The 55949-nt window shown below is 60.2% G+C and carries 59 protein-coding genes (2 of these 59 cut by a window edge); 25 read left to right on the forward strand and 34 right to left on the reverse strand.

The window, feature by feature from the left end:
• Positions 1-715: the 3' portion of a zinc-binding dehydrogenase gene (locus tag AB4O16_RS25360; protein WP_460156116.1), read on the forward strand. 248 nt of this gene lie to the left of the window's left edge; 715 of the gene's 963 nt are visible here — the last part of the coding sequence; its start codon lies beyond the left edge, outside the window; it ends in the stop codon at positions 713-715.
• Between the two features lie 104 nt (positions 716-819).
• On the opposite strand, the gene AB4O16_RS25365 is transcribed toward AB4O16_RS25360, so the two are convergent.
• From AB4O16_RS25365 to AB4O16_RS25390, 6 genes are all read right to left on the reverse strand, one after another.
• The gene (locus AB4O16_RS25365; protein WP_460156117.1) at positions 820-1473 is read right to left on the reverse strand and encodes an HAD family hydrolase; all 654 of its coding nucleotides are present in this window, start codon (positions 1471-1473) and stop codon (positions 820-822) included.
• A 112-nt stretch (positions 1474-1585) separates the two neighbouring features.
• On the reverse strand, positions 1586-2575 hold the full coding sequence (locus AB4O16_RS25370; RefSeq protein ID WP_160390139.1) for an ABC transporter ATP-binding protein: 990 nt from the start codon (positions 2573-2575) through the stop codon (positions 1586-1588).
• Positions 2572-3372 (reverse strand): ABC transporter permease, encoded by an 801-nt coding sequence (locus AB4O16_RS25375; RefSeq protein WP_160390138.1) that lies wholly within the window; start codon positions 3370-3372, stop codon positions 2572-2574. Before AB4O16_RS25375 ends, AB4O16_RS25370 begins: the two co-directional genes overlap by 4 nt.
• Positions 3359-4195, reverse strand: coding sequence for an ABC transporter permease (locus AB4O16_RS25380; RefSeq protein ID WP_160390137.1), 837 nt, complete (start codon positions 4193-4195; stop codon positions 3359-3361). The genes AB4O16_RS25375 and AB4O16_RS25380 overlap by 14 nt, the downstream gene beginning before the upstream one ends.
• Positions 4196-4200: 5 nt before the next feature.
• Positions 4201-5007: an alkaline phosphatase family protein gene (locus tag AB4O16_RS25385; protein WP_460156118.1), complete on the reverse strand. Its 807-nt coding sequence runs from the start codon at positions 5005-5007 to the stop codon at positions 4201-4203.
• A 126-nt stretch (positions 5008-5133) separates the two neighbouring features.
• A complete protein-coding gene (locus AB4O16_RS25390) occupies positions 5134-6198 on the reverse strand; it encodes an ABC transporter substrate-binding protein (RefSeq protein ID WP_460156119.1) in 1065 nt (354 codons plus the stop codon).
• A gap of 363 nt (positions 6199-6561) precedes the next feature.
• Between AB4O16_RS25390 and AB4O16_RS25395 the strand changes: the two genes are divergently transcribed.
• Positions 6562-7275, forward strand: a complete 714-nt coding sequence (locus AB4O16_RS25395; protein ID WP_150715655.1) for a UTRA domain-containing protein — start codon at positions 6562-6564, stop codon at positions 7273-7275.
• Positions 7276-7288: 13 nt separating this feature from the next.
• On the opposite strand, the gene AB4O16_RS25400 is transcribed toward AB4O16_RS25395, so the two are convergent.
• The 7 genes from AB4O16_RS25400 to minC form a co-directional block, all read right to left on the reverse strand.
• Positions 7289-9445, reverse strand: a complete 2157-nt coding sequence (locus AB4O16_RS25400) for a mechanosensitive ion channel domain-containing protein (protein ID WP_160390134.1) — start codon at positions 9443-9445, stop codon at positions 7289-7291.
• Between the two features lie 78 nt (positions 9446-9523).
• Positions 9524-9700 carry a hypothetical protein gene (locus tag AB4O16_RS25405; RefSeq protein ID WP_015096128.1) on the reverse strand — a complete coding sequence of 59 codons (177 nt, stop codon included), beginning with the start codon at positions 9698-9700 and terminating at the stop codon, positions 9524-9526.
• 172 nt (positions 9701-9872) lie between these two features.
• Positions 9873-11162, reverse strand: coding sequence for a M18 family aminopeptidase (locus AB4O16_RS25410; protein WP_160390133.1), 1290 nt, complete (start codon positions 11160-11162; stop codon positions 9873-9875).
• 213 nt (positions 11163-11375) lie between these two features.
• Entirely contained in the window at positions 11376-12011 is a 636-nt protein-coding gene (locus tag AB4O16_RS25415; protein WP_150715659.1) for an RluA family pseudouridine synthase, read from the reverse strand.
• A gap of 192 nt (positions 12012-12203) precedes the next feature.
• Entirely contained in the window at positions 12204-12458 is a 255-nt protein-coding gene (minE, locus tag AB4O16_RS25420; RefSeq protein ID WP_007974947.1) for a cell division topological specificity factor MinE, read from the reverse strand.
• Between the two features lie 3 nt (positions 12459-12461).
• Positions 12462-13274: a septum site-determining protein MinD gene (minD, locus tag AB4O16_RS25425; RefSeq protein WP_060541535.1), complete on the reverse strand. Its 813-nt coding sequence runs from the start codon at positions 13272-13274 to the stop codon at positions 12462-12464.
• 201 nt (positions 13275-13475) lie between these two features.
• A complete protein-coding gene (gene minC / locus AB4O16_RS25430) occupies positions 13476-14213 on the reverse strand; it encodes a septum site-determining protein MinC (protein WP_460156120.1) in 738 nt (245 codons plus the stop codon).
• Between the two features lie 118 nt (positions 14214-14331).
• On the opposite strand from minC, the gene AB4O16_RS25435 reads away from it, so the two are divergent.
• The 3 genes from AB4O16_RS25435 (at position 14332) to AB4O16_RS25445 (ending at position 19365) form a co-directional block, all read left to right on the forward strand.
• Positions 14332-15264, forward strand: a complete 933-nt coding sequence (locus tag AB4O16_RS25435) for a lipid A biosynthesis lauroyl acyltransferase (RefSeq protein WP_460156121.1) — start codon at positions 14332-14334, stop codon at positions 15262-15264.
• A gap of 63 nt (positions 15265-15327) precedes the next feature.
• Positions 15328-16497: a patatin-like phospholipase family protein gene (locus AB4O16_RS25440; protein ID WP_460156122.1), complete on the forward strand. Its 1170-nt coding sequence runs from the start codon at positions 15328-15330 to the stop codon at positions 16495-16497.
• A gap of 72 nt (positions 16498-16569) precedes the next feature.
• Complete coding sequence (locus AB4O16_RS25445) at positions 16570-19365, forward strand: RHS repeat-associated core domain-containing protein (RefSeq protein WP_460156123.1); 2796 nt, start codon at positions 16570-16572, stop codon at positions 19363-19365.
• A gap of 44 nt (positions 19366-19409) precedes the next feature.
• Here the strand turns inward: AB4O16_RS25445 and AB4O16_RS25450 are convergent, their stop codons facing one another.
• The 9 genes from AB4O16_RS25450 to AB4O16_RS25490 all read right to left on the reverse strand — a co-directional run bounded on the left by AB4O16_RS25450 (position 19410) and on the right by AB4O16_RS25490 (position 27889).
• Entirely contained in the window at positions 19410-20195 is a 786-nt protein-coding gene (locus tag AB4O16_RS25450) for an outer membrane protein OmpK (RefSeq protein WP_160390129.1), read from the reverse strand.
• Positions 20196-20572: 377 nt separating this feature from the next.
• Positions 20573-21358 (reverse strand): outer membrane protein OmpK, encoded by a 786-nt coding sequence (locus AB4O16_RS25455; RefSeq protein ID WP_160390128.1) that lies wholly within the window; start codon positions 21356-21358, stop codon positions 20573-20575.
• Positions 21359-21530: 172 nt separating this feature from the next.
• A complete protein-coding gene (locus AB4O16_RS25460) occupies positions 21531-22889 on the reverse strand; it encodes a nucleobase:cation symporter-2 family protein (protein ID WP_460156124.1) in 1359 nt (452 codons plus the stop codon).
• 166 nt (positions 22890-23055) lie between these two features.
• Positions 23056-24357, reverse strand: coding sequence for a urate hydroxylase PuuD (locus tag AB4O16_RS25465; RefSeq protein ID WP_160390126.1), 1302 nt, complete (start codon positions 24355-24357; stop codon positions 23056-23058).
• 51 nt (positions 24358-24408) lie between these two features.
• Positions 24409-24912 (reverse strand): ureidoglycolate lyase, encoded by a 504-nt coding sequence (locus tag AB4O16_RS25470; protein ID WP_085723223.1) that lies wholly within the window; start codon positions 24910-24912, stop codon positions 24409-24411.
• 124 nt (positions 24913-25036) lie between these two features.
• Positions 25037-26032 (reverse strand): allantoicase, encoded by a 996-nt coding sequence (gene alc, locus AB4O16_RS25475; protein WP_160390125.1) that lies wholly within the window; start codon positions 26030-26032, stop codon positions 25037-25039.
• Positions 26033-26122: 90 nt separating this feature from the next.
• Positions 26123-26638 (reverse strand): 2-oxo-4-hydroxy-4-carboxy-5-ureidoimidazoline decarboxylase, encoded by a 516-nt coding sequence (gene uraD, locus AB4O16_RS25480; RefSeq protein WP_460156125.1) that lies wholly within the window; start codon positions 26636-26638, stop codon positions 26123-26125.
• Positions 26635-27561, reverse strand: coding sequence for an allantoinase PuuE (gene puuE / locus AB4O16_RS25485; RefSeq protein WP_108218982.1), 927 nt, complete (start codon positions 27559-27561; stop codon positions 26635-26637). Before puuE ends, uraD begins: the two co-directional genes overlap by 4 nt.
• A 145-nt stretch (positions 27562-27706) precedes the next feature.
• Positions 27707-27889: a hypothetical protein gene (locus tag AB4O16_RS25490; protein ID WP_460156126.1), complete on the reverse strand. Its 183-nt coding sequence runs from the start codon at positions 27887-27889 to the stop codon at positions 27707-27709.
• A gap of 106 nt (positions 27890-27995) precedes the next feature.
• Here AB4O16_RS25490 and uraH point away from each other — a divergent pair, with 106 nt between their 5' ends.
• The gene (gene uraH / locus AB4O16_RS25495) at positions 27996-28349 is read left to right on the forward strand and encodes a hydroxyisourate hydrolase (protein WP_008017679.1); all 354 of its coding nucleotides are present in this window, start codon (positions 27996-27998) and stop codon (positions 28347-28349) included.
• Positions 28350-28560: 211 nt separating this feature from the next.
• Here uraH and AB4O16_RS25500 read toward each other — a convergent pair whose 3' ends face one another.
• From AB4O16_RS25500 to AB4O16_RS25510, 3 genes are all read right to left on the reverse strand, one after another.
• Positions 28561-29187, reverse strand: coding sequence for a LysE family translocator (locus AB4O16_RS25500; protein ID WP_160390122.1), 627 nt, complete (start codon positions 29185-29187; stop codon positions 28561-28563).
• Between the two features lie 72 nt (positions 29188-29259).
• Entirely contained in the window at positions 29260-30609 is a 1350-nt protein-coding gene (locus AB4O16_RS25505; protein ID WP_160390121.1) for an NCS2 family permease, read from the reverse strand.
• A gap of 329 nt (positions 30610-30938) precedes the next feature.
• Positions 30939-31373: a MarR family winged helix-turn-helix transcriptional regulator gene (locus tag AB4O16_RS25510; protein WP_160390120.1), complete on the reverse strand. Its 435-nt coding sequence runs from the start codon at positions 31371-31373 to the stop codon at positions 30939-30941.
• Positions 31374-31455: 82 nt separating this feature from the next.
• On the opposite strand from AB4O16_RS25510, the gene AB4O16_RS25515 reads away from it, so the two are divergent.
• The gene (locus tag AB4O16_RS25515; RefSeq protein ID WP_460156127.1) at positions 31456-32622 is read left to right on the forward strand and encodes an aminotransferase-like domain-containing protein; all 1167 of its coding nucleotides are present in this window, start codon (positions 31456-31458) and stop codon (positions 32620-32622) included.
• 97 nt (positions 32623-32719) lie between these two features.
• On the opposite strand, the gene AB4O16_RS25520 is transcribed toward AB4O16_RS25515, so the two are convergent.
• The 5 genes from AB4O16_RS25520 to AB4O16_RS25540 all read right to left on the reverse strand — a co-directional run bounded on the left by AB4O16_RS25520 (position 32720) and on the right by AB4O16_RS25540 (position 35493).
• Complete coding sequence (locus AB4O16_RS25520; RefSeq protein ID WP_160390118.1) at positions 32720-33091, reverse strand: glutathione S-transferase N-terminal domain-containing protein; 372 nt, start codon at positions 33089-33091, stop codon at positions 32720-32722.
• Positions 33092-33191: 100 nt separating this feature from the next.
• Positions 33192-33737 (reverse strand): GTP cyclohydrolase I FolE, encoded by a 546-nt coding sequence (gene folE, locus AB4O16_RS25525; RefSeq protein WP_003204506.1) that lies wholly within the window; start codon positions 33735-33737, stop codon positions 33192-33194.
• Between the two features lie 77 nt (positions 33738-33814).
• Positions 33815-34372 (reverse strand): Smr/MutS family protein, encoded by a 558-nt coding sequence (locus AB4O16_RS25530; RefSeq protein ID WP_150715676.1) that lies wholly within the window; start codon positions 34370-34372, stop codon positions 33815-33817.
• 78 nt (positions 34373-34450) lie between these two features.
• Positions 34451-34771, reverse strand: coding sequence for a hypothetical protein (locus tag AB4O16_RS25535; RefSeq protein WP_150715677.1), 321 nt, complete (start codon positions 34769-34771; stop codon positions 34451-34453).
• Between the two features lie 131 nt (positions 34772-34902).
• On the reverse strand, positions 34903-35493 hold the full coding sequence (locus AB4O16_RS25540) for a cysteine hydrolase family protein (RefSeq protein ID WP_160390116.1): 591 nt from the start codon (positions 35491-35493) through the stop codon (positions 34903-34905).
• A 239-nt stretch (positions 35494-35732) separates the two neighbouring features.
• Here AB4O16_RS25540 and prmB point away from each other — a divergent pair, with 239 nt between their 5' ends.
• On the forward strand, positions 35733-36641 hold the full coding sequence (prmB, locus tag AB4O16_RS25545) for a 50S ribosomal protein L3 N(5)-glutamine methyltransferase (protein WP_460156128.1): 909 nt from the start codon (positions 35733-35735) through the stop codon (positions 36639-36641).
• A gap of 128 nt (positions 36642-36769) precedes the next feature.
• On the opposite strand, the gene AB4O16_RS25550 is transcribed toward prmB, so the two are convergent.
• Both AB4O16_RS25550 and AB4O16_RS25555 read right to left on the reverse strand, forming a co-directional pair.
• Positions 36770-37561, reverse strand: coding sequence for a hypothetical protein (locus AB4O16_RS25550; RefSeq protein WP_160390114.1), 792 nt, complete (start codon positions 37559-37561; stop codon positions 36770-36772).
• Between the two features lie 99 nt (positions 37562-37660).
• Positions 37661-38659 carry an alpha/beta hydrolase gene (locus AB4O16_RS25555; RefSeq protein ID WP_460156129.1) on the reverse strand — a complete coding sequence of 333 codons (999 nt, stop codon included), beginning with the start codon at positions 38657-38659 and terminating at the stop codon, positions 37661-37663.
• 83 nt (positions 38660-38742) lie between these two features.
• On the opposite strand from AB4O16_RS25555, the gene aroC reads away from it, so the two are divergent.
• From aroC to mtnC, 5 genes are read left to right on the forward strand one after another with little or no spacing between them, the layout of a single operon-like run.
• The gene (gene aroC / locus AB4O16_RS25560) at positions 38743-39834 is read left to right on the forward strand and encodes a chorismate synthase (RefSeq protein WP_160390112.1); all 1092 of its coding nucleotides are present in this window, start codon (positions 38743-38745) and stop codon (positions 39832-39834) included.
• 29 nt (positions 39835-39863) lie between these two features.
• Entirely contained in the window at positions 39864-41015 is a 1152-nt protein-coding gene (locus tag AB4O16_RS25565) for an MFS transporter (RefSeq protein ID WP_460156130.1), read from the forward strand.
• The gene (locus tag AB4O16_RS25570; RefSeq protein ID WP_460156131.1) at positions 41012-41632 is read left to right on the forward strand and encodes a methylthioribulose 1-phosphate dehydratase; all 621 of its coding nucleotides are present in this window, start codon (positions 41012-41014) and stop codon (positions 41630-41632) included. Before AB4O16_RS25565 ends, AB4O16_RS25570 begins: the two co-directional genes overlap by 4 nt.
• A gap of 20 nt (positions 41633-41652) precedes the next feature.
• Positions 41653-42198 (forward strand): 1,2-dihydroxy-3-keto-5-methylthiopentene dioxygenase, encoded by a 546-nt coding sequence (locus AB4O16_RS25575; RefSeq protein WP_160390109.1) that lies wholly within the window; start codon positions 41653-41655, stop codon positions 42196-42198.
• A gap of 4 nt (positions 42199-42202) precedes the next feature.
• Complete coding sequence (gene mtnC / locus AB4O16_RS25580) at positions 42203-42886, forward strand: acireductone synthase (protein WP_460156132.1); 684 nt, start codon at positions 42203-42205, stop codon at positions 42884-42886.
• A gap of 56 nt (positions 42887-42942) precedes the next feature.
• Here mtnC and AB4O16_RS25585 read toward each other — a convergent pair whose 3' ends face one another.
• Positions 42943-43221 carry a DUF3509 domain-containing protein gene (locus AB4O16_RS25585; protein ID WP_160390190.1) on the reverse strand — a complete coding sequence of 93 codons (279 nt, stop codon included), beginning with the start codon at positions 43219-43221 and terminating at the stop codon, positions 42943-42945.
• Between the two features lie 344 nt (positions 43222-43565).
• On the opposite strand from AB4O16_RS25585, the gene AB4O16_RS25590 reads away from it, so the two are divergent.
• The 10 genes from AB4O16_RS25590 (at position 43566) to AB4O16_RS25635 (ending at position 52609) form a co-directional block, all read left to right on the forward strand.
• On the forward strand, positions 43566-45404 hold the full coding sequence (locus AB4O16_RS25590) for a long-chain-acyl-CoA synthetase (protein ID WP_460156133.1): 1839 nt from the start codon (positions 43566-43568) through the stop codon (positions 45402-45404).
• A 97-nt stretch (positions 45405-45501) separates the two neighbouring features.
• Complete coding sequence (locus tag AB4O16_RS25595; protein ID WP_460156134.1) at positions 45502-46020, forward strand: ankyrin repeat domain-containing protein; 519 nt, start codon at positions 45502-45504, stop codon at positions 46018-46020.
• A gap of 110 nt (positions 46021-46130) precedes the next feature.
• A complete protein-coding gene (locus AB4O16_RS25600) occupies positions 46131-46661 on the forward strand; it encodes a hypothetical protein (protein WP_460156135.1) in 531 nt (176 codons plus the stop codon).
• A gap of 83 nt (positions 46662-46744) precedes the next feature.
• Entirely contained in the window at positions 46745-46936 is a 192-nt protein-coding gene (locus tag AB4O16_RS25605; RefSeq protein WP_150715690.1) for a PLDc N-terminal domain-containing protein, read from the forward strand.
• Between the two features lie 255 nt (positions 46937-47191).
• Positions 47192-48067 (forward strand): polyamine aminopropyltransferase, encoded by an 876-nt coding sequence (gene speE / locus AB4O16_RS25610; protein ID WP_150715691.1) that lies wholly within the window; start codon positions 47192-47194, stop codon positions 48065-48067.
• Between the two features lie 216 nt (positions 48068-48283).
• Positions 48284-48517 (forward strand): hypothetical protein, encoded by a 234-nt coding sequence (locus tag AB4O16_RS25615; RefSeq protein ID WP_460156136.1) that lies wholly within the window; start codon positions 48284-48286, stop codon positions 48515-48517.
• Between the two features lie 211 nt (positions 48518-48728).
• Positions 48729-49073, forward strand: a complete 345-nt coding sequence (locus AB4O16_RS25620; protein WP_007971898.1) for a ribonuclease E inhibitor RraB — start codon at positions 48729-48731, stop codon at positions 49071-49073.
• A gap of 357 nt (positions 49074-49430) precedes the next feature.
• On the forward strand, positions 49431-50840 hold the full coding sequence (locus AB4O16_RS25625) for a circularly permuted type 2 ATP-grasp protein (RefSeq protein WP_056853817.1): 1410 nt from the start codon (positions 49431-49433) through the stop codon (positions 50838-50840).
• 12 nt (positions 50841-50852) lie between these two features.
• Complete coding sequence (locus AB4O16_RS25630) at positions 50853-51803, forward strand: alpha-E domain-containing protein (protein WP_150715692.1); 951 nt, start codon at positions 50853-50855, stop codon at positions 51801-51803.
• Positions 51800-52609 (forward strand): transglutaminase family protein, encoded by an 810-nt coding sequence (locus AB4O16_RS25635; RefSeq protein ID WP_160390103.1) that lies wholly within the window; start codon positions 51800-51802, stop codon positions 52607-52609. Before AB4O16_RS25630 ends, AB4O16_RS25635 begins: the two co-directional genes overlap by 4 nt.
• 119 nt (positions 52610-52728) lie before the next feature.
• Here the strand turns inward: AB4O16_RS25635 and AB4O16_RS25640 are convergent, their stop codons facing one another.
• Entirely contained in the window at positions 52729-53550 is an 822-nt protein-coding gene (locus AB4O16_RS25640) for a c-type cytochrome (protein WP_460156137.1), read from the reverse strand.
• A gap of 603 nt (positions 53551-54153) precedes the next feature.
• On the opposite strand from AB4O16_RS25640, the gene AB4O16_RS25645 reads away from it, so the two are divergent.
• A complete protein-coding gene (locus tag AB4O16_RS25645; RefSeq protein ID WP_160388761.1) occupies positions 54154-55359 on the forward strand; it encodes an acetyl-CoA C-acetyltransferase in 1206 nt (401 codons plus the stop codon).
• A 24-nt stretch (positions 55360-55383) separates the two neighbouring features.
• A protein-coding gene (locus AB4O16_RS25650; protein ID WP_160388762.1) for a 3-hydroxyacyl-CoA dehydrogenase NAD-binding domain-containing protein crosses the window boundary here: on the forward strand, positions 55384-55949 show its beginning. Its footprint extends 1579 nt past the window's final position; 566 of the gene's 2145 nt are visible here — the first part of the coding sequence; it begins with the start codon at positions 55384-55386; its stop codon lies beyond the right edge, outside the window.

Below are 55949 nucleotides of genomic sequence, written 5' to 3' on the forward strand. Positions count from 1 at the left end.
GCTGGCCGGGGGCGGGATGGCCGAGGAGGTGGTTGTCGACGGGCGGCATGTACTGCCGGTTCCCGACGGAATGTCACTGCTCGAAGCGGCGGCATTACCCGAAGTTTATGCAACAGTCTGGCTGAATTTGTTTCAACTGGCGGCGCTCAAGCCGGGTCAGAAGGTTCTTCTGCACGCCGGGGCAAGTGGAATCGGTTCAGCGGCCATTCAGCTGTGCAAGGTCTTCGGCAACCCGTGCTGGGTCAGTGTCGGCTCCGCCGAGCGATTGGCGTACTGCGAAGCGCTGGGCGCCCAGGGCGGCGTGGTGCGTGACGGTAATCTGGAAAGCTTGCGGGACCTGGGGCCGTTCGACGTGATACTCGATCCGGTGGGTGGCAATTACGCGACATTGAACCTCAAGTTGCTGGCTCAGGATGGTCGCTGGGTGCTGATCGGTCTGATGGGCGGGCGCGAGGCCAAGCTGGACCTGGCCCAGGTGCTGGCCAAGCGTGTGCAGTTGCTGGGCTCGACCCTGCGCAGCCGTGATGATCAGTTCAAGGCAGATCTGTTCAGCGATCTACGCCTGCACGTCTGGCCGTTGTTTGCCGAAGGGCGTTTGAACCCGCAACTGGCCAGGACATTCCCGATCAAGGATGCCGAGGCAGCGTTTGCCGAGCTGGCGAGCAATACCGTGGCGGGGAAAGTGGTGTTGGTGATTGACGAGAGTCTGAGCTGAATCCTGTCCTGCAGGTGCTGGCTTGCCAGCGATTGAAACGACGCGGTTCATTGGAACCGCGTTATCGTTCATCGCTGGCAAGCCAGCTCCTACCAGGGGCGTGGTTATTTCCAGTTATGGATCGGCCAGCCAGCCTTTTCGGCGTGCTCAAGCAAGACCGGATCCGGGTTCACCACATGCGGGTAATCCACCTTCAGCAACAGCGGCAGGTCGTTGCGAGAGTCGGAATAGAAACTCGCGCCTTCGAGGTTTTCCTCCTCGGCATCCAGCCACTCCAGCAAGCGGGTGATCTTGCCTTCGCGGTAGGTCAGGGTGCCCACGGTTTGGCCGGTGTAAACGCCATTGGCCACTTCCAGTTCGATGCCCAGGATCTCGTCGATGCCCAGGCGTTCGGCGATGGGGCCGACCAGGTGGGTGCCCGAGGCCGAAATCACCAGGATCCGGTCACCGGCCTTGCGATGCGCCGCGATGGCTTTGGTGGCGTCACTGAAAATGATTGGCTCGATGTGGTCTTCCACCCACGGTCCGACCAGGTGGTCGACCTCTTCTGGCGTACGGCCGATCATCGGCTCGAGGCTGAAGGTCATGTAGTCCTCCATGCGCAGCTTGCCGTGGCTGTAGGCGTCCATCAGTTCATTGTTCTGCCGCATGAACGACTCGGCGTCGACCCAACCCAGGCGGCCCATCTGCTCGCTCCAAAGGGTGGCGCAGTCGCCGTGGATCAGGGTTTCGTCCAGATCAAAAATTGCCAGGGCCATCGGGTTCTCTCTGAGAACAGCTGCAAGCTTCAAGCTTCAAGCTGCAAGAAGTTGATTTAGGTGGTCAGCAGTCTACAACTTGAAGCTGGCAGCTTGAAGCTTGCCGCTGCTCTCAAGCTACCTCACACAGGGCCGTCGGATCGATGGAAAGCGCCAGGCGCTGGCCATCGGGATGCAGGTCGGCCGCCGAGCGGTTCAGCACATCCACCACCAGTTCAACGCCCCGGGCTTCGACCCGGTAGCGGATTACGTTGCCCAAAAGGCTGTGGCTGCGTACCTGCGCGTCCAGTTCACCGTTGAGGCTCAGTTCGATGGCTTCCGGGCGAATGGCAATGCGCTTGCTGATGGGCCGCTGCAGCAGTTTCGAGGCGCTGTCGGCATCCAGCAGGTTGTAGTTGCCGATGAACCCGGCAGCGAACACATCCACCGGCGCAGTGTAGAGGGTTTCGGCGTCGCCACTTTGTACGATCTTTCCCTGATTCATGAGGAAAATCCGGTCAGACATGGTCAGGGCTTCTTCCTGATCGTGTGTGACAAAAATCGTGGTCAAGCCCAGTTCGCGCTGGATCTGACGGATCTGCTCGCGCAGATGCTTGCGAATCCGCGCATCCAGCGCCGACAGCGGTTCGTCCAGCAGCAACAGGCGTGGCCGCGTGACTAGGGAGCGGGCGAGGGCGACGCGTTGGCATTGGCCACCGGACAGCTGATGGGGATAGCGCGACGCGAAGTCGTTCAGCTCCACCAGCTTCAACACCTCGGCGACACGCTTCTGGCTGTCGTCGGCATTGACCTTCTGCATGCGCAGGCCGAAGGCGACGTTTTGCTCCACGCTCATATTGGGGAACAGCGCATAGCTCTGGAACACCATGCCGATCCCGCGTTTCTGCGGGCTCAGGGGCACGATGTCCTGGCTGTCGAGCAGGATCTTGCCACCATCCACCGAAGTCAGGCCGGCGATGCAGCGCAGCAGGGTGGACTTGCCGCAGCCGGAGGGGCCGAGCAGGGTGACGAACTCGCCTTTCTGGATTTCGCAATTGATGTCGCTGAACACCGTGGTGCCCGCATAGTCTTTTTTAAGGTGTTGGACGCTGACGAAGCTCATTGGCTTTTGTCCTTGTTCAAGATGTTGGCAGCCCAGGTCAGGACCAGCACAAACAAGAAGTAGGAAATCACCAGCGCACTGGTGAAATGACCGCTGCTGTTGCGCATGTTGTTGAGGTAGACCTGCAGGGTTTCGTAGCGGGTGCCGACCAGGATGTTGGCGAACACGAACTCACCGAACAGGAACGAGAACGACAGCAGCAATGCCACCATCAGGCCCTTGCGCAGGTTCGGCAGCACCACCAGGAAGGCGGCTTGAAAGGTGCTGGCGCCGAGCAGTTGGGCGGCGTCCATCAGGTCACGCAGGTTGATTGCCTGCAGGTTGTTGGTGATCGCCCGGTACATGAACGGCAGCGCCACGGTGAAGTAGCAACCGATCAGGATCCACGGCGTACCGACCATGGCGAACGGTCCGGAACCATAGAGCTGCAGCAGCCCCACCGACGACACCACCGGTGGCACGGCGAAGGGCAGCAGGATCAGGATGTTCATCAACGCGTCGAGTTTCGGGAAGTGGTAATGCACCACGAACAGCAGCGGCAGAATCAGCACCACCGCGAGGATCAATGCGCCGACACACACCAACAGCGACTGGCCGAAAGCGCTCAGGAAGCGCGGATCGCTCCACAGCTGTGCATACCATTTGATACTGAAACCGCTGGGCAGAATGGTGGCCGACCAACTGCTGGAAATCGAGTAGATAAAGGTGCCGAGCAGCGGCAGCAACATTATGGCAAACAGCAGGTAAACCACCACACGATGGTAGATGCCGGCGGGCCCCAGTTCAGCGCGAGACATGGTAGCTCCTCTTCAACAGCAGTTGATGCACGATGGTCACCAGCGTCATCAACGCCACCAGTACCACGGCCAGGGCACTGGCCAGATTCGGGTCCAGGGAAATGTCGCCCGAGACCATCGCTGCGATCCGGATCGTCAGCACGTTGAAGTTGCCGGTGGTCAGGGCGTACACCGTGGCGTAGGCGCCGAGGGCGTTGGCCAGCAGGATCACGAAGGTGCCGAGCAGCGCCGGGGTCAGTACCGGCAGACCGATGTGCCGCCAGTACTGCCAGCCGTTGGCACCGAGCAGCGCGGCGGACTCGCGCCAGTCTTCGCGTAGCGCGTCGAAGGCCGGGTAAAGCAACAGCACACCCAGGGGAATCTGGAAGTAGGTGTAGAGAATGATCAGCCCGGTTTTCGAGTACAGGTTGAAATCCTGAATGATCCCGGCCTGCTTGAGCATGATGGTGAAGCTGCCGTTGAAGCCGAGCAAAATGATGAAGGCAAAGGCCAAAGGCACGCCGGAGAAGTTGCTGGTCATGTTGGCGAAGGCGTTGACGAAGTTGCGCAGTTTCGAATCGACCTGACGCAGGGAGTAAGCGCCGAGTACCGCGATGATGATGCCGAACACGCTGGACCAGAAACTGATCTCGAGGCTGTACTGGATCGCCTGCAGGTAGAACTTCGAGCTGAAGATCTTGCTGAAGTTGGCCAGGCCCCAGCCGAACTCTTCCGATTGCAGGCTGTTGATCATCACCCAGGTCAGCGGTGCGATTTCGAACACGAGGAAGAACAGCGCGAACGGGACCAGGCACAGAGCAGCGAGCCATTTACTGCGGGTCATGGCATTCACTTGAGCAACTCCCGGCAGACCGGTTTGTCGTGGGGCACGCCCAGCAACGCGCAGACGGTGCCGCAGATCTCGGTCTGTTTCGGCGCGGCGTCGGCGTCGAAACTGAAGGCGTCACCGAGCACGAACAGCGGCACTTCGCGTTCCTCGCGCAGCAGGCCGTTGTGCGAGCGGTCGTTGTTCATGCCGTGGTCGGCGGTGACCAGCACCTGATAACCGGCATCGAGCCAGCCTTGCAGGTAGTCGGCCAGGATGATGTCGGCCGAACGGGCGCTGTTGCGGTACTGCGGGGTGTCGAGGCCGTGCTTGTGCCCGGCGTCGTCGATGTTCATCGGATGGATCAACAGGAAGTTCGGCGCATGGCGCAGACGCAGGTTTTCAGCGTCGGCGAACAGGTGCGAATCGGGGTAGTGGTCGTTCCAGTAGAAATGCCCGTGCTGGATCGGCAGTGTCGGATCATCGGTATGGCGATCCCGCGCTGCCACGAAGGGCGAACGGTTGTACAGCTCGCTGACCCAGTGATAGGCCGCCGCCGCAGTCACCAGGCCTGCGTCGCTGGCGTAGTGATAGATGCTGCGCTGGTTGGACAGGCGCGAGACGTTGTTGTGGACGATGCCGCTGTCGATCGGGGCAACGCCGGTCAGGATGCATTCGTACAGCGGGCGGGACAGGGCCGGCAACTTGCACTCCAGTTTGTAGAGTGCGGCACGTCCTGCACCGACGTAAGCCTGAAGGTGCCCCAAGGCGTGGCGGGCGACCTCGTAGTTGAGGCCGTCGAGCACGACAAGGATGACGTTGTGCTTCATAGGGGCAAAACTCCGTGGGTTCTCTCAATCCTGCAGGAGCCGGCTTGGTGGCGATTGGATAGCCGCTGTGGTCAAAGAGACCGTGGTGATCCAATCGCCAGCAAGCCGGCTCCTACGGATGAAGCATTACTTCATTTCTACGATGACTTCTTCGTTCCACTTCTGCGGAAGGGCCTTGGAAGTCTTTTCCCACGCATCCGCGTCCTTGATCGGCGTCACTTTCTTGTACTGCTCGTTAGGCAGCAGCTTGGCCTGCACCTCGGCCGGGAGGGTCAGGTGTTCGGCGCGGATCGGACGGGCATTGCCCTTGGCCAGGTTGATCTGGCCGGCGTCGCTGAAGATGTATTCGCGGGTCAGCTTGGCGGCGTTCGGGTTTTTCGCGTACTTGTTGATGATGGTGGTGTAGCCGGAAATCACCGAGCCGTCGGACGGGATCAGCACCACGTAGTCATCCGGATTGGCCATCTTGGCCTTGTAGCTCAGGCCGTTGAAGTCCCAGACCACGCCGACTTCGATTTCGCCTTTTTCCATGGCACCAATCACCGGGTTGGACATCGACAGGCGACCCTGCTTGGCGATGTCTGCGAACAGATCCAAGGCAGGCTTGAGGTTCTTCTCGTCGCCACCATTGGCCAGTGCCGCGGCCAGAACGCCGTTCGCAGCCTGGGCAGCGGTGCTTACGTCACCGATGGAAACCTTGTACTTGCCGGTCTTGAGGTCAGCCCACTTGGTCGGCACTTCGGAGCCGTGCAGCAACTTCTTGTTGACGATGAAAGCGATGGTGCCGGTGTAGGCCAGCGCCCAGTTGCCGTCCTTGTCCTTGGCCCAGGCTGGAATCTGGTCCCAGGTCGATGGCTTGTAAGGCTGGACCACGCCTTGCTTGACCGCGATCGGGCCGAAAGCGGCACCGACGTCGCCGATGTCGGCGCTGGCGTTGTCTTTTTCCGCGGCGAACTTGGCGATCTCCTGGGCCGAGCTCATGTCGGTGTCGATGTGCTTGAGGCCGTACTTGTCGCTCAGGTCTTTCCAGGTGCCGGCCCAGTTGGCCCAGTCGTCGGGCATGCCGACGCTGTTGACGGCGCCTTCCGCTTTCGCAGCGGCTTCCAGGGTTTTCAGATCATCAGCCGCCATGGCGGCGGTGCACATGGCAATGGTCGAGCCTAACAGTGATGCCAGGAAAAACTGTTTCATTCCGAAGCTCCTTGGGTCGTGTTCAACGCTGCGATTGCGGTTTGAGTTGGTCTAGGTCAGCAATACCTGAGCCAATTTAAGGGGGCTGGATGACACTTTGATGTCGTTCGTCGCCCGGAATGACTATTTGTTCGGCGGTATCGCCAGTGGCCTGCTAAGCGTAGACCATGGTCAAGGCCCCGGCTGGCAAGGGAGATGGTCGATGAATTGCAAGTCGTTGACGGTTGAGAGCGGCGACCGTTGGGCGCCTTTGTCACACCTCGGTCATCTGCACTGCCTACGCTTGCAGGCTATTGAATGAACCGGTTTGCGCTGCGGTTCTGCCCCGAATTGGTGCTGGTCTAGTCCAGATAGGAAACATTGATGCGTGACGAGGCAACAAAAGCGGTGACCGCCATCGGCCAGGTGCTTCAGGAACAGATCGATCACGGACTGTTGGCTCCGGGCAGCAAATTGCCGGCCGAGCGCAAGCTCAGTGAGTTGTTCGGCACCACGCGGATCACTTTGCGTGAGGCGTTGTTGCAGCTGGAGTCACAAGGGCAGATCTACCGCGAGGAGCGTCGCGGCTGGTTTGTCTCGCCGCCACGCCTGGCGTACAACCTGATGCAGCGCAGCCACTTTCACGCGATGGTCAGCGCCCAGGGGCGGGTGCCGTCCACCGAGGTGGTTTCGGCGCGATTGCAACCGGCCTCGGCGGCGGTGTGTGCCTGGCTGCAATTGCCGGCGCTGTCGAGCGTGATCCAGATCTGCCGCTCACGGCGCATCGACGGGCGACTGGTGCTGTATGTAGAGCACTATCTGAACCCGCAGTACTTTCCCGGGATCCTCGATTTCGATTTGAATCAGTCGATCACCGAGCTCTACGCGCGGCATTACGATTTGCATTACGGGCGGGTGCGTTTCGAGATTGTGCCCACGGCGTTGTCGGTGGATGCGGCGGCGGCGTTGAAAGTGTCGGTGGGCAGCCCGGGCCTGCGGATTGCCCGGGTCAACTATGACCAGCATGAACGCTTGATCGACTGCGACCTGGAGTTCTGGCGCCATGATGCGATTCATGTCGGGGTGGATGTGGTCTAGCGTCCGACACGGGCTATTCGTTTTGCGGGCCACCACCGGCGGTCATCACCTGAATGCTCATCCGCGGGGTCGCCAGGTCCAGCCCGGCTTCATCCATGTGCCGCTTGAGCGACAGGTTGAACGCTCGTGACACTTCCCATTGCTTGATTGGCGCGGTCTTGAAGCGGGCGCGAAGGATCGCGTTGCCCGACTCGAAACTTTCCACGCCCTGAAACTCCAGCGGCGACCAGATGTTGCGCCGTTGCAGCGGGTCGGTGCGCATTTTCTGGCCGACTTCGCGCATCAGTTTGATCGCGTTGTCGATGTCCATGCTGGCCGGCACCGCGACCCGGAAGATCGCGTAGCCGAACTCCCGGGAGTAGTTCTTGATGCTTTTGATTTCGCTGAACGGAATGGTATGGACGATGCCGTCGATGTCCCGCAGGCGCACGGTGCGGATGGTCAGGCCTTCGACCGTGCCGAGGTGGCCGCCGACGTCCACGTAGTCGTCGATGGCCAGTGAGTCTTCGATGATGATGAACAACCCGGTGATCAGGTCGGCAACCAGCGACTGCGCACCAAAGCCGATGGCCAGGCCGATAACGCCGGCACCGGCCAGCAGCGGCGTGACGTTCATCCCCATGTTCGCCAGGGCGACGATCAGCGCGACGATGAAAATCGCCACGAACAGCACGTTGCGGATCAGCGGCATCATCGTCTGCGCACGGGCATTGGCCAGGCCTTTGCGCGAGCGGGTCAATGCGTGATGCACGGCGGTGTCGCTGAGAATCCAGATCAGCCAGGCGAACAGCAGCGTGCCGGCGAGGCTGAACAACTTGACGCTGACTTCGTGGCCATCGCCTTCGGTAAAGCGGATCAACGACATGCCCCAGACCCGCAGGCCGAGTTCGATAAACGCCAGCCACACAAACAGGTGGAGGATCGTGTAGAAGAAGTTTTTCAGACGCTCCGAATACACGGCGTAACGCCGGACGCCGCGCTGGGGTTTGAGGGCGTGGCGGCGTACAAGGCCGTTGATGACCATGCACAACACCAGCAGGACGGTGCAGATCAGCGACTGGCGCAGGGCGGTGCTGGTGTCGCCGGCGGAGATGAACGTCGCGAACAGCGAGATGGCCACCAGCACCAGCGCCGGCACGTACCAGAAGGTGCCGAGAATCGACAGGGTGTCGTTGAGGGCGCGGCGGGTCAGGCGTCGGGACAGCGGCTGATTGCGGATCAGGTGGGCGATCGGCCGGCGGAAACGCAGGATGAAGCGCCCCGTGGACAGCGCGGCGAGGACATTGGCGACGGTCGCGGCGGTATGGGCCAGGTGGCTGCCGAGGCTGTCGACCAGTTGCGGATCGCTCAGCGCTTCGCCAAACGCGGCGAAGCTGCCGATCAGCCACAGCGGCCGGAACGCCTGGTGCCGCAGGATGTACAAGGCGCGGTGGCGATGCGGGCCGTCGAGCAGCGAAAAGGCAATCACACAGATGGCCGAGAAGCAGGTGCCGACCACCAGTGCATAGGCCAGCACCATGGCCAGGCTTTTGCCCAGGGACGAGGGCAGGGCGTAGCTCATGTAGACCGTGATCACCAGGGCGATCAGCCATGGCCCGAGTTTGCGCAAGGCGAAGCGCAACATGTCCAGGGCCCGAGGGTGCTGCGGCAGTTCTTCGGTCAGGCCGAAACGCATCCGCACGCGATGGCTGATCCAGATCAGTGCGGCGGCCAGCAGGCTCCAGACCATCAGGATCATGGCGAAGGCGAACAGCATGGGCAGCCATTCATTGGCCGGCAAGGCCAGAGCCGCCAATTCTTCGCCGGCCTGATCGAACTCGCTGGACCAGCGCGTGAGTGGGCTGTCGTCGCCGGAAAACTTCTTCTCGATATTGGTCAAGGTTCCGCCAATCAGGCCCAGCACGCCTTCTTCGGCAGGCGGCTGGGCTTTTTTGGTGGTGTCCCGGAGCTTTTTCAGGTCGGCCAGCAGCTTGGCGCGCTGCTGGTCGTTTTCCAGTGACTTGATCACTTCGTCCAGGGATTGCCCCAGCGGTTCCTGGGCTTCGGGCTGTGCCTTGGCCTGGCTGTTGAGCAGGCTTGGCAGGCCGGCCGCCTGGACAGGCGCGACCGACAGCAGCGTCATCAGGCAGACCAGGAAAATACACGGGAAGGCAAAAAGACGAGCGAACACTAGGCGGTCAACCTCGCAGGGAGCGGATCGACCGAGTGTACGAGCCCGTCAAATTCAATGCGAGCCAAGGGCGATGATTTATTCGTTGAGTTTGGCGAGGATCTTGATCACCACGGTCGCGAGAATGGTCAGCATGCCGATCCACATGGCGAACACACCGGCATTTTTGTCGCGAAAGTTGAAGCCGACAGCCAGCAGGAGCATCCCGGCGAGAATCGGGATCAGCATGGCGTGGAAGGAGGACATCGAAATCATGGAGACAGCCTTGTCGAAGGGGTATTTGAAGTCTAGGCGGCTTTTTTGCCTGGTGTTGTCTGTCTGTAGGAGCGAGCTTGCTCGCGATGGACGTGAACGATCACGCTGGACGTCTGACACCCCGCGGTGCTCTCCAGTCCATCGCGAGCAAGCTCGCTCCTACAGGGTTTTGTTACGGCAACTCGCGGCAGGCGTAGAACGCGTTCAGCACCTTGACCAGGTGCGCCAGGTCATGGCTGCCGCACAGTTCGCGGATCGAGTGCATGGCGAAGGTCGGCAGGCCGATGTCCACGGTGCGTACGCCCAGGTGGCTGGCGGTGATCGGGCCGATGGTCGAGCCACAGCCCATGTCGCTGCGCACCACGAAGCTTTGCACCGGCACTTCTTCAGCCATGCACAGGTGACGGAAGAACCCGGCGGTTTCGCTGTTGGTGGCGTAGCGCTGGTTGCTGTTGACCTTGATCACCGGGCCGGCGTTGAGTTTCGGGCCGTGGTTGGCATCGTGCTTGTCGGCGTAGTTCGGGTGCACGCCGTGGGCGTTGTCCGCCGAAACCAGCAGGGATTTCTGAATGGTGCGTACGAACTCATCGCCCTCGGGCAGCAGGCGACGCAAGGTTTGCTCGAGCATCGGACCGTCGGCACCGCAGGCCGAGCAGGAGCCCACTTCTTCGTGGTCGTTGCAGACCAGCACGCAGGTCTCGTCGGTCTCGGCCGTCAGCAGTGCTTGCAGGCCGGCATAGCACGACAGCAGGTTGTCCAGGCGCGCACCGGCGATGAAGTCGCCGTGCAGGCCAATCACCGCAGCGCTTTGGGTGTCGTAGAAGCTCAGCTCGTAATCGAGCACCACGTCGGCGTTCAGGCCGTGTTCGCGGGCGAGTTGATCGGTGAGCACTGCGCGGAAGTCCACGCGCTCGTCACCGGCAAATTGCGCGAGGATCGGCGGCAGTTCGGTCTGGGCGTTGATGGCCCAGCCCATGTTGGCTTCACGGTTGAGGTGAATCGCCAGGTTCGGAATGATCGCGACAGGTGCCTTGAAATCGATCAACTGGCTTTCGACCTTGCCATCACGCCGGAAGGTTACGCGGCCCGCCAGGGACAGGTCACGGTCGAACCACGGCGCCAGCAGCGCGCCGCCATAGACTTCCACACCCAGTTGCCAGAAACCCTGGCGTTGCAGTTCCGGTTGCGGCTTGACCCGCAGGCACGGGCTGTCGGTGTGAGCGCCGACCAGACGAATGCCGCCGTGCAGCGGCGAATGACGGCCCATCTTGATCGCGACAATCGAAGAGTCGTTGCGGGTGACGTAGTAGCGACCGTTGGCTTCGGTATTCCACGGCTCGCGCTCGTCGAGGCGCTGATAGCCCGCCGCTTCCAGGCGCTGAACGAGGCTGGCGGTGGCATGGAACGGGGTAGGGGAGGCCTTGAGGAAATCGATCAGGCCTTGGTTCAACTCTTCGCGCATAAAGTAGCTCCAGACAGCAATGGCGCCAGTTTAACGTATTGGTCAGGGAATTGGCGGTGGGCTGATGTTGGAGCCGGCTCTGATATTGAATCTGAAGAAAAACCCTGTGGGAGCGGGCTTGCCCGCGATAGCGGAGTGTCAGTCAGCATCAATGCTGGATGTGCCGGCCTCATCGCGGGCAAGCCCGCTCCCACAGGTGTTGTGTCTTTATGCTTAAAACGGTGCCGGGCACTCGAAGCGCAGACGCTCGCCGGTTTGCGGGTGGGTGAAGCTGAGCATGCTGGCGTGCAGGCACAGGCGCGGCCAGGCCGCCAGGGCCTGCTCATGGGCATAGAGCCCGTCGCCCAGCAGCGGATGACCAATCGAGAGCATGTGCACGCGCAACTGGTGGGAGCGACCGGTGATCGGCGTCAGCTCGACGCGGCACCAGTCGCCGCAACGTTCCAGCACTTTCCAGAAGGTCAGCGCATGTTTGCCGAATTCATGGTCGACCACGTGGCGCGGCTTGGTCGGTGGGTCGTAGCGCAAGGGCAGGTCGATGCTGCCGCTGTCCAGTTCCGGTTGACCCCAGCACAGGGCGGTGTAGGCCTTTTCGGTTTCGCGGTCGTGAAACTGCCGGGACAGCTCGCGATGAGTGTCCGGATCGCGAGCCAGCAGGATGATGCCGGAAGTTTCCCAGTCCAGGCGGTGGACGATTCGCGCTTCCGGGTAGCCGTTTTCCTGCAGGCGGGTAATCAGGCAGTCCTTGTTGTCGTCGGCCCGGCCAGGGACGGAGAGCAACAGGGTCGGTTTGTTCACCACCAGTACGGCGGCGTCCTGATGGATGATGTGAATGTTGGACAACGGCATTAAAACAGCCTCGTAACAAACGCCAACGGCGGCTCGATCATTCTCATGCCCCTCTTTGTAGGAGCCGGCTTGCTGGCGATGCAGGCAACGCGGTCTGACTGTTACAACGCGTTGAAGCTATCGCTGGCAAGCCAGCTCCTACAGGGAGGGCGTTTCGAATGATCGAGCCGCCGTGGCTCCAGCCGGATCGACTCAGCGATCAGGCAGGGTGATATTGAGTTCCAGAATCGAGCAACTGCCCTGGCTTTCCAGTGCGACATGCACGTCATCGGACCCGATATTGACGTACTTGCGAATCACCTCGACCAGTTCCTTCTGCAAGGCCGGCAGGTAGTCCGGGGTGCTGCGTTGGCCGCGTTCGTGCGCCACGATGATCTGTAGACGCTCTTTCGCTACCGACGCGGTGCTTTGCTTTTTGTTGGCACGAAAGAAGTCAAAAAGGTTCATTGCTTAGTTGCCTCCAAACAGGCGCTCGAAGAATCCCTTCTTCTGTACATCGAGGAATCGATGATCCACGGTCTTGCCCAGCAGGCGGTCAACGGTATCGCTGTAGGCCTGGCCGGCATCGCTCTGGTCGTCGAGAATCACCGGAACACCCTGGTTGGATGCCTTGAGCACCGCCTGGGATTCAGGGATCACGCCGAGCAGGGCCACCGAAAGGATCTCCTTGACGTCTTCTACGCCGAGCATTTCGCCTTTGCTCACACGTTCCGGGTGATAACGGGTAATCAGCAGGTGTTCCTTGATCGGGTCTTCACCGCGTTCGGCGCGACGGGACTTGCTGGCCAGCAGGCCGAGCATGCGGTCCGAGTCACGAACGGAGGAGACTTCCGGGTTGGTCACGACGATCGCTTCGTCAGCGAAGTACATGGCCAGGTGGGCGCCTTTCTCGATGCCCGCCGGGGAGTCGCAGACCACGAACTCAAAGTCTTCCTTGAGTTGCATCAGGACTTTTTCCACGCCTTCGACGGTCAGCGCGTCTTTGTCGCGGGTCTGGCTGGCGGCCAGCACGTAGAGGTTTTCCAGGCGCTTGTCTTTGATCAGGGCCTGTTGCAGGTTGGCTTCGCCGTTGACCACGTTGACGAAGTCATACACCACGCGGCGCTCGCAACCCATGATCAGGTCGAGGTTACGCAAGCCCACGTCGAAGTCGACGATCACTGTTTTGTGGCCGCGCAAAGCGAGGCCGGTACCGATAGCGGCGCTGGTGGTGGTCTTACCCACACCACCCTTGCCGGATGTAACCACGAGAATCTTGGCCAAGGTGTTTCACCCCTAAGGAAGAAGGACTTTCCAGCCCCTGAAAAACATCTCCTGAAAACTACTGCAGTCGGACAGCCTTGGCTGGAATTCGGTTTTGAGCGGCGTTTACCCCCGGTAAACACTGCTTTTGGCCTTTTTCCTACTTCGTTTGAGCCGTTTTCGCTACGTTTTAGAGATGCTTGGAAAATGCGGCAGTATCCGTTAAAGCCGAATGATGTTCAACACGTCGCCGGACAGGCTGACCTGCACGCCCGAACCCCATAGCGGGTCGCGGCGCAGATCTTCGGAAACCTTGTAATGCCCGGCGATGGAAATCAGTTCAGCACTCATTTGCTGACAGAAAATCCGCGCCTTGGTGTCGCCCTTGACGCCGGCCAACACACGACCACGCATCGGGCCGTATACATGGATGTTGCCATCGGCGAGAAGTTCCGCCCCCGGGCTGACCGAGGAGATCACTACCAAATCGCAGCCCTGGGCATAAATCTGCTGGCCACCGCGTACTGGCGACGTGATGATTTTCGTCGGTTTGATGGTCGGCTCGGCCGGTTTTTCCGGTTTTTTCTTCGGTTCGCCTTCGCTCAGGTCCAGTGGACGCTCGCGGGCACCGGACGGTGGCAGCACCGGCAGGTCGACCGCAATGGCGGCGGCGATGTCTTCGATGCGGCTGGCGCGGATTGCCAGGGTGCGCAGGCCATGCTGGCGGCACACGCGCATCAGGCCGGGCAGATCGACCGCGCCTTCGTTGGCCGGGAGTTTGTCCAGGGCCAGTACCAGCGGCGCGTTGCTGAAGAAGTTGGGCGCCTGGGCGACCTTGGCGGCCAGTTGCCGATCAAGGCTTTCGAGGTCGTTACGGGCCAGTTCCAGCACCGTAATGGCCAGCATGCTGCCCTTTAACTGGAACACGGGATCTTGGTCTAGCGGTTCGGTTTGGCTCATGGTCGGCATACAACGACTTGTCACTAAAAGTGCCGAGACTTATAACGAGAACGCCCGCAGGCCGCAAGCCGGGTCGAACGATGTAGAATGCGCGGCCATTGTCATTCCGGAAGCATTAATGGACCGCCCGCGTTTTCGAAAAGCATTTCTATCTCCACGTTTCTGGCCGCTGTGGTGTGGCCTGGGGCTGTTGTGGCTGATCGTCCAGTTGCCATATCCGGCACTGCTGTGGATCGGTCGTGTCCTGGGCGCTTTGATGTATCGCGTGGCCGGCGACAGACGGCGCATTGCCAAGCGCAATCTGGAACTGTGTTTCCCTGAAAAAACCGCCGCCGAACGCAAACGCCTGCTCAAGGAAAACTTCGCCTCTACCGGTATCGCGTTTTTCGAGATGGCGATGAGCTGGTGGTGGTCGCGCAAACGCCTGGCAAACCTGGCTCATATCGAAGGGCTGGAGCATTTGCAAAAGGCCCAGCGTGAAGGCAAGGGCGTGATCCTGATGGCGCTGCATTTCACGACACTGGAAATCGGTGCGGCATTGCTCGGCCAGCAGCACACCATCGACGGCATGTACCGCGAGCACAAGAATCCGCTGTTTGACTACATCCAGCGCCAGGGCCGCGAGCGACATAACCTCGACTCGCTGGCGGTGGAGCGCGAAGACGTGCGCGGCATGCTCAAGTTGCTGCGCGCCGGCCGGGCGATCTGGTACGCACCGGATCAGGACTACGGCGCCAAGCAAAGTGTTTTTGTGCCGCTGTTCGGCATCCAGGCGGCGACTGTCACCGCCACCAGCAAATTTGCCAAGCTGGGCAAGGCGCTGGTGGTGCCGTTCACCCAGGAACGTCTGGCGGACGGCAGCGGCTATCGCCTGGTGATCCATGCGCCGCTGGAAAACTTCCCCGGCGAAACCGATGAAGAAGACTGCCTGCGGATCAACCAGTGGATCGAAGGCGTCCTGCGCGAATGCCCCGAGCAATACCTGTGGGCCCACCGCCGCTTCAAGAGCCGCCCGCCGGGCGAGCCGAAGCTGTACGCCAAGCGTCGTTGAATCCCGATACAGGGGAATGGGTCGAAACAACCAAATCCCGTCAAGCACCATGGAGAGTTGCGCATGAGTCCAGCTGAACCGGTTACAGGGTTGATTCTTTCCGGTGGCGGGGCTCGGGCGGCCTATCAGGTCGGGGTTTTGGCGGCGATTGCCGAATTGCTGCCGCCGGGGGCGAGCAATCCGTTTCCGGTGATCGTCGGCACTTCGGCGGGCGCGATCAACGCCGTCAGCCTCGCCAGCGGGGCAATGGACTTTCGCAACGCCATCGAACGCCTGACGGCCTTCTGGCAGGGCTTTCGCAGTCATCTGGTGCTGCGCAGCGACTGGCCCGGGGTGATCCGCCAGGCCAGCCGCTTTGTCAGCCACAGTCTGCTCGGCATCGGCAGGCACATGCCGGTGGCGCTGCTCAACAGTTCTCCGCTGCGCGATTTGCTCAACGACAAGCTGCACATGGGCGGCATTGCTGAAGCGATCGCACAGAAGCAATTGCATGCGGTGGCGGTCACGGCATTCGGTTATGAGTCCGGCCAGGCGGTCACCTTCTATCAGGGCGGCGGCAAGATCGCCCCCTGGTTGCGCCATCGCCGCATCGGCGTTCCCACCCAACTGTCCGTCGAGCACTTGCTCGCCAGTTCGGCGATTCCGCTGCTGTTCGCTCCGGTGAAAATCGGCGAAGAGTATTTCGGCGATGGCGCGGTGCGCCAATCGGCGCCGATCAGTCCGGCGCTGCATCTGGGGGCCAGCCGGGTGCTGGTGGTGGGCGTCAGCGGCAACCCCCGCGGCGTCGACCCGCAACAACCCTTGCAGCGCAGCTACACCGGCCAGCAGCCGACCCTGGCGCAGATCGGCGGGCACATGCTCAACAGTACGTTCATTGACAGCCTGGAAAGCGACATCGAGCTGTTGCAGCGCCTGAACCAGTTCAGTCACCTGATGCCCGACGGCACGCCGACCCGGGCACTGGGTGTGGCGCCGGTGGACGTATTGGTGATTTCACCGAGCCAGCCGATCGACGAGATTGCCGCGCGCCATCGCCAGGAATTGCCGGCGGCATTGCGCCTGTTCCTGCGCGGACCGGGCGCGACCAAGACCAGCGGGGCAGGGGTGCTGAGTTACCTGCTGTTCGAGGCGGGGTATTGCAGCGAGTTGATCGAGTTGGGGCGGCGGGATGCGCTGGCCAAGCGCGGGGAGTTGAGTCGGTTTCTCGGACTTTCGGTGCCTGAAACCGTTTGAACTGTCAGATCTGACAGTAGATGTTGCCGAGTTTTTCGCACAGATTGGACCCGATTTGTTGAGGGTTCGAAGATGGCGGCTGCGCAATGGATTGATGCTCACACACCAACCTTGTCGGTGGCGGATTCGCGCGGTTTGGCTGTGCGAAATGTCGCGTATTGCCGTCATCCGCTGAACCCGTCCATTGAGACTCGCACCACCCGCAATCACTTTGACGCTGCCGGACGACTAGTGGCTTCCTGGGATCCACGATTGTGGGGCACGGCGCCAAGACCGAACCTCGCCACGACGCACAATCTACAAAGTCAGCCTCTACTGGTGGACAGCGTCGATGCCGGTTGGCAGTTGAGTTTGCTGGATCGGACCGGTATGGCACGTTCCTTCTGGGACGGTCGCGGGAGTCAGCGGCATACTGAGTACGATGAGCTTCAGCGTCCCATAACCGTCACCGAACAGATGACGGATGGCTTGCCGCATATCACCGAGCGATTTGCTTATGCGCAGGCAGGTGATGAGTTTGCGGTGCATAACCAGTGCGGCCAACTGATTGGTCACGATCATCCGGCTGGCAGTCGTAGCCATTGCGAATATGGCGTGGGCGGATTGCTTCTAGCTGAAGAAACCCTTTTCTTGCTCGATCTGGCGTCGCCGGATTGGTCGTCCGAATCTACCGGTGCAATTCTGGAAGACGAGGTTTTCAGGACGGCTCAGCAGTATGGGGCTTCAGGAGAAATGCTCTGCCAGACCGACGCCAGGGATAACTTCAGGGCATTCGCTTACAACCAGGCCGGTGAGTTGCAGGAAGCCCGACTGAGGTTGGCTGACGCATCCGGCCCTCCTCAAGTGCTGGTGGGTGACATCCGTTACGACGCCCATGGCAAGGTTGAACGCGAACGGGCCGCTAATGGCGTCGTATCCACAGCCCGATACGCGGCTGAAGATGGGCGGCTGACCGGATTGCTGTCTTGCGATGCCCGAGGCACGCCGCTGCAGCACTTCGAATATGCCTACGATCCGGTCGGCAATATCTCCAGCGTCGAAGACAAGGTGGCGTTGACCCGCTACTTCAACCAACAGCGCATCGAACCGATCAATCGCTATCGTTATGACAGCTTGTATCAACTGGTCGAAGCCACTGGCCGGGAAGTGAGCCAACCCAGTTATGGGCCCGCTTTACCTGCCTGGCAAACCACGCCACTGGACCCCAACCAGTTGCGCAATTACACCCAGACATTCAACTACGACGCTGCCGGGAATCTGCAAACCCGACACCACAGCGGCGTGGAAACCTTCGAGATGTTTACTTCGTCTGGCAGCAATCGCAGCGTTGCGGATGAAGGCAGTCTGGTGGATGGCTTTGATGCCAACGGCAATCAGCGGGAGCTGTTGCGCGGCCAGGAAATGAATTGGGACATTCGTAATCAGTTGAGTCGCGTGACGATGGTCCGGCGTGAAGATGGATCTGACGATACCGAGTGTTATTTCTACGACAGTCCCGGGCATCGACTGAGAAAAGTCCGACTCACGGAGACTGCTTGTCGCACGCTGCGAGCTGAAGTTCGTTACTTGCCGGGGCTGGAGATCCATCGTGATACAGCTACCGGCGAAGAGCGGCAGGTGCTCGGTGTCGAGGCGGGGCTTAGCCATGTGCGGGCCTTGCACTGGGTTGGGAAATTGCCCAAGGGCGTGCGCAATGACCAACTGCGTTTTTGCCTGAATGACCACCTGAACTCGTGCACGCTGGAACTGGATGAGTTGGGAGCACTACTGAGTCGGGAGGTTTATTACCCGTTTGGCGGGACGGCGTTGTGGGCGGGTACCAGTGAAATTGAGGCCAAGTACAAGACGATTCGTTATTCGGGCAAGGAGCGGGATGCGACGGGGCTTTATTATTACGGGTATCGGTACTATGCGCCGTGGCTGCAACGGTGGGTCAGTGCGGATCCAGCCGGTGAAGTGGATGGTCTCAATCTGTTCCTCATGCTGTTCAATAATCCGCTCAACTGGATGGACACAGAAGGCCAGAATGCTGTGCCGACTATCGCTCATTTTTTTTGGGCTGGAAGAAATATAGATGCTCATTATCTCGGCAATATGCTGATTTTCAAGAGGTTTAATCCCAGTTATCAAATCAAGGTCTGGACAGACAAGCCTTCCCATATTCTCAATACGTTGTCTGTCATGGAGTCTGGTGATGATCCGATTGATCGTGGGCTTGCAAAACACCATGGACATCATCTGGAAATTAACGATCCGGATGAGATGTTTAAAGACCTTGCTACAACATTCCCTGACGCTCATAAAGTGCAATCAATATTTCAACGCGAAAGTAATGGCCCGTACCGAAACCTCGCTGCAGCAAGCGATATTTTCAGAATGGCTGCATTACATTTCTATGGCGGTTTGTACATGGATGTTGATGTCGCAACGCGTGGGGAAATTGATTCTATCAATGCGCCGGAGGGATTTCTGGCTCACGTTTACGATGACTCTTTGGTGGGTAATTTTGTACTGGCGGCGACACCCGGATCCTTACATTCGTCCAGTTTTCTAAAAAAAATGATTGATCACTACAGGTTGGAAGAAGAGGTGGGTTGGGTAACCAAAAGAACTGAGGAAAAGTCCCGTGAGCGTTTGACATCGGACTGGACAGGGCCGGGTTTAATTATGAGCGCTGTGGTGAATCCGACGTTGAGTGTTGAAATCCAGGATTTTGGTAGCAGGGTTCCCTATCAGCCTGGACAAAAACTTATCCAAAGTGACTACGAAGTAAACGAGTTGCTTCGTCGCGGCCATCGGGTAGCGACTGCTGATCATGATGGCGGCTGGACATCAGTCAAGCCCCGGCGCAGGGCATCGGTTGCCTAGATGGTCCCAACCTGCCTACCCGACAGATTGGGACGTACATAGCGTTAGAAGTGAACCTTGACCAGGAAACTGGTCACACTCTGATCAGTCTTGAAGCCCTGGCTGTCTTCAATCCCGTACTTGTTTTTCCAGTAGTCATACTCGACACCGACGTACAGCTGCTTTTCGCCCAGGTTCAGCGCCTTGCCCAAGTCGTACTTGACCTGTGGATTGAAGTGCAGGTTGGCGTGGTATTCGCCTTTGTCGTTGACGTCGTTGTCGACCACCCAGTCCATGAAGCCGTCGATCAGGATGTTCGAGTCGCCGACCGGAACGGTGTAGGACCAGACCGGCGTGACCTGCCAGATGTTGTCGCCCGGGCGGTCGCCTTCGGTGTGACGGTTGTAGAAGTTCAGCTGGAAGTAGTCGAAGCCGGGGATGGCCAGGTCGAAGCCAGGACCGATCAGGTAGGACTCGGTGTCGTCTTCGCCGAACTCGTAGGTCATGGCCAGCAGCACGTCCTTGATCGGGCCGAGCTCGAACTTCTGGTCGAAGATCTTGTTGAACGACAGGCGCGGGCTGAGTTCGCCGTAGTGGGTGTTCTCGCCAGCGAAAGCGTCTTCCTTGCCGTTGTAGAAAATCTTGTCGATGAAGAAGAAGTTGTCGCCGTACTTCCAGCCATCGGCGTGTTCGAAGGTCACCGTCTGCTGGATGCGCGGGTTGACCTGGAAGTCCTTGCCATAGAGGTAGGTCAGGCTGTTGTTCTGCCACTGCAGCAAATCGCCGGCCATGGCCTGGCCCCCTGCCAGCATCGATCCCGCGAGCATCAGGCTAGTGCACGTACGTTTCATTCGGTTGCTCCCAAAAAGTAGGTGGTTCCACGTTGTTTTTTTAAGGTCGGCGCTCTGGTGTGGCACCTGTTCGTGTAACGGTAATAAATCATCCGTTCGGTCAGCTTTAGTGCTGTTAGCAAGAGCTGAGCCAAGGCTTTCAAAAAGCAAAAAAACTCCCGTTCGGCGGCTCAAGAGCAGTCGATTGAGAGGGGTTTTGGAGTGCCTTGGTGCCTGCCAGCGCCGGGATAAGTTGGCTTGCTGGTCAGGTTTTACATCCGGGCTTTTTTTTAAACCGGATTCGGGCGGCCGCGGAGAATACTGACTCCTCGGCCAGGTCTCAAGTGCTCCGCAACGGCGCACCGACGACAGGTTTGGCGCACGGTTGCGGGGCAGCATCAGAAATGCACCTTCACCAGCAGGCTGGTGGTGTTTTCATTGGTGTCGAATTTGCCGCTGTTTTCGATGCCGTACTTGTCTTTCCAGTAGCTGTATTCGGCGCCGACGTACACCTGTTTTTCCCGCCAGCCCATGGCCTTGCCCAGGTCGTACTTGATTTGCGGGTTGAAGTGCAGGTTGGCGTGATAGGTGCCATGGGCGTTCTGGTCGTTGTCCACGACCCAGTCGATGTAGCCGTCGATCAGCAGGCTCGAGTTGCCCACTGGAATGGTGTAGGACCAGGCCGGGGTGATCTGCCAGACATCGTCGCCGGGGCGCGAGCCTTCGGTCTGGCGGTTATAGAAGTTCAAGGTGAAGAAGTTGAAGCCCGGGATCGCGAGGTCGAAGCCAGGGCCGATCAGGTAGGCCTCGGTGTCGTCTTCGCCGTTCTCGTAGGTCATGGCCAGCAGCACGTCCTTGATCGGGCCGAATTCGAAACGGCGGTCGAGGATCTTGCCCAGGGAGAGGCGCGGGCTGAACTCGCCGTAGTAGGCGTGGACGCCTTTGTTGCGGTCTTTCTCGCCGTTGTAGTAGGTGCTGTCGATGAACATGAAGTTGTCGCCGTACTTCCAGCGGTCGGCGTGTTCGAAAGTGATCGTCTGCTGGATCGACGGGTTGACCGCGAAATCCTTGCCGTACAGGTAGCTCAGGCTGTTGGTCTGCCACAGCAATAAATCGCCGGCCATGGCCTGACTCGCGGCCAGCAGGCCAGCACCCAACAGCAGGTTGGTTTGTGTCCGAATCATCTGTTGCTCCCTCTTGTTTTTATTTTTCAGGCGCAGAGTTGCCCCGGCCCTCTGTAGGAGCGAGCTTGCTCGCGATGGTCGTTAACGATGACGCGTGTTATCTGGATAAACGCGGTGTTCACGGGTTCATCGCGAGCAAGCTCGCTCCTACAGTGGGGTCGTGTGCTTCTGGTTAATGCGTGTGAGCCTGGCAGTCGTTGATGGCCGCGCGTTCGGCGCCGCCCAGGATGTTGAACAGCAGGTTCAGCGTCAGTGCGCTGAGCGTGGCCATGGCGATCCCGCTGTGAGTGATCGGGCTCATCCACACGGGCAGGTGGGCGAAAAACTCCGGGCGCACCACCGGGATCAGGCCCATGCCAATGCTCACCGCCACCAGCAACTGGTTGCGACGGTCACCGATGTCCGCTTCCTGGAGAATCTTGATTCCGGTGGCGGCGACCATGCCGAACATCGCAATCGCTGCGCCGCCCAGCACCGCTGGCGGAATCGAGGCCACCAGGAACGCGGCCTTGGGCAGCAGGCTCAGGACGATCAGCAGCCCGCCGGCGACGATGGTCACCGAGCGGCAGCGCACGCCGGTCATCTGCACCAGGCCGATGTTCTGGGCGAAGGAGGAGTGGGTGAAGGTGTTGAAGAATCCGGCGAAGAACGAGGCGCCGGCATCGCACAGCAAGCCGCGACGCAGCATGCGTGGGCAGACTTCCTGGCCGGTGATCTTGCCCAGTGCGAGGAACATTCCGGTGGACTCGACGAAAATGATCACCACCACCAGGCACATCGACAGGATCGGCGCGAGTTCGAATTTCGGCATGCCGAAGTGCAGCGGGGTGACGAATTGCAGCCATGGCGCCTGCGCCATGCCACTGAGGTCGACCATGCCGAGCAGGCCGCAGAGCACATAGCCCAGGCACATGCCGATCAACACGGAAATGTTGACCCAGAAACCGCGCATGAAACGGTGCACCAACAGGATGGTGCCGAGCACCAGCGCAGCAATGGTCAGGTAGATCGGAGAGCCGAATTGAGTGGCGCTCGCACCTCCACCGGCCCAGTTCACGGCCACGGGGAACAACGATAAACCGATCGAGGTGATGACCGTGCCGGTCACCAGCGGCGGGAAGAAGCGTACGACCTTGGACATGAACGGGGCGATGAGCATGCCGAAGAACCCGGCGGCGATGGTCGCGCCGAAGATCCCTTGCAGGCCGATACCGGGCATGCCGGCCATGGCGACCATGCTGCCGACGGCGGCGAAACTTGCGCCCATCATCACGGGCATGCGAATGCCCATGGGGCCGATGCCGAGGGACTGGACGATGGTGGCGATGCCGGCGACCAGCAGGTCGGCGTTGATCAGGAAGGCGATTTCTTCACGACTCAGGCCAGCGGCCTGTCCGATGATCAGCGGCACCGCGATGGCGCCGCCATACATCAGCAGAACATGTTGCAAACCGACCAGGATCAGTTGCAAGAGGGGCAAACGCTGAATGGCGGGTGCGTCGGGGATGCGCGCTTTGGAGAGCTCGGACATGCAACACCTCGGATCTTTTTTATTCTTGTGATTTTGTGCGTCAGGCAACCGCTTCGCGGTTGATCGCCAGCAAGCCGGCTCCTACAGGTTTTGGGTCGGTCGCATCATTTGTGAACGACATAAATCCGTAGGAGCCGGCTTGCTGGCGATGCTTTTCAACGATGAATCAGTTGGTCTGGGCTCCCTGCGCAATCCAGGCACCGATCAGGTCACGTTCCTGCTGGGTCATCTGCGTGATGTTGCCCAGTGGCATGATCTGGCTGGTGACGGCTTGTGCCTGAATCCGCGGTGCGTTCTGGCGGATCTGCTCGGGGGTGTCGAACATCACACCGGCAGGGGCCGCACTGAACAGCGGGCTGGTTGGCTTGGCCGAATGGCAAACCGAGCAACGTTCCTGAATCACGCTGTGCACTTTGTCAAAGCCAGGGCCTGCGTTGGACGCTTGCGCCGGTGCAGCGGCTGGCGCTTCTGCAGGTTTGGCTTCAGCGGGTTTCAAACCACCGCCCACTGCTGTTTCCGGCAGCGGCTGGTATTCGATTTTCGCTGGGGCCTTGGCCACTTCCGGGCTGTTCAGCGGCGCAGGGCCGGTGACGTAGGCCAGGCTGATCATGCCGACGGCTGCGACTGGAAGCGTCCAGGCAAACTTGTGGCTGTCATGACGGGTGTTGAAGTAGTGACGCACCAACACCGCCAGTACCGCGATCCCGGCCAGGATCAACCAGTTGTACTGGCTGCCGTAGGTGCTCGGGAAGTGGTTGCTGATCATGATGAACAGCACGGGCAAGGTGAAGTAGTTGTTGTGACGCGAACGCAGCAGGCCTTTGGCCGGCAGTGCTGGGTCCGGCGTGCGGTTCTCGGCGATCGCCGCCACCAGTGCGCGCTGTGCCGGCATGATGATGCGGAACACGTTGCCGACCATGATGGTGCCGATGATCGCGCCGACGTGCAGGTACGCACCACGACCGCTGAACACCTTGCTGAAGCCATACGCCGCGCCGATGATCAGCACGAACAGGATGCCGCCGAGCAGGGCAGGGCGTTTGCCCAGGGCCGAGTCGCACAGGAAGGAGTAGATGAACCAGCCGAGGAACAACGAGCCGATACCGATGGCCACGCCTTCAGGGCCGCTCAGGGTGCTGCCGGGAGCCAGCAGGTAGAGCGTCGGGTTGGAGTAGAACACCACGCACAGCAGCGCGATACCCGACATCCAGGTGAAGTAGGCTTCCCATTTGAACCAGTGCAGGTTGTCCGGCATGGTCGGTGGAGCCAGTTTGTATTTTTCCAGGTGGTAGATACCGCCGCCGTGGATCGCCCACAAATCACCGGCCAGACCACTTTTCGGGTTGACCCGATTGAGGTTGTTTTCCAGCCAGACGAAATAGAACGACGCACCGATCCAGGCCACGCCAGTAATCATGTGAACCCAGCGCACGCTCAGGTTCAGCCATTCCAACAGATGTGCTTCCACAGTCTTTACCTCTCGCCTGTCACTTTGTTGATCAAGTGATCAGACCTTCTCTTATTGGTGGGGGGCGAGGATCAAACGCTCATCCTCTTTGAAAAAATGCTCATCGCAGTTATTGCCTGTGCCACTGCGATCAACCACCAGGAAGTCATCCCGCTTTTCGATCGTCAGCACCGGGTGGTGCCAAACGCCGCGATGGTAATTAATGCCCTGCCTGCCGTTGGTGACGAAGGCGCGGACCAAGCCTGATACAGGTTCATCGCCAAGTGGCGCGACCACGATCAGAAAGGGGTTGCCGAGCAGCGGAATGAAAGCCTGGCTGCCCAGCGGATGGCGCTCCAGCATGCTCACGGTCAGCGGCATGTCCTGCGCGTCCGCGCGGAAGATGCTGATGATCGCGTTGTCCTCTGGCGTAGCGGTTTCGACCACAGCCAGTTTATGGAAGCGCATGGTCGAACCATTGTTGATCATGAAGTGATCGCTGCCGTCGGTTTCGATCACGTCACCGAAAGGGGCGAAGGCTTCTTTGGTCAGCGGTTCAATCGTCAATGTGCGCATGCTGTTCTTTTCCGAATTCTGTGTTGTTGGTTCTATCGTCATCGCTGGCAAGCCAGCTCCCACAGGATCTATGTACACCTCAGATCCCTGTGGGAGCGGGCTTGCCCGCGATTGGGTTCAGCGCTTATTTAGCGACCTTGCCCAGTACGCGCAGGCGGCTCACACCGCCATCCGGGAACACGTTCAGGCGGATGTGGGTGATCGGGCCCAGTGCCTTGATCTGCTCGGCGAAGGTGTGTTCGGCGTGCATTTCCAGCTTCTGTGCCGGCAGCAGTTCGCGCCAGAACAGCGATTGGGTTTCGATCTGGCTGTCGGTACCGCCCTTCACGAACGCGCCCTGGATCGAGCAGGTATCCGGGTAGTTGCCCTTGAAGTGCAGGGTGTCGACGATGACTTTCTCGACTTCACCGGCATGACCCAGCGCGACGATGACCCAGTCATTGCCCGGGGTACGGCGACGCGCGGTTTCCCAGCCGTCGCCCATGTTGATGCCACGGCCCGGGTTGAGGATGTTGCTCATGCGGCCGAAGTGTTCGTCGGAGCAGGCGAGGGCGCGGCCACCGTTCAGGGCGGAAGCCAGGTCGACTTGCTCGTTGTCGCCAACAGCTGACCAGTCGCGGTGCGGGATGCCGTACACGCGCAGGCGGGCCACGCCGCCATCCGGGTAGATGTTGAAGCGCAGGTGGCTGAAGGCCTGGTCGTTGTTGATTTCGTGGAAGTGGTGGCTGTTGCCTTGCAGCTCGACGGCGGACAGCACTTCAGTCCACTGGGTGTTGTCATCAGGCTCGCCCGACGCCAGGAAGCACGCTTCCAGGGAGGCCGATGGCGGGAAGTTGCCGGTGAAGAATGAAGTGTCGATGTCGACGCCCTTGATCGAACCCGGTACGCCCAGGCGGATCACGGCGCTGTCGAAGCCTTCGAAGCGCTTGCGGCGCGATTCCCAGCCGTCCATCCACTTGCCGTTGTCATCGAACACGCCCTCCTTCCATACGGCCGGGGTCGGTTGGAACAGACGATTGGCGTCTGCGAACCAGTCATCGGTGACCGAGATGATTTTGGTGCCCAGGCGGGCATCGGCCAGGTTGACGAACTTCTCGAAAGGTACGGCGTAAGCTTTCATTCTTCTTGTCTGCCTTTAAATAAGTGGCTTGGGATGCTCTCGGGGCCCTGGGCGCGTTCGGCGTTCTTGAACGTGCTCGGGCCAGGATCGCTATAGGGTCAGTAATCGGAACAGGGCGATCTTGTTGATCTCCGCCAGCGCGCATTTGAATTCGGTATCTGCCGAGTTGTGAATGCGCGTTTCGAACGCCGCGAGGATCTGATGCCGGTTGCTGCCTTTTACCGCCATGATGAAGGGAAACTTGAACTTGGCTTTGTAGGCGTCGTTCAGCTCGGTGAAGCGCTGGAACTCTTCGGCCGTGCATTGGTGAATACCGGCGCCAGCCTGTTCATTGGTGCTGGCTTCGGTCAACTCGCCCTGGACGGCGGCTTTGCCGGCCAGGTCCGGGTGAGCGTTGATCAGGGCAAGCTGGCTTGCGTGATCAGCACTCAACAGGATGTCGCTCATGCGCTGGTGCAGGGTTTCGATCTGGTCGATCGAGGCGTCCTGACCCAGGTCGTAAGCCTTCTCGGCTACCCATGGCGAATGTTCGTAGATGTCGGCGAAAGCGGCGACGAAGGCGTCGCGGCTCAGGCTCGATGGCTTGACGGTTTGAAAGGTGCTCATTTGGCAGCCCCTGTGTACGGGTGGGTTTCTTGCCAGTGGCGCGCGATGTCGACGCGACGGCTGAACCACACCTGTTCATGACTTTTAGCGTATTCGATAAAGCGCTTGAGCGAAGCCAGACGCGCCGGACGGCCGATCAGGCGGCAGTGCAGGCCGATCGACAGCATCTTCGGTGCTTCGGCGCCCTCGGCGTAGAGCACGTCGAACGCATCCTTGAGGTATTCGAAGAAGTCGTCGCCCTTGTTGAAGCCCTGGACCTGGGTGAAGCGCATGTCGTTGGTGTCCAGGGTGTACGGGATCACCAGGTGCGGCTTGCCGGTCGGGTTGTTCGGTTCCCAGTAGGGCAGGTCGTCGTCGTAGGTGTCGCAGTCGTAGAGGAAACCGCCTTCTTCCATCACCAGGCGACGGGTGTTCGGGCCGGTGCGGCCGGTGTACCAGCCCAGTGGGCGCTCGCCGGTGATTTCGGTGAGGATGCGGATCGCTTCGAGCATGTGCTCGCGTTCCTGGGCTTCGTCCATGTACTGGTAGTCGATCCAGCGATAGCCGTGGCTGCAGATCTCGTGGCCGGCATCGACCATGGCGCGGATCACGTCCGGGTGGCGCTGGGCGGCCATGGCCACGGCGAAGATGGTCAGCGGAATGTCGAATTCCTTGAACAGCTTGAGGATCCGCCACACGCCGGCACGGCTGCCATACTCGTAAAGGGATTCCATGCTCATGTTGCGCGCGCCTTGCAGCGGCTGGGCGGAAACCATTTCCGAGAGGAAGGCTTCGGACTCTTTGTCGCCGTGCAGGATGTTGCGCTCGCCGCCTTCTTCGTAATTGAGTACGAACGACAGGGCGATGCGGGCATTGCCCGGCCAGTGTGGATGAGGAGGGTTACTGCCGTAACCGACCAGGTCGCGTGGGTAGTCAGCGCTCACTGCAGGCTTCCTTCTTGTTCGATGATGACGGTTGGTGTGACGCAGCTGAAAATTGGATGGCAGGCTGGCGTCACAGCGATGGGCTGATTGTATACAACTTTATATTCACTTTGTAAGCCTGAATTTTCGCATTTTTCACCGACTGTCATCTTTTACTGCTATTGGCGTGAGCCTGCAAGAAATCTGCCTGAATGGTCAGTAATTCGCTGAAGGGTTCATGGGGCGTGCGGTTCTGCGGTAAATCGACGGTAAATGTACCGGTGGCGGGGGTGATGCGAAAAATGTCGTTTTTATTGTGTACAATTTTTTTAAAAAGTGTCTTAATCAATCGCTCGCCGCAGCTTTTCGTGCTCCGAATCGGTGCGGTCTCCTTTTCAACTGACTTCGGGAGGCGCGAAGTCTGACTGCTCCACGCAGGCAGGCGCGCAGAATCAATGGGACGTTTGACTACACACGTTTTGGACGCAGCACACGGTTGCCCGGGCAGCTCGATCAAGGTCGAGTTGTACCGCGTTGAAGGTTCGCAGCTGGAATTGGTCGCCACTGCAGTCACCAACAGCGATGGCCGTGTCGATGCACCGCTGCTGCAAGGCGATGACTACCGCACCGGGGTCTATCAGGTTCAGTTTCATGCCGGCGATTACTACCGTGCACGTGGCGTCAAGCTGCCGGAGCCGGCCTTCCTGGATGTCGTGGTGCTGCGTTTCGGCATCTCTGCCGAGCAGGATCACTACCACGTGCCATTGCTGATTTCGCCTTACAGCTACTCCACGTACCGCGGCAGCTGATCCCCCAGGCAGCTGCTGCACCCTGGAAGCGACTGCGCATATAGCTTCTTTGGTCTTTCGCCCGCTCACACTGCGGGCTTTTTTTCGCCTGGAGAAAAGTGGCGACCGGGCTGGCGCCATCGCTGGCAAGCCAGCTCCCACAGTGTCCGGGTCGTACACAAAACATGTGAACACCCTTTAACCTGTGGGAGCTGGCTTGCCGGCGATGCTTTTAGCGGCTCAGCAGGGACGCTGCACCCGCCCCACTGAACAACCCCGCGCTGATCCGGTTGAACCAGCTCTGTCCCTTGCCGCTGCGCAGATACCGCGCCGCACCATGGGCGCCCAGCCCGTAGGCCAACTTGCACAGCAGGTCGAGCACGGTCCAGGTCGCAATCATCACCAGCAACTGCGGCAGGAACGCCTGTTCGGCGTTCAGGAACTGCGGCAGGAAAGCGGCGAAGAACAGAATGTCCTTCGGATTGCTCGCGCCGAGCATGAATGCACGCCCGAACAATGCGCGAAAACGCGGCACCGGCGCAGCCTGTGGCACTTCAGCGCCGTGGGAGGGCAGGCGCGATTGCTGCCAGCTCTGCCAGGCGAGGTAGAACAGGTACAAGGCACCGACGATTTTCAGGGCGCTGAACAACTGCTCCGACGCCAGCAGCAACGCACCCAGGCCCAGCGCCGAGGCGCTCAGCAGGCAGATCGAGGCAATCACGCCGCCCAGAAACGCCGGGTAGGAACGGACCAAGCCGTAATTCAGACTGTTGCTGATCATCAGCAACGACAGCGGTCCCGGGATCAGGATCACTATCAGCGCAGCGCCGCTGAACAGCAGCCAGGTTTCCAGACTCATCACTTTCCTCCATTTGCACAAAAGCCCCACCCGACGGGGTGAGGCTGTTTTCAAGCGGGTCCCGCGTAAGGTTTACAGGAAGATGAACTTGGCGATGAAGATCGCGCAGAGCACCCACAGACTCACGGAAATTTCCTTGTACTTGCCAGTGCCTGCCTTCATCGCCACGTAGGTGATGAAGCCCAGCGCGATGCCGTCGGCGACCGAGAAGGTCAACGGCATCATGATTGCGGTAACGATCGCCGGAATGCTGTCGGTGGCTTCGTCCCATTCGATGTGGGCCATGCCGCCCATCATCAGCATCGCTACATAAATCAGTGCACCCGCGGTTGCATAGGCAGGAATCATCCCAGCCAGCGGTGCGAAGAACATGGCTGCAATAAATAGCACACCTACGGTCACTGCGGTAAGACCAGTCCGACCACCCGCTGCAACACCGGCAGCACTTTCCACATAGCTGGTGACCGGTGGAACGCCGACTACCGCACCGAATACGCTGGAAGCACTGTCGGCTTTCATGGCGCGGGAGAGGTTTTCGATGCGACCGTCAGCGCCGACCAGGTTGGCGCGCTGGGCAACACCCATCAAGGTACCGGCGGTGTCGAACATGTGTACGAAGAGGAATGCCAGGACCACGCTGACCATGCTGATGTTGAACACGCCGGCGACGTTCATGGCCATCCAGGTCGGCGCCAGGCTTGGCGGGGCGGACATGATGCCCTCGTAGTGCACCAGCCCGAGGCCCCAACCGGCGAGGGTCACGGTGATGATGCTGATGAGGATCGCGCCGAACACCTTGTGGTAGCTGAGGATGGCGATCATCAGGAAGCACACGGCGGCGAGCAGCGGGCCGGGTTCGCGCAGGGAGCCGAGCTTGATCAGCGTGGCCGGGCTATCGACGACGATACCCGCGGTTTTCAGGCCGATCAGCCCCAGGAACAGACCCACGCCGGCGCCCATGGCGAAGCGCAGGCTGACCGGGATGCTGTTGAGCAGCCATTCGCGAATCCGCGAGAAGGTCAGGATCATGAACAACACACCGGAGACGAACACTGCACCGAGGGCGGTTTCCCAGTTGTAGCCCATGGTGCCGACCACGGTGTAGGTGAAGAACGCGTTCAGCCCCATGCCCGGTGCCAGGCCGACCGGCCAGTTGGCGTACAGGCCCATCAACAGGCAACCCAGGGCCGCAGCGATACAGGTGGCGACGAATGCCGCGCCATGATCGATCCCGGCGTCAGCCATGATGTTGGGGTTGACGAAGATGATGTAGGCCATCGTGATGAAGGTAGTCAGACCGGCAATCAGCTCGGTCTTCACCGTGGTGCCGTGCAAACTGAGTTTGAATAGACGTTCCAGCAAGCCATTGCGTAGTGGCGGCGAGAGATCCAGCGTCGATGCTTCGGATTTGCGGCTTTCCACAGCGAGTACTCCTCAAGAGTTTTATTTTTATTTCCAGGGCCGGATCCGAGAGGGGTGGCAGCGGCCCTTTGAGGTACTTGCGAATTTGTTGACCGTCTGGTCAGGAACTCGCACGAAGTGGATTATGCTTTTGTATACAAAGAAAGCAAATAATGTTTTTGGTTTTGTTGACGATTTTTTTGGCGAAGGGGATATATCGTCTGTTCGGACGCCATCGCGGGCAAGCCACGCTCCCACAGGTTTTGTGTCGCTCACCGACCGTGTGAATGACGAAGATCCGGTGGGAGCGTGGCTTGCCCGCGATGACTGACTTGAGGACTGGTAGATTTTTACTGACTTTTCCCCAATGCCAGATTCACCGCCAACCAGCCATTCACCGCCGTCTCCCCAGCCTCGGAAAACACCCGCTCCAGCAGTTTCACCTGCTCGCGGCGTAATGCTTGCTCAAAGCGAACGCCTTCGGCGGTCAACTCCAGCAACCGCTTGCGCTTGTCGGTCTCGGACGCAACGCTCTCGACCAGATGCATCTCCAGCAATTGGCGCAACGGCATGTTCAGCGCCTGCTTGCTCACCCCGAGCAACGCCAGCAACTCCTTGACGCTCAGGTTCGGATAGCGGGCGATGAAAAACACGATGCGCTGATGTACCCGGCTCAGGCCGCGACGTTCGAGCATTTCATCGGCCTTGGCGGTGAAAGCCTGGTAGCCGAAGAAAAACGCTTCCATCGCCTGCTGTTGGGAAAGCGGGTTTTTAAGGTCAAGCATATTGACGTATCCGTTCGGGGAGGCGTAATTTCAGTCAACAAGTTTGACTCATTTTCCTCATGTCTCGCTACCGGTGACCTCCATGGCTTTTTCCGAACGTGTCTCGCGCCTTAAAAGTTCCTTGATTCGTGAAATCCTTGCCGCCGCCCAGCGTCCGCAAGTGATGTCGTTCGCTGGGGGGCTGCCGGCGGAAGCCATGTTGCCCAAGGTCGATTGGGCCGACATGCCGGTGTCCATCGGCCAATACGGCATGAGCGAAGGCGAGCCGGCGTTGCGTGAAGTACTGGCGGCAGAAGCGCGGGCGTTGGGAGTGGCCTGTGAGGCGAGCCAGGTGTTGGTGGTCAGCGGCTCCCAGCAAACCCTCGATCTGGCGGCCAAGTTGTACATCGACAAAGGCACCGAGATTTTGCTCGAAGCCCCGACTTACCTGGCGGCGCTGCAAATTTTCCAGTTGTTTGGCGCAGACTGCATCACCGTGCCGCTGGAAGCCGATGGCCCGGATCTGGCGCAGCTGCGTGCGCGTCTGGAAAAACATCGTCCGGCGTTCATCTACCTGATCCCGACGTTCCAGAACCCATCGGCGGTGCGTTACAGCGAAGCCAAGCGCGATGCGGTGGCGGCGCTGCTCGATGAGTTCGGTGTGACCCTGATCGAAGACGAGCCTTACCGCGAACTGACCTTCGACGGCGGCAGTGCCACGCCGATTGTCAGCCGTCTGAAAAAGGCCAGCTGGATCTACACCGGCACCGTGTCGAAAACCCTGTTGCCCGGTTTGCGTGTCGGCTACCTGATCGCCAGTCCGGATCTGTTTCCCCATCTGTTGAAACTCAAGCAGTCAGCGGACTTGCACACCAATCGGGTCGGCCAGTGGCAGGCACTGCAATGGATCGGCAGTGAGAAGTATCAGCAGCATCGCAGTGAGTTGCGCGATTTCTATCGGGGACGTCGGGATGCGTTTCAGGCTGCGCTGGAAACTCACTTCTCGGATCTGGCGGACTGGAACGTGCCGCAGGGCGGGCTGTTTTTCTGGTTGAAACTCAAGCAGCCGCTGGACACCCGCACCTTGCTCAATGCGGCGTTGGCCAACGATGTGGCGTTCATGCCGGGAGAGCCGTTCTTCCCTGAGCCGGACAAGCATCACGGGTATCTGCGGCTGAACTTCAGCCACATTGATCCGGCGCGATTGGATGAAGGTTTGAAGCGATTGGCGGCGGTGGTGCGTCAGGGGCAGATTACGGTGGCGGCCTGATCGCCAGCAAGCCGGCTCCTACAGGGAAGGGCGACGGTCGCCACTTTGTAGGAGCCGGCTTGCTGGCGATGGCGTCCGCAACGCCACCGCAAAAACCTCAGGCCGCAGCGAAACGCTTGTCCAGATAATCAATGATCACCTTGGATTCATACATCCAGGTGGTCTGGCCATTCTCTTCAATGCGCAGGCACGGCACCTTGATCTTGCCGCCTTGCTCCAGCAGGGTCTGGCGATCCTGTTCGTTGTTCTTCGCATCGCGAAGGGCCACCGGTACATTCAGGCGACGCAGGGTGCGGCGGGTTTTCACGCAGAACGGGCAGGCGTGGAATTGATACAGGGTCAGGCCCTTGGCAGCGGATTCGACTTGAGCCTGAGCAGCGGCGGGGCGATTTTTCTTGCCTGGGCGAGTGATGAAGTCGATGAAGATGATCAGTTGGCCAAGGCCGACACGAAGCGCTTTTACGAACACGTTGAAAGCCTCACGGTGCGAATGAAAGGCGCGCAGCTTACCTGATTTTTTGCGGACGAAAAAAAACCGGCGATGAACGCCGGTTTTTTTATGCCGCGAATTACTTGATGAGGCTGAGGAATTCGCTGCGGGTGGCGGCGTTCTCGCGGAACTCACCGAGCATCACCGAGGTGATCATCGACGAATTCTGCTTTTCCACACCGCGCATCATCATGCACATGTGCTTGGCCTCGATCACCACGGCAACGCCCAGGGCGCCGGTGACTTGCTGGACCGCGTCGGCGATCTGGCGGCTGAGGTTTTCCTGGATCTGCAGGCGGCGGGCGTACATGTCGACGATGCGCGCCACCTTCGACAGGCCCAGGACCTTGCCGCTCGGGATGTAGGCGACGTGAGCCTTGCCGATGAACGGCAGCAGGTGGTGTTCGCACAGCGAGTACAACTCGATGTCCTTGACCAGCACCATTTCGCTGTTGTCGGAGCTGAACAGGGCACCGTTGGTGACCTCTTCCAGTGTCTGTTCATAGCCGCGGCAGAGGTACTGCATGGCTTTGGCGGCACGTTTTGGCGTGTCGAGCAGGCCTTCGCGGGAAACGTCCTCGCCGAGCTGGCCGAGGATCGCCGTGTAATTCTGTTCCAGGGACATGAAACTACCTGTGGGATTTTACGCAAAGGGCAAGGGTACGGTGACGGACACGACGCTGCAAGCATGACGCGTCAGCTTTACTCGTCGCGACCTTCCATCATGGTGCGTTTGAGCATCACATAAACCGCGCCGGCACCGCCATGTTTCGCCTGGCAGGAGGTGAAGCCGAGCACTTGTGGATGCTGGCGCAGCCAAGTGTTGACGTGGCTTTTGATCATAGGCCGCTTGCCGTCCAGGCGTACGGCCTTGCCATGGGTGACGCGCACGCAGCGGATTTCGAATCTGGTTGCTTCGGCGAGGAACGCCCACAGGGTTTCCCGGGCCTTTTCCACGTTCATGCCATGCAGGTCGAGGCTGCCTTCGAACGGAATCTGGCCGATCTTGAGCTTGCGCATCTGGCTTTCCTGCACGCCGTCACGCGCCCACATCAGCTCGTCTTCCGGGCCGACGTCGATGACGAACTGATCGGACAGCCCGTCGACGGTGGTGGCATCGGTGCGCACGGTGGCCGCCTGGCGCAGCTTGGCAATCTGCGCTCGGTCAGCCTTGGGTTTGCCGGTTTCGGCGCGATCGTGCTTGATCGGCTTGACGCCTTGGATCGCGCTTTTGAACAGGGAAAAATCGTCGTCTTGCATGTCAGCCTCCGCGAAGGGCGGCCAGTTTACCCAACTCGAGGCGAATCGGGCGCGACAAAAACGCGCGCGGCGCTTGGCTCAGTCGTGTTTTTTCATCAGGTGCGGGGACATGGCCAGTTCCCGCGACTGGCGCGAGCGGCGACGGCAACGGCGCCACAGCCACACGCCGAGGTACAGCACGAACAGGCCGATGACCAGGATCACCGCCGCACCCGTACGGCTGGTGTTCAACTCGCCCAGGGCCGGTACGTGGCCAAACAGGCTGGCGGCACCGGCCATGGCCAGCAGCACCCCGCAGGTTGCCAGCAACGCAGCGAATGCCAAGCCGAATCGAAAACGCCAGTTGCGTTGGCCTTTGGGCCGCAAGCGGCGAGCGTCAAAACCATCGGATAACTTCATTCCGACCTTCCTCAATGGGTATCGGCCCTTCGACCGGGAGTTGACCGGGATGTTCCTGAGGCTAAGACAATTACGGCTAATGAGAGGCTTTTGCGGATGAGCGGCGTTTCAGGCCGCTCATTGAGCGTCGATCAGATCAGTTCACAGGTCTGCGCCAAGGTGGCGAAATTGTCGCCCATGATCGCCATTTCGGTCTGGTGAACGTGCGCGGCGCTCAGGACGCCGCCCTTGTAGGGCAGGTCGCGGGTGGCGCAGGCGTCTTCGATAAGGGTGCAGCGGAAACCCAGGTTCTTCGCTGCGCGCACGGTGGTGCTGACGCTCGAGTGACTCATGAAGCCGCAGACGATCAGGTCAAGGGCGCCCAGGTCCTCCAGGCGCTTGGCCAGTTCGGTCCCGTGGAACGCGCTCGGCAGCAGTTTGCCGATGATGGTTTCGTCGCTCTGTGGCTCCAGGCCCGGAATGAATTCACCACCGACGCCTTGCGGGTTGAACATTCCACCGAGCGTTCCGAGGTGGCGGACATGCACGATCGGCCGGCCGGCGGCACGCGCCGCGGTGAGTAACTGCTTGATGTTCGCGACGGCCTCATCCATGCCGCTGAGGGCCAGCGGCCCGCTCAAATACTCTTTCTGGGCATCGATGATGATGAGGGTCGCATGACTCAGTTTGGCTGCCGGATAACCGCGACCGCTGAGTTGAAACATCGTTTTTGGAACGGACATTCTGGGGCTCCTTGGAGTGGGGCTTTTGCGACATTGTCCTCTGGCTGAGCGGTTCTGTGAATCGCTACGATCGTAGGTGCCGTCGTTGCTGGCCTGTAGCCTTGTCAATAGTCACGTTTTGTTCAATAGCCAGGCACAAAAACGGATAATTCCTACATTTGAACCGGTAGTTTTCCCGCGTCGTCGTGGCGCCTTTTGACTGGTAGAATCGCCAGTCGATTTTTCTGGAGTTTGCCGTCGTGATCACTTCCCGCCTTCGCACCCTGCGTGACCATATCCGTTGGGCCGTCAGCCGCTTCCATGGGGAGGATCTGTTTTTCGGCCATGGCACCGACAATGCCTGGGACGAAGCCCGGCAACTGGTGTTGGGTGCGCTGCACCTGCCGTGGGAAATCGCCGACAGCTACCTCGACTGCAATCTGGAAGAAGACGAAGTGGTTCACCTGCAGCTTTTGCTCAAGCGCCGCATCGAAGATCGGGTGCCAACCGCGTATCTGCTGGGCGAGGCCTGGTTCTGCGGCATGTCGTTCATCGTCGATGAGCGTGTGCTGGTCCCGCGCTCACCCATTGGCGAGCTGATCGAAAACCGCTTTACCCCGTGGCTGGCCAACGAGCCGGCACGGATTCTCGACCTGTGCACGGGCTCCGGCTGCATCGGCATCGCCTGCGCCTACGAGTTCCAGAATGCCGAGGTGGTGCTGGCCGACCTGTCGTTCGAAGCGCTGGAAGTGGCCAACCAGAACATCGAACGCCACGGCGTCGACGAGCGTGTCTACACCGTGCAGGGCGATGGTTTCGAGGGTTTGCCTGGCCAGCGTTTCGACCTGATCGTGTCGAACCCGCCTTACGTCGATGCCGAAGATTTTGCCGACATGCCGGACGAGTACCAGCACGAACCGGAACTGGGCCTGGCCTGTGGTGATGACGGTTTGAACCTGGTGCGGCGCATGCTCGCCGAAGCGGCGGATCATCTGACCGAGAAGGGGCTGCTGATTGTCGAAGTGGGCAACAGCCAGGTGCACGTCGAGGCGTTGTACCCGGAAGTCGACTTCGCCTGGCTGGAGTTCGAGCGTGGCGGGCATGGCGTGTTCATGCTGAGCGCGCAGCAATGCCGGGAGCATCAGGCACTGTTCGCTTCTCGCGTTTAACCCCCTCCTGTAGGAGCGAGCCTGCTCGCGATGGTCGTTAACGATGACGCGTGTTTTCTGGAAAAACGCGTCGCCCTTAAGTCCATCGCGAGCAGGCTCGCTCCTACAAGGAATGGCCGCACCGCCAACTATCGGTGTGTGGCAATCCAGATCAGCAACCCCGCCTGAAACACCGCAAACGCCACCAGACAGGTAATCGTGAAGCGCAGCCCAGCGTCTTCACGCTTGTACTTGCTGACTTTCTCTTCGTGTTTCTTCAGTTTGACTTCCTGCTCGGCCAGGTTCTGCTCGGCCTGCTGGAGCATCTGCGCCGCCTCGAGAATTTCCACGACCTGCAGTTTTTCGCTGTTCCAGTCGCCGGAAAGGTCGCCGACCTTGACCGCCTTGACGCTGCCTTTCAGATGCTGGGCATCGGCATACACCACGTCGAAACCGTGCACACGCAAAAAATGGTCGCGGCGCAGGCGGGTGTCTTCGTTCAGGGCATCCTTGTTGTTCAGGTCAAAGCCGTCGACGGTGTAGGTCGGCCAGCGCTTTTTCGCCCAGTTGATGCCCTGGGCGGCCAGGTAGCGGCCAATGCCACGGTTCAGCGGTTCAATCTGCAAGCCGCTGTCCGGGCCGAAATGCACACGCTTTTCGTCGTGATCGACCCACACGTCCAGATGATTCTGTTCCTTGCGTACTCGCTGGGCGGGCAGGGTGATGCTCATGCGCAACAGGCTGCGCGCCTTGTCGTTGCGCTCGGCATAACCGAACTCGACAAAACGCAACGGGCGCCCGCCGGTATTGCGGTCAGTCTTCAGCGGCGCCAGACGGAGCATCTTGTGGTGCTCGACGTCGACGTCCGCCCAAGGCAGCTCGACCGCTGGCGGTGCGTCTGTTTCAGCGCTGGTGTCGGGTGAAGTCTGGGTGTCAGTCATAACGGCGAGATCCTGTCCAAGCTCGACTTGTCGCCAACCAATGTGTTGGCGACAAAGTCTTATCGGCCGTTTTTTTCAAGACTGGAGAGCAAACATCGCTTAACTGGTGCGAAGTCCGTCAATAAATCCGAGGATTCGCGTACCCAGTTCCGCTGCCAGGGGCAATTGGGGGTCTTTATAGGAGGCCAGTTGGCGCTTGACGTCGTAGGGCACGATGCGCATGACGTGGTTCATGCCTTCGATCAGCGCCAGTTCGGCGTCCGGCTTGGCGGCCTTGAGCAGCCTGGCGTCATTGACGCCGACCTGGATGTCGTTGCTGCCCTGGATGATCAGCGCCGGCATCTTCAACCTGGCAAACGCTGCGGCCGGGTCCTGGCGGAACAGGGAAATCAGGTACGGCTGCACGCTCGGGCGGAAAATCACCTGCAAGGCTGGCGGCACGTTGGCGTCGGTTTTTCCAGCCTTGAGGCTGTCGAGCAACTCATTGCTGCGCAGCAGTAACGGCGGGGGCAGGCGATTGCCCAGTTGCTGGCGGATGACCTGATCGACCGGCCTCGCGCTTCCGGAGACCGAAATCACCGCGTCGGCACCGATGCCCGGCGCTGCGAGGCTGGCGATCAAGGCGCCCTCGCTGTGACCCAGCACAATCAGCTTGCCGAAGCGTGGATCGGTCTTGAGTTTCTGGCCCCAGGCCTGGGCATCGGAGACATAGGCCTCCACTGTCAGGTTGCGCTCGTCCGGGGTCGCCGCCAGGCTCGCGGCCACGCCACGCTTGTCGTAGCGCACGCTGGCGATGTTGTGTTTGGCCAGCACCCAGGCCAGGCGCTTGAGGCTGTCATTGCGCCCGCCGTCGGTGTTGTTGCCGTCGCGATCCGTAGGGCCGGAGCCGGAAAGGATCAGCACAACCGGGACCGGGTTGTCGGATTTTGGCAGTAACAGCGAGCCAAAAAGCTCGCCGGTACCCGTATCCAGCGAGATCGGACGTTGCAGGACGGTCGCCTGGGCGAAGCCGGAAATCAGGGTAAGGCTCAAGGCTAAAACTCGCAGCATCATCGCGCCATCATCAAGAAGATGCCGGTTGGACTCACGGGCACCCATAAGGTTCGAGGATGAACTACTTGGGTAGCCTGCGTATACTGGCGCGCATTACGTATTCAGGTTCATTTCACGGAGCGTCCTGCATGTCCGGCAATACCTACGGCAAGCTGTTCACTGTCACCACCGCGGGCGAAAGCCATGGTCCGGCGTTGGTCGCCATTGTCGATGGCTGCCCGCCTGGCCTGGAGATATCCCTGGAGGATCTGCAGCGTGACCTCGACCGTCGCAAGCCCGGCACCAGCCGCCACACCACCCAGCGCCAGGAAGCCGACGAAGTCGAAATCCTCTCCGGCGTGTTCGAAGGTCGCACCACTGGCTGCTCGATCGGCTTGCTGATCCGCAACACCGACCAGAAGTCCAAGGACTACTCGGCGATCAAGGACCTGTTCCGCCCGGCCCACGCCGACTACACCTACCACCACAAGTACGGTGAGCGTGACTACCGTGGCGGTGGACGCAGCTCGGCCCGCGAAACCGCGATGCGCGTCGCGGCCGGTGCGATCGCGAAAAAATACCTGGCCAGCCAGGGCATTGTCATTCGCGGCTACATGAGCCAGCTCGGGCCGATCGAAATCCCGTTCAAGACCTGGGATTCGGTGGAGCAGAACGCTTTCTTCAGCCCCGATCCGGACAAAGTGCCGGAGCTGGAAGCCTACATGGACCAGTTGCGCCGCGACCAGGATTCGGTCGGCGCAAAAATCACCGTGGTCGCCGAAGGTGTGATGCCGGGCCTGGGCGAGCCGATTTTCGACCGCCTCGACGCTGAACTGGCCCATGCGCTGATGAGCATCAACGCGGTCAAGGGCGTGGAAATCGGCGCCGGTTTCGCCAGCGTCGCCCAGCGCGGCACCGAGCACCGCGATGAAATGACTCCGCAAGGTTTTCTCAGCAACAACGCGGGCGGCATTCTCGGCGGCATCTCCTCCGGGCAGCCCATCGTTGCGCACCTGGCACTGAAGCCGACGTCGAGCATCACCACGCCGGGCCGTTCCATCGACATCCATGGCAACCCGGCGGAAGTGATCACCAAGGGCCGTCACGATCCGTGCGTCGGCATCCGCGCCACGCCGATTGCCGAGGCGATGATGGCCATCGTGCTGATGGATCACCTGCTGCGTCACCGTGGGCAGAACGCCGATGTGCGTGTGAGCACGCCGGTGCTGGGTCAACTGTAAATGGCTGACCTCATGGCCGCAGCCGTCTGATGGCGACTGCGGCGCTCCCGTACTGGCGGCTCTCCAGTTTCTATCTGTTCTATTTCGCCTTGCTCGGTTCGACGGCGCCGTTTCTGGCGCTGTATTTCCACCACCTGGGATTCAGTGCCGCGCGCATCGGCGAACTGGTGGCGATTCCGATGCTGATGCGCTGCGTGGCGCCGAACATCTGGGGCTGGCTGGGCGACTACACTGGTCGACGGCTGGCCATCGTGCGCTTGGGCGCGGTGTGCACGCTGCTGACCTTTTCGCTGATTTTCGTCAGCAAGACCTACGCTTGGCTGGCGATGGTCATGGCCTTGCACGCGTTCTTCTGGCACGCGGTGTTGCCGCAGTTCGAAGTCATTACCCTGGCGCATCTGCAGGGACAGACCTCGCGCTACAGCCAGATTCGCCTGTGGGGCTCGATTGGTTTCATCATCACCGTGGTCGCGCTGGGCCGGTTGTTCGAATGGTTGAGCCTGGACATCTACCCGATGGCGCTGGTGCTGATCCTGGCTGGCATCGTGGTCAGCAGCCTGTGGGTGCCCAACGCGCAACCGATCCAGGGTGAACGGTTGACCGGGGAGGGGTTCCTCCAGCAATTGCGCAACCCTGGTGTGTTGGCGTTTTATGCCTGCGTGGCGCTGATGCAGATGAGCCACGGGCCGTATTACACGTTTCTGACCCTGCACCTTGAGCACCTGGGTTACAGCCGTGGTGTGATCGGCATGCTCTGGGCGGTCGGTGTGGTCGCCGAAGTGTTGATGTTTTTGGCCATGAGCAGGATCCTCGCGCGTTTTTCCCTGCGCCGGGTGCTGATGGCCAGCTTTCTGCTGGCGGCGCTACGCTGGTTGCTGCTCGGGTCGTTGGCCGAATTCCTATGGATTTTGCTGTTCGCCCAGATCCTGCACGCGGCGACGTTCGGCAGCTTTCACGCCGCTGCCATTTCGTTCGTGCAACGTAGCTTCGGTGCGCGCCAGCAAGGCCAGGGTCAGGCGCTGTATGCCGCACTGGCCGGCACCGGCGGTGCGTTGGGCGCTTTGTATTCCGGCTACAGCTGGAACACCCTCGGCGCGGCATGGACCTTTAGTATTGCCAGTCTCGCAGCCGTCGCGGCTGCCGTTATCATTGCCACACGTATGCAAGAGGACAGGCCATGAGCCTTACCCGTGAACAACTCGCCCAGGAAATCATCGACGCCGGGCGTTTTCTGTACGGCCGCGGCTGGTCGCCGGCCACCAGCAGCAACTACTCGACCCGCCTGTCGCCGACCCAGGCCTTGCTGACCGTGTCCGGCAAGCACAAGGGCCAACTCGGCATCGACGATGTGCTGGCAACCGACCTGTCGGGCAACAGTCTGGAACCGGGCAAGAAACCGTCCGCCGAAACCCTGTTGCACACTCAGCTTTACAGCTGGCGACCCGAGATCGGCGCGGTGCTGCACACCCATTCGGTGAATGCCACGGTGCTGTCGCGCCTGACCCCGCAAGACTTCATCGAGTTCGAAGACTACGAACTGCAAAAAGCCTTCAGTGGCGTGACCACCCACGAATCCCGGGTGCGCGTGCCGATTTTCGACAACGACCAGGACATTGCGCGCCTGGCCGCCAAGGTGCAGCCTTGGCTGGACGCCCATCCCGATTGCGTCGGCTACCTGATCCGCGGCCACGGCCTGTACACCTGGGGCGCGCGCATGAGCGATGCCCTGCGGCAGATCGAGGCCTTTGAATTTTTGTTCGAGTGTGAGCTGAAGATGCGCTCGCTCTCTAAAGCATGAACCGTTAAGGAGTTGCCCTGATGAGCAGCCTGTCCGTCTATCACGTCTCCAGCCCTGAAATTCCCAACAAGGTGCTGACCCATCTCGAAGACATCCAGTCGACCCTGGCCGAGCAAGGCGTGCGTTTCGACCGCTGGCAAGCCGCCGCGAAGCTCCAGCCCGGTGCCAGCCAGGAGGAAGTGATTGGCGCCTATCAAGCGCAAATCGACCAACTGATGACCGAGCGTGGCTACATCACCGTCGACGTGATCAGCCTCAACAGCGATCACCCGCAAAAAGCCGAGCTGCGCGCCAAGTTCCTCAACGAACACCGCCATGGCGAAGACGAAGTGCGATTTTTCGTCGCCGGGCGTGGCTTGTTTACCTTGCACATCGACGATTACGTCTACGCCGTACTGTGCGAGAAAAACGACCTGATCTCGGTGCCGGCCGGTACCAGACACTGGTTCGACATGGGCGAGCACCCGCATTTCATTGCGATCCGCCTGTTCAATAACCCGGATGGCTGGGTGGCCAATTTCACCGGCGAAGACATCGCCGACCAATTCCCGCGTCTGGAGGACTGAGTCGATGCCGATCAAAGCGATTCTCACCGACATCGAAGGCACCACCAGCGCGGTGAGTTTTGTGTTCGACGTGCTGTTCCCCTATGCCGCCAAACATCTGCCGGCGTTTGTCCGCCAGCACGCCGGGCGTGCGGACGTGGCCGAACAACTGGCTGTCGTGCGCCGTGACAGCAACGAACCGCAGGCCGACGTCGAACGGGTCATCGAGATCCTGCTCGGCTGGATCGCCGAAGACCGCAAGGCCACGCCGTTGAAAGCGTTGCAGGGAATGGTTTGGGAGCAGGGCTATCAGGCCGGGCAGTTGAAGGGACATGTGTACCCGGACGCCGTTGAAGCGCTCAAGGGCTGGCACCAGGAGGGCTATCAACTGTTCGTTTATTCCTCGGGCTCGATTCAGGCGCAGAAGCTGATCTTCGGTTGCTCGGAGGCGGGGGATTTGACGCCGCTGTTCAGCGGTTACTTCGACACGACGTCGGGACCCAAGCGCGAGGCGCAGTCCTACGCCAACATCACCCAGGCGATCAACGTCGAGGCGGGGCAGATTCTGTTTTTGTCGGACATTGTCGAGGAACTGGATGCGGCGCGTGCAGCGGGGATGGCCACGTGCGGCCTGGCTCGCGAAGGCGGGGAACTGGCAGGGCATGTCACCGTGGACAGCTTCGCGCGGATACATCCCGCTAATTTCTAAACGCCACATCACCTGTGGGAGCCGGCTCGCTCCCACAGTGTTTTTCCCACAACTGTTTACAGCGAGTGATAGGTCGGCAACGCAAACCGTTGCTGGCTTTGCAGCAAGGAAATCTGCGGCAGTTCACTGGCTTGTTCGGCGAGGTCGCGGCGAATCGCACTGATGACCCACGTCAGTTGGTCGCCGTTGTGCAATTGCTGGTAGGAAATGGAACGCTTGAACACTCGGCCTTCGCTGCCGCTCAGGGTCAGCAGGATTCCGCCGTCAGGGCGGGCCTGGGTGATGACCTTGTAGTTGGAGAACAGGGACGCAAATTTTTCCTGGATCAGGCTCATGTCGTTCGGCTCCGTGATGACTTGAATAGCAAGCATGGGGAGACCGTTGCAGCCTTTGTGCCAGTGTTTTTATTCGAGTAATTTTAAATAAAATCAACAAGTTACGATTTTTAGCGATTTTTGCTTTCGTGCAATCTGCATGAATGGCCATCGTGCATCCTGCATTTTGCAGGTACGTCGGCGACTCGATGGAACCAAAGTACGTGCACGGGATCGTCTAGATCGCAGATCAAGATCGCAGATACAAAACATTTCAAAAACCGCGTGTACAGCTCAAGAACCCTTGACGTATTTTCGGGCTCAGTCATCGCCGCCCGACAATAAAAAGAGCGAACGGGAGCATCATGAGCCGCACGTCGAACGACACGATTACCTGGGGCATGATGCTCCGCAAGCTGCCTGCCATCGCCAAAGCCATCCCCCGGGTGGTGAAGGGCATGAAGGTCGCCAACGTCAAGGACCCGACCCAAGCGTGTGGTTTGGGCTGGAGTTTCGAGCAAGCCACGCTGCGTAACCCGGATGGCCCGGCGCTGTTGCAGGACGACGTAACGCTCAGCTACAGCGAGGTCAACCAATGGGCCAACCGCATTGCCCATCACCTGATCGGTCAAGGCATCGGCAAGGGTGATGTGGTGGCGGTTTTCATCGAGAACCGCCCGGAACTGCTGGTGACGATTTTGGCGGTGGCCAAGGTCGGCGCGATCAGTGCGCTGCTCAATACCTCACAGACCCGCGACACCCTGGTGCACAGCGTGAATCTGGTGACGCCGGTGGCGATCATTGTCGGTGAGGAGTTGGTGCCGGCGTACCTGGCGGTGCGTGATCGGGTGTCGATCAAGGCTGACCGGACCTGGTTCGTCGCCGATCAGGACACCTCGCGCCAACCGGGCATCGCACCTGAAGGTTTCATCAACCTGATGACCGTCAGCCTCGACGACAGCAACGACAACCCGGCGAGCAGCCAGCGGATTTTCTTCGACGATCCCTGCTTTTACATCTACACCTCGGGCACCACCGGGCTGCCCAAGGCCGGCGTGTTCAAGCACGGCCGCTGGATGCGCAGCTCGGCGAGTTTCGGCATGATCGCCCTGGACATGCACCCCGACGACGTCGTCTATTGCACCTTGCCGCTGTACCACGCCACGGGCCTTTGCGTGTGCTGGGGTTCGGCCGTCAGCGGGGCCAGCGGGTTCGCCATCCGCCGCAAGTTCAGCGCCAGTCGCTTCTGGCACGACGTGCGCAAGTACCGGGCAACCACCATCGGTTATGTCGGAGAACTGTGCCGCTATCTGGTAGATCAAGCGCCGAGCGTCGACGACAGCCGACACGCTGTGACGAAGATGATCGGCAACGGCCTGCGTCCCGGCGCCTGGAACGAGTTCAAGACCCGCTTCGCGGTCAATCACATCTGTGAGCTGTACGCCGCCAGCGACGGCAATATCGGTTTCACCAACATCCTGAATTTCGACAACACCATCGGTTTTTCCCTGATGTCCTGGGAGCTGGTGGCGTACGACCACGACAGCGGCGCGCCGATTCGTCAGACCAATGGCCTGATGCGCAAGGTCGCCAAGGGCGAACAGGGGCTGTTACTGGCAAAGATCGACGACAAGGCGCCGCTGGACGGCTACACCGATCCGCAGAAAACCGCCAGGGTCGTGCTGCACGATGTGTTCGCCAAAGGTGACCGCTACTTCAACACCGGCGACCTGTTGCGCAACATCGGTTTTGGTCATGCGCAGTTTGTCGACCGCCTGGGCGACACCTACCGCTGGAAGGGCGAAAACGTCTCGACCACCGAGGTCGAGAACATCCTCCTGCAGCACCCGCTTATTTCCGAAGCCGTGGCCTATGGCGTGGAAATCCGCAACACCAATGGCCGCGCCGGAATGGCGGCGATCACCCCGTCCGAATCCCTGGCCACCCTGGACTTCAGCGAGCTGCTGGCCTTTGCCCGCCAGCAAATGCCGGCCTATGCGGTACCGTTGTTCCTGCGGGTGAAGGTGAAAATGGAAACCACCGGCACCTTCAAGTATCAGAAGACCCGGCTCAAGGATGAAGCCTTCGACCCGGGCCGAACCGGTGACGACCCGATCTTTGCCTGGCTGCCGGGCACCCAGACTTACGTGCAGGTTACGCAACAGTTGCTGTCTGATATTCACGGCGGCAAGTACCGCTATTGAATCCGGCTATGACGGCCCATGAGAAAAAACAAGTGACAGTGCCGGGGTCGCTCGTGAAACTGTCGGCTTTTACGAATGACAGAAAAGGGAGTGCCCAATGTCAGACAAAAGCCGCCAGATGACCCCCGAAGAAGCCGCCGAATTTGCCGAACAGGTATTCAACAAGGCACGGGAGGGCGATGCGGCGATGATGGCCGCGCTGCTGACCAAGGGTTTGCCGCCGAACCTGCGTAACCACAAGGGCGACACCTTGCTGATGCTGGCCGCGTACCACGGTCATGTGGACACGGTTAAAGTCCTGCTCGAACACAAAGCTGACCCGGAGATCCGCAACGACAACGGCCAGAGCCCGATTGCCGGCGCCGCCTTCAAGGGCGACCTGGCGGTGATCAAGGCCCTGGTCGAGGGCGGCGCGCAGGTTGAAGGCTCGTCCTTCGATGGCCGCACGGCGTTGATGATGGCGGCGATGTTCAACCGCGTCGAAGTGGTCGACTACCTGATCAGCAAGGGCGCCGACCCGAAAGCCAAGGACGCCAATGGCATCACCGCGCTGGAAGCGGCCAAGACCATGGGCGCTGCCGATACCGTTGCGCAGTTGGAAAAATTGCTGGGCTGACGTTGAATCCTGTGGCGAGGGGGCAAGTCCCTTGTCACAGGTCCGCATTTCACCCCGTAATGCGTTATTCTTCGCGCCTTCAAAATTCCCCTCGCTACAGGACCCGTCCCATGAAAGCCGCACTCGTCGAACTCATCAGCAAAATCAGCTCCGGGTGCATGGGCGAAGACGAAATCCTCAAGGTTGCGGACGAAGCGGCCCAGGCCTACGCCGATCCACAGGCTTTTCTGGCCGCCAATCCGGACATCAACTACGACGACACTTTCCCGATCCCGCTGGGCGAGTGGGTGGTGGTCGGCAGCCTGCCGGAAACGGTGCTGTTCCAGGCGGACACCTACATGGACCTGTTCGCCCAGATCGTTGCCTCGTTCGGCCCGGGCGTGGACTTCAATCTCAAGCCCAAGCAACTGGCCAAGACCGAAGCGCTGACGGCGCTCAACCGCATCCAGGTGCAGATGAGCAGCCTGAACAAGGAAAATGGTGGCTACACGCTGATGAACTTCAGCCAGTTGCTCGATGACGAGCTGCAGGTGGTGCTGGTCTACGGCAATGACCTGCCCCGCGTGCTGGAATTGTGCGCGCAAGCCGGCATCAAGGCCGAGCCATCCCTGGAAGCCCTGAAAGTGGCGATCCACGTCTGACTGCCAGACACTGTCAATAAAGAGGGAGCCCTCGCGACGACCGTCTATCCTGAGAGGGCAAATCACTCATCAGGAGCGTCACCATGGGTTCCACGTTCAATAGTCTGGTTGCCTTGATCATCTTCGCCCTGGACATCTGGGCCATCATCAACGTATTCAAAAGTAGCGCCGGGACCGGGATGAAAGTCGTCTGGGTACTGCTGATCGCGCTGTTGCCGGTGCTGGGGCTGATCATCTGGGCCATCGCCGGGCCGCGGGGCAACGTCAAAATCTGAACAGGCGACACTGAACCCTGTGGGAGCGAGCCTGCTCGCGAAGAACGATGACGCGCAGCCACTGAAGCACCGCATCGCCTGCTTCGCGAGCAGGCTCGCTCCCACAATGTTCTGCGGGTACTTCGATGACGAAGGTTCGACCTGTCATGTTCCGCGACGTAGAATGCGCGCCTTTCCCGGTCAATCGAGACAATCGAATGGCCATCATGGGCGGGTAACCGTCCGTTGCCACCCGCATTCATCGGAGCACTTCCCATGAGCAACACCCCTGCCAACGACTACCTGGAAACCCTCTACGAAGGCTATGGCCAGCGTTTTCGCATGGAAAAACTGCTGCACGAAGTGCGCACCGAGCACCAGCACCTGGTGATCTTCGAAAACCCGCGCATGGGCCGTGTCATGGCGCTGGACGGCGTGATCCAGACCACCGAAGCCGACGAATTCATCTATCACGAAATGCTCACCCACGTGCCGATCCTCGCCCATGGCAGCGCCAGGCGCGTACTGATCATCGGCGGCGGCGACGGCGGCATGCTGCGTGAAGTGGCCAAGCACCGCGGTGTCGAGCACATCACCATGGTCGAGATCGACGGCACCGTGGTCGACATGTGCAAGGAATTCTTGCCGAACCATTCCAAGGGTGCGTTCGATGATCCACGCCTGAACCTGGTGATCGACGACGGCATGCGTTTCGTCGCCACCACCACTGAAAAATTCGACGTGATCATTTCCGACTCCACCGACCCGATCGGGCCGGGCGAAGTGCTGTTCTCGGAAAACTTCTACCAGGCCTGCCACCGCTGCCTGAACGAAGGCGGCATCCTGGTGACCCAGAACGGCACGCCGTTCATGCAGATCGAAGAAGTGAAGACGACCGCCGGTCGCCTGCGCAGCCTGTTCCCGGACTGGCACTTCTACCAGGCCGCCGTGCCGACCTACATCGGTGGCTCGATGACCTTCGCCTGGGGCGCGACCAATACCGCTTATCGCAAGTTGTCCCGCGAAACCCTGCAACAGCGCTTCACGGGCAGCGGCATCATCACCCGCTACTACAATCCAGAAATCCACATCGGCGCGTTCGCCTTGCCGCAGTACGTCTTGCAGGCAGTGAACAAACCAAGCAACGACTGATGGATTGAAACGCAGACCTGTAGGAGCGAGCCTGCTCGCGAGGGACGTGAACGATGACGCGGGTTGTCTGATTTAACGCGGCGTTCTCAAGTTTTTCGCGAGCAGGCTCGCTCCTACAGAGATCTGCGATGGGGGCAGATCCACCGGAACAATTAGCCAGCTAACAAGGTCGAGATAGGTGTAAGCCCGTCCATGGGTTTTATCGAGGAGGCACCAATGCAAAAGTGGAGAGTCACCTTCGTAGATGATCACGGCGAACAAGTTGACGAAGTCTTCGAGAGCGCGGAATGCCCGAACAACGAGCAGGCCGCCAAACTCATCCTCGCGCGTCGCCTGCCGGTTGCCGCCGAACTCGACCTCAATGATCTGGATGGCCGCACCGACAATCCGACGGTCAAAAGCCTGAAATCCCAGAACAGCATACAAATCCTCAGTATTACCCCGATCTGATACACCTCCTGTCACATTCACGGCCAGGCCTTGGCAGAGGCTCTATCTTGGGGCTACTCTGCAAGCGAGATCAGCGAATGGATCGCTAAGGTCTGGTCTTGTCAGCTCCATGCTTGTTTCCCGCCGGCACATCGGTTGCCGTCGCTCGCGCTGTTCGGTTGCGGGTGAGGGAGTACGGAAAGTCTATCCATCGTTTTGAGGAGGACGTTTCATGAGCACAGCCTATCAAGAAGACATCAGCAGCAGCGTGCTGCGCCGCATGAAAGAAGGCGGTTTTGACTTTTCCCGGTTTCATCCCATCGAGTTCTACGCCATTTTCCCGGACGAGGAGCGGGCACGCAGGGCGGCAGGACATTTCCATCGTGGTGAATCCCTGGATGCGCAAGTCAGTGTGCGTGACGACGGCGCCTGGGCGCTGGAGTTGTGCAAGGTCATGTATGCCACCTACGACGACATCGGCGACTTCGAACAGGGTTTCGAAGCGGTAGTCGAGCCATTGGGCGGCATCATCGAAGGCTGGGGTGTGAAACAGGAGGTACGAGGGCGACTCGCATAACCTTATGAACAGTGACAAACAGCGTTGACGGCTGACCCTCGGGTCGGCCGTTTTCATTTTCGCCGCCAATTAATTCAACACGACCTTGTAGGCGCTGGCTTGCCAGCGATGGCGTCCTCGAAGAACAACACATGACTTAACGGCCCTTCGCCAGCAAGCCGGCTCCTACGGGCTATGCTGGTGACAGGCGATAACCACGCCTTGCAATGAAGCGGGGGCGATCAGGTTGGGGCATTTACCGCACAGGATTGGTGCGGTGCTTGCGCATTCATTATCCAACCGATTGATATCAAAGCGTTTATGCCGCTGGCACGGGCCTTGCGAAGGTCTGGACGTCCGAGTGACAAGGAGTACGGCATGATCCGCACCTATTTTGATGAGATGTACGATGCCGGCGGCCAGGTCCGCCCGCATTATCGGGAGTTTGCCCGTTGGCTGGCCGAGACGCCTGACGAGCTTCTGGCGCAACGGCGACGCGAGGCCGATCTGTTGTTTCATCGCGCCGGTATCACCTTCACGCTTTATGGTGACGAGCAGGGCACAGAGCGCCTGATTCCCTTCGACACCATTCCGCGCAGCATTCCTGCCAGTGAGTGGCGGGTCGTCGAGCGCGGCTGCATCCAGCGGGTCAAGGCGTTGAACATGTTCCTCGCCGACCTCTATCACGAGCAGCGCATCATCAAGGCCGGCATCATTCCGGCCGAACAGGTGCTGGCCAACGAGCAGTACCAGTTGGCGATGCAGGGCCTGGATTTGCACCGCGATATCTATTCGCACATCTCCGGCGTCGACCTGGTGCGTGATGGCGACGGCACCTACTACGTGCTCGAAGACAATCTGCGCACGCCCAGCGGCGTCAGCTACATGCTCGAAGACCGCAAGATGATGATGCGCCTGTTCCCCGAGCTGTTCGCGGCGCAACGCATCGCGCCCATCGATCACTACCCGAACCTGCTGCTCGACACCCTGAAAAGCTCAAGCCCCATCGACAACCCCAGCGTGGTGGTGCTGACACCGGGTCGCTTCAACAGCGCGTTCTTCGAACATGCGTTCCTGGCGCGGGAAATGGGTGTGGAACTGGTGGAAGGCGCGGACCTGTTCGTGCGTGACGACAAGGTCTACATGCGCACCACGGACGGGCCGAAAGCGGTCGATGTGATTTATCGTCGTCTCGACGACGCTTTCCTCGATCCGCTGGCCTTCAACCCGGATTCGATGCTCGGCGTGCCGGGGCTGCTGTCGTCCTATCGTTCCGGCAACGTGGTGCTGGCCAATGCCATCGGTACCGGGGTGGCGGACGACAAGTCGGTGTATCCGTTCGTGACCGACATGATCCGTTTCTACCTCGATGAAGAGCCGATCCTGAAGAACGTACCGACCTGGCAGTGCCGCAATCCGTCTGAACTTTCCCATGTACTGGCCAATCTTCCAGAACTGGTGGTCAAGGAAACCCAGGGCTCCGGCGGTTACGGAATGCTGGTGGGGCCGGCGGCCACGGCGGCGGAAATCGAAGCCTTCCGCGCGCGGATCATCGCCAAGCCCCATGCGTACATCGCACAACCGACGCTGTCGCTGTCGACCTGTCCGACCTTTGTCGAAAACGGCATCGCGCCACGCCATATCGACCTGCGGCCGTTTGTCCTGTCGGGGCGTGAAACCCGGGTCGTGCCCGGCGGCCTGACCCGTGTCGCCCTGCGCGAAGGCTCCCTGGTGGTCAATTCCTCCCAGGGTGGCGGAACCAAGGACACCTGGGTGGTCGAGGATTAAAGGAAGCCTGCCATGTTAAGTAGAACTGCCTCGGATTTGTATTGGATGTCGCGTTACCTGGAGCGGGCGGAAAACCTCGCACGGATGCTCGACATCAGCTATTCGCTGTCGCTGATGCCGCAAGACGGGCGTGGCGACGGTTTGCACGAGCTGGCCATGCCGCTGTTGATCACCGGCACCCTCGACGATTACCTGGAGCGCCACGGCGAATTGCATGCCGAACGGCTACTGCATTTCTTCGCCCTGGATGCGGCCAACCCGGCGAGCATCTACAGCTGCCTCGGTGCCGCGCGGGCCAGCGCCCATGCGGTGCGTGGGCGCATCACCGCCGACATGTGGGAAAACATCAACGCCACCTGGCTGGAGATTCGCGGCATTGCCGAACAGGGCCTCAGTCGCTACGGCATGAGCCGTTTCTGCGAGTGGATCAAGGAACGTTCCCACCTGTTCCGGGGCGCGTCCTACGGCACCATCATGCGTAACGATGCGTTTCGTTTCATTCGCCTGGGGACTTTTATCGAACGGGCGGACAACACCTTGCGCCTGCTCGACGCCCGCTACGAAATGGCTGGCGACCAGGCCGAAGCGGTCAGCGATGGCACCGCTCACGCCTATTACCAATGGAGCGCATTGCTGCGGGCGTTGTCGTCGTTCGAGGCCTACACGGAAATCTATCGCGACGCTCCCGGCGCCCGGCATGTCGCCGAGTTGCTGTTGCTGCGCGCCGACGTGCCGCGCTCCCTGCGCGCCTGCACCGAAGAAATCGACCAGATCCTCGCGCAATTGCCGGGGGCCAACGGTCGTCCCGCCCAAAGACTGGCGGCAGAAATCGACGCACGCCTGCGCTACACCGGCATCAGCGAAATCCTCGACGAAGGCCTGCACGCCTGGCTGACCGAGTTCATCCCACTGGTGCGCCAGTTGGGTAACGCGATTCACAGTTCTTATCTGGAGGCCGCATGAGACTTTCCATCAGCCACGAGACCACCTATCACTACGAAGACAAGGTGCGGGCGAGCATCCAGTATCTGCGACTGACGCCCCATGACAGCGAGCGCCAGCACGTGCTCAGCTGGCAGCTCGACCTGCCGCGCCCGGTGCGGGCGCAACTCGATCCGTTCGGCAACATCCTGCATGTGCTGACCATGGATGAGCCGCACGAAGCGATCATCATCGGTGCCCGCGGCCAGGTCGACATCGACGAGTTGCGCGAGGCCGAGCACGAGAGCCAGTCGGCGCTGCCGTTTCTGCGCTTCACTCGATTGACCGAAGCCGACGCGGCCTTGCGTGCGTTCGCCGAGCAGGCGTGCAAGCAACGCCGCGACCGCACGGCATTGATCGATCTGATGCATGGGCTCAACCAGTACATGACCTACACGCCGGGCTCCACGGAAGTGGACACCAGCGCGGCCCAGGCCTTCGCCGGGCGCTCCGGCGTGTGTCAGGACCACACCCATGCATTTCTTGCCTGCACCCGCAGCCTGGGCATTCCTGCGCGGTATGTGTCGGGTTATCTGTACAGCGAGAACAGCGAACACCTGGCCAGCCATGCCTGGGCCGAAGCCTGGCTGGATGACGCCTGGTACAGCTTCGACGTGACCAATGAACTGGCCCGGCCGGAACGTCACCTGAAACTGGCGGTGGGCCTGGATTACCTGGATGCCTGCCCGGTGCGCGGCATGCGCCGGGGCGGCGGGTGTGAGCAGATGCACGCCAAGGTGCTGGTTTCACCGACGCCGGCGCCGGTGATTTCGGTGCAACAGCAGTAAGCAGGGACACCACTGAACCCTGTGGGAGCGGGCTTGCCCGCGAAGGCGTCTTTTCAGTCAGTATTTTTGTGACTGACACACCGCTTTCGCGGGCAAGCCCGCTCCCACAGGGAATGGTGTCAGTGCCTAACCTTGCGCCCAACCATATGCTGCAAATACCCCACCAGCATCCCCAGATCCCCATCCGGCAACACCTCGGCTGAAAACCCGGGCATCTTCGCCTGCGGCCACTGGCGCAAACTCTGTGGATCGCGAATGTAGCGCTTGAGGAAATCCGCACCGAAATACTCGGTCGGGTTGTACGGAATATTCAGGTCCGGCCCGAACTGCGCGTCCCCGGCGCCATTGAGTCGATGGCACGCCAGGCAGTTCTTCTGGAACAAGGCAAACCCCTTGTTCACCGGATCATCCGCCTTCAGGGCCGGATCGGGCAGCAGGGCGGGAAAGCGCTCGGCCACCGGCGCCAGGCGCTTGATGCTCGCCACCTGGAACGGCCATTGTTCGGGGCTGATGTTGCCGGCCTGCGGATCGGTCCAGACCAGATAGAACGGCCCGGCCCCCGGCTTGTCGGCGGACAGCGGTGGCCAGGGTTTGGCCGGGTCTTCAATCGCCAGCCATGCCCGTGCGCCCCGGGTATTGAGCAGCGGTGCAGCGCTCATTTCGGCGGCAAAACCATCCAGGGCCACGGCTTGCAGGTGGTCGTCAGGCTTGATACCGGTCAGCAGTGCGGACAGGGGCACGGCGCGGTAGCTCATGTCCCGTTTGTAGGAAACGTCGTTGCTGATGCTGATGGTTTGCACCTGAGGGTGCTTGAGCAATTCCTCGGTCTGCCAGGTGCGACTGTTCGCGCCCAGCTCCAGGTTCAGCTGTGCGGCATAGAGGGGCGAGCCGAATAGCAGGGCCCCGAGCAGAATGAGCATTTTCAAGTGATCGCCGTCCATGTCGTGGAAGTGCCATCAAGGTTGGCACAGCCACGCTGGCCCGGGTAGCGGGCCAGTCACATTTTGAGAGTGGCAATTCAAAAACTGTGACGCCGTATCTTTTAGACGCGACTAGCCGATGACCTTGGTCAGGTTCGGCAATATCAATAACAGCGTGGTGGCGAAAAGGATGAGCCCGGCTTGACGTACTTTCGATTGTTTGAACATGGCTTGACCGCCTTTTTTGTTATTTCCTGATGCCTGCCTGCATAGCTCCATGTCGGCAGCGCGTTGCACTTCCTGTAGTGACGAGCGCCTCGGCAAAACCCGACGACAACTTCGTACAAGTTCACCTTAGAGCCCGCGCTGCGCTTGGTTTAGATCCATTTCGTATGGTGTCCTTGCGATTTGCTTTAAAAAAGGCATGAGGCCTATTGCCAGCTTCTTTGCCGCCCTTTGGCTAGACAGCTTGGTGTGCTGAATCGGTCAAACCGGTAGCTGACTACCGTCCGTCTGAGCGTGTGCGTCAACGTCTGTGAGCGCTGCGGTCATTGAATCAAACGCGGCTCGGGCCAAGAGTGGGCACTGTGTTTTTACTCTCCTGCACTGCGGTTCGAGGACGTCATGACCCAAGCATTGATTTTCGACGCGTTACGCACGCCCCGTGGCAAAGGCAAGGCCGATGGCGCCTTGCACAGCGTCAAGCCGGTGAACCTGGTGGCCGGTCTGCTCACGGCGCTTCAACAGCGCACGGCCCTGGACACCAGCCAGGTCGATGACGTGGTGCTCGGTTGCGTGACGCCGATCGGTGATCAAGGCTCGGACATCGCCAAGACCGCCGCGCAGGTGGCCGATTGGGATGTCAGTGTGGCGGGGGTACAGATCAACCGTTTCTGTGCCTCGGGGCTGGAAGCGGTCAACCTCGGCGCGATGAAAGTACGCTCCGGTTACGAGGACCTGGTGGTGGTCGGCGGTGTCGAGTCGATGTCCCGGGTGCCGATGGGCAGCGATGGCGGAGCCTGGGCGCTGGACCCGCAAACCAACCTGCACAGCCATTTCACTCCGCAAGGCGTGGGCGCCGACCTGATCGCCACCCTTGAAGGCTTCAGCCGCCAGGACGTCGATGCCTACGCGCTGCATTCCCAGCAAAAGGCTGCGCGGGCACGGGCCGATGGCTCGTTCAACAAGTCGCTGGTGCCGGTGCAGGACCAGAACGGCATCATCCTGCTCGATCACGATGAATTCATCCGCGCCGAATCGACCCTGGAAGGCCTGGGCAAGCTCAAGCCGAGTTTCGAGATGATGGGGCAGATGGGCTTCGATGCCACCGCGCTGCGGGTCTACAGCCATGTCGAGCGGATCAATCATGTGCACACCCCCGGCAACAGCTCCGGGATCGTCGATGGCGCGGCGCTGATGCTCATCGGTTCCGAAGCCAAGGGCCGGGCGCTGGGCCTGCAGCCGCGGGCGCGGATTGTCGCCACGGCGGTCACCAGCACCGATCCGACCATCATGCTCACAGGCCCCGCGCCGGCGACCCGCAAGGCGTTGGCCAAGGCCGGGCTGCGGGTCGAAGACATCGATCTGTTCGAGGTCAACGAGGCATTCGCATCCGTGGTGTTGAAATTCATCAAGGACATGGCCGTCGACCCGGACAAGGTCAATGTCAACGGTGGTTCCATCGCCATGGGGCACCCGCTGGGCGCCACGGGCTGCGCCATTCTCGGCACGCTGCTCGATGAGCTGGAAGCCCGGCGCCTGCGTTATGGCCTCGCGACCCTGTGTGTCGGCGGCGGCATGGGCATTGCCACCATCATCGAACGCCTCTGAGCGCGGATTTCAAGGAACCTAGATATGAGCGAAGCCATTCGTTACGAAAAAGGCCAGGACCAGATCGTTGTCCTGACCATCGACATGCCGGGCCAGAGCGCCAACACCATGAACGCGGTGTACCGCGAGGCCATGGCTGACTGCGTTGCGCGCCTGGTGGCCGAGAAGGACAGCATCGCCGGCGTGATCATCACCTCGGCCAAGAAGACGTTCTTCGCTGGCGGCGACCTCAATGAATTGATCAAGGTCGGCAAACCCGAAGCCAAAGCCTTCTACGACATGGTGCTGACCCTCAAGGCACAGTTGCGCACCCTGGAAACCCTTGGCAAGCCGGTGGTCGCGGCGATCAACGGCGCAGCACTGGGCGGCGGCTGGGAAATCTGCCTGGCCTGCCATTATCGCGTGGCGCTGGATAATCCATCGGTGCAGCTCGGCCTGCCGGAAGTCACCCTCGGCCTGCTGCCAGGCGGTGGTGGCGTGGTGCGCATGGTGCGCATGCTCGGGATCGAAAAAGCCCTGCCGTACCTGCTCGAAGGCAAGAAAGTCCGCCCGCTGCAGGCATTGCAGGCCGGATTGATCGACGCGTTGGC

This window comes from Pseudomonas sp. S2_H10 (genome assembly GCF_054668285.1).

Excerpts from the sequence above, each read along its gene's own strand:
- AB4O16_RS25640 (WP_460156137.1), bottom strand. The coding sequence starts at position 53,550 with ATGGACGGCGATCACTTGAAAATGCTCATTCTGCTCGGGGCCCTGCTA.
- AB4O16_RS25530 (WP_150715676.1), bottom strand. The coding sequence starts at position 34,372 with ATGCAAGACGACGATTTTTCCCTGTTCAAAAGCGCGATCCAAGGCGTC.
- AB4O16_RS25635 (WP_160390103.1), top strand. The coding sequence starts at position 51,800 with ATGAGACTTTCCATCAGCCACGAGACCACCTATCACTACGAAGACAAG.
- AB4O16_RS25595 (WP_460156134.1), top strand. The coding sequence starts at position 45,502 with ATGTCAGACAAAAGCCGCCAGATGACCCCCGAAGAAGCCGCCGAATTT.
- AB4O16_RS25435 (WP_460156121.1), top strand. The coding sequence starts at position 14,332 with ATGGACCGCCCGCGTTTTCGAAAAGCATTTCTATCTCCACGTTTCTGG.
- AB4O16_RS25590 (WP_460156133.1), top strand. The coding sequence starts at position 43,566 with ATGAGCCGCACGTCGAACGACACGATTACCTGGGGCATGATGCTCCGC.
- AB4O16_RS25390 (WP_460156119.1), bottom strand. The coding sequence starts at position 6,198 with ATGAAACAGTTTTTCCTGGCATCACTGTTAGGCTCGACCATTGCCATG.
- AB4O16_RS25535 (WP_150715677.1), bottom strand. The coding sequence starts at position 34,771 with ATGAAGTTATCCGATGGTTTTGACGCTCGCCGCTTGCGGCCCAAAGGC.
- AB4O16_RS25565 (WP_460156130.1), top strand. The coding sequence starts at position 39,864 with ATGGCGACTGCGGCGCTCCCGTACTGGCGGCTCTCCAGTTTCTATCTG.
- AB4O16_RS25630 (WP_150715692.1), top strand. The coding sequence starts at position 50,853 with ATGTTAAGTAGAACTGCCTCGGATTTGTATTGGATGTCGCGTTACCTG.
- AB4O16_RS25620 (WP_007971898.1), top strand. The coding sequence starts at position 48,729 with ATGAGCACAGCCTATCAAGAAGACATCAGCAGCAGCGTGCTGCGCCGC.
- alc (WP_160390125.1), bottom strand. The coding sequence starts at position 26,032 with ATGAAAGCTTACGCCGTACCTTTCGAGAAGTTCGTCAACCTGGCCGAT.
- AB4O16_RS25605 (WP_150715690.1), top strand. The coding sequence starts at position 46,745 with ATGGGTTCCACGTTCAATAGTCTGGTTGCCTTGATCATCTTCGCCCTG.
- AB4O16_RS25455 (WP_160390128.1), bottom strand. The coding sequence starts at position 21,358 with ATGATTCGGACACAAACCAACCTGCTGTTGGGTGCTGGCCTGCTGGCC.
- AB4O16_RS25625 (WP_056853817.1), top strand. The coding sequence starts at position 49,431 with ATGATCCGCACCTATTTTGATGAGATGTACGATGCCGGCGGCCAGGTC.
- AB4O16_RS25470 (WP_085723223.1), bottom strand. The coding sequence starts at position 24,912 with ATGCGCACATTGACGATTGAACCGCTGACCAAAGAAGCCTTCGCCCCT.
- AB4O16_RS25395 (WP_150715655.1), top strand. The coding sequence starts at position 6,562 with ATGCGTGACGAGGCAACAAAAGCGGTGACCGCCATCGGCCAGGTGCTT.
- AB4O16_RS25450 (WP_160390129.1), bottom strand. The coding sequence starts at position 20,195 with ATGAAACGTACGTGCACTAGCCTGATGCTCGCGGGATCGATGCTGGCA.
- minC (WP_460156120.1), bottom strand. The coding sequence starts at position 14,213 with ATGAGCCAAACCGAACCGCTAGACCAAGATCCCGTGTTCCAGTTAAAG.
- AB4O16_RS25570 (WP_460156131.1), top strand. The coding sequence starts at position 41,012 with ATGAGCCTTACCCGTGAACAACTCGCCCAGGAAATCATCGACGCCGGG.
- AB4O16_RS25365 (WP_460156117.1), bottom strand. The coding sequence starts at position 1,473 with ATGGCCCTGGCAATTTTTGATCTGGACGAAACCCTGATCCACGGCGAC.
- AB4O16_RS25370 (WP_160390139.1), bottom strand. The coding sequence starts at position 2,575 with ATGAGCTTCGTCAGCGTCCAACACCTTAAAAAAGACTATGCGGGCACC.
- AB4O16_RS25515 (WP_460156127.1), top strand. The coding sequence starts at position 31,456 with ATGGCTTTTTCCGAACGTGTCTCGCGCCTTAAAAGTTCCTTGATTCGT.
- uraD (WP_460156125.1), bottom strand. The coding sequence starts at position 26,638 with ATGAGCACCTTTCAAACCGTCAAGCCATCGAGCCTGAGCCGCGACGCC.
- folE (WP_003204506.1), bottom strand. The coding sequence starts at position 33,737 with ATGTCCCTGGAACAGAATTACACGGCGATCCTCGGCCAGCTCGGCGAG.
- AB4O16_RS25385 (WP_460156118.1), bottom strand. The coding sequence starts at position 5,007 with ATGAAGCACAACGTCATCCTTGTCGTGCTCGACGGCCTCAACTACGAG.
- AB4O16_RS25405 (WP_015096128.1), bottom strand. The coding sequence starts at position 9,700 with ATGATTTCGATGTCCTCCTTCCACGCCATGCTGATCCCGATTCTCGCC.
- AB4O16_RS25500 (WP_160390122.1), bottom strand. The coding sequence starts at position 29,187 with ATGAGTCTGGAAACCTGGCTGCTGTTCAGCGGCGCTGCGCTGATAGTG.
- AB4O16_RS25615 (WP_460156136.1), top strand. The coding sequence starts at position 48,284 with ATGCAAAAGTGGAGAGTCACCTTCGTAGATGATCACGGCGAACAAGTT.
- speE (WP_150715691.1), top strand. The coding sequence starts at position 47,192 with ATGAGCAACACCCCTGCCAACGACTACCTGGAAACCCTCTACGAAGGC.
- AB4O16_RS25600 (WP_460156135.1), top strand. The coding sequence starts at position 46,131 with ATGAAAGCCGCACTCGTCGAACTCATCAGCAAAATCAGCTCCGGGTGC.
- AB4O16_RS25410 (WP_160390133.1), bottom strand. The coding sequence starts at position 11,162 with ATGCGCGAAGAGTTGAACCAAGGCCTGATCGATTTCCTCAAGGCCTCC.
- AB4O16_RS25460 (WP_460156124.1), bottom strand. The coding sequence starts at position 22,889 with ATGTCCGAGCTCTCCAAAGCGCGCATCCCCGACGCACCCGCCATTCAG.
- AB4O16_RS25575 (WP_160390109.1), top strand. The coding sequence starts at position 41,653 with ATGAGCAGCCTGTCCGTCTATCACGTCTCCAGCCCTGAAATTCCCAAC.
- AB4O16_RS25415 (WP_150715659.1), bottom strand. The coding sequence starts at position 12,011 with ATGCCGTTGTCCAACATTCACATCATCCATCAGGACGCCGCCGTACTG.
- AB4O16_RS25585 (WP_160390190.1), bottom strand. The coding sequence starts at position 43,221 with ATGAGCCTGATCCAGGAAAAATTTGCGTCCCTGTTCTCCAACTACAAG.
- AB4O16_RS25440 (WP_460156122.1), top strand. The coding sequence starts at position 15,328 with ATGAGTCCAGCTGAACCGGTTACAGGGTTGATTCTTTCCGGTGGCGGG.
- uraH (WP_008017679.1), top strand. The coding sequence starts at position 27,996 with ATGGGACGTTTGACTACACACGTTTTGGACGCAGCACACGGTTGCCCG.
- AB4O16_RS25445 (WP_460156123.1), top strand. The coding sequence starts at position 16,570 with ATGGCGGCTGCGCAATGGATTGATGCTCACACACCAACCTTGTCGGTG.
- AB4O16_RS25645 (WP_160388761.1), top strand. The coding sequence starts at position 54,154 with ATGACCCAAGCATTGATTTTCGACGCGTTACGCACGCCCCGTGGCAAA.
- AB4O16_RS25550 (WP_160390114.1), bottom strand. The coding sequence starts at position 37,561 with ATGACTGACACCCAGACTTCACCCGACACCAGCGCTGAAACAGACGCA.
- minE (WP_007974947.1), bottom strand. The coding sequence starts at position 12,458 with ATGAACCTTTTTGACTTCTTTCGTGCCAACAAAAAGCAAAGCACCGCG.
- mtnC (WP_460156132.1), top strand. The coding sequence starts at position 42,203 with ATGCCGATCAAAGCGATTCTCACCGACATCGAAGGCACCACCAGCGCG.
- AB4O16_RS25510 (WP_160390120.1), bottom strand. The coding sequence starts at position 31,373 with ATGCTTGACCTTAAAAACCCGCTTTCCCAACAGCAGGCGATGGAAGCG.
- aroC (WP_160390112.1), top strand. The coding sequence starts at position 38,743 with ATGTCCGGCAATACCTACGGCAAGCTGTTCACTGTCACCACCGCGGGC.
- AB4O16_RS25540 (WP_160390116.1), bottom strand. The coding sequence starts at position 35,493 with ATGTCCGTTCCAAAAACGATGTTTCAACTCAGCGGTCGCGGTTATCCG.
- AB4O16_RS25375 (WP_160390138.1), bottom strand. The coding sequence starts at position 3,372 with ATGTCTCGCGCTGAACTGGGGCCCGCCGGCATCTACCATCGTGTGGTG.
- AB4O16_RS25555 (WP_460156129.1), bottom strand. The coding sequence starts at position 38,659 with ATGGGTGCCCGTGAGTCCAACCGGCATCTTCTTGATGATGGCGCGATG.
- AB4O16_RS25380 (WP_160390137.1), bottom strand. The coding sequence starts at position 4,195 with ATGACCCGCAGTAAATGGCTCGCTGCTCTGTGCCTGGTCCCGTTCGCG.